Raw genomic sequence first — 51,421 nt, 5'->3', positions numbered from 1 at the left:
TCTTCAATGGCGGGCCACATCCTTCGGGACAGCTTTAAGCCGGTGGATTACAAAGAGGGCGAGCGCTCAAATCTTGTTCTATCAGAGTTTCATCACATCGTCGGTACGGCTTTCTTATATACTTTTCTATGATATTTTATTTCTCAGGTACAGGCAATTCTAAGTGGATCGCTGCTCAGCTATCCAAAGAGCAAAAAGAAGATTTAGTCTTTATTCCCGATGTATTAAGGAATGAAATGTTTGAGTTCTGTCTACGGGAAGATGAGAAGATAGGATTTGTGTTTCCGGTCTATTCATGGGCTCCGCCTGTAATTGTATTACGTTTTATTCAGAAACTTTCTCTGAAAGGGTATAAAGGGCAATATTTGTTTTTTGTCTGTTCATGTGGGGATGACACCGGGCTTACTCAACAGGTCATGATGAAAGCATTAAAATATAAGGGATGGGAGTGTCATGCGGGTTTTTCTGTGACTATGCCCAATAATTATGTACTGCTTCCGGGGTTTGATGTAGATAACGAAGAATTGGAAAGGAAAAAGTTGGTGGAGAGTGTTTCAAGCCTCAAAAGAGTCAATACTTTGATAAGTAGAAGAGAATGTGTATTCTCTTGCCATGAAGGGAGTATTCCTTTTATCAAAACGAGAATAATCAATCCTTTATTTAATCGTTTTCAGATGTCACCTGAAAATTTTTATGCAACAGATGCCTGTATCGGATGCAGGTGTTGCGAGAAGAGTTGTCCGATGGAGAATATAATTGTTGCAGAAGGAAAGCCTGTGTGGGGAAAGGACTGTACCTCATGCCTGGCATGTTATCATGTGTGTCCCAAGCATGCGGTGCAATACGGAAAAAGAACAAAAGGAAAAGGCCAATATTTTAACCCCAACTCTGGTTATTGATCTTTGATTTTAATGCGGCAGTGAGATAAATCCTCAATAATAGCCAGACTTTCTACTCTGATCCCTTGTTCTTCTAATATTTTACGGCCGTTTTGGAACGCTTTTTCGATGATGAATCCCATTCCTACCAAATTGGCTCCGGATTGTTTGATGAGGTCGAGAATGCCTAATGCAGCGTTGCCATATGCAAGGAAGTCGTCTACAAAAAGTACATTGTCGTTAGGAGTGAGGAAGTCGGCACTGATAACGACTTCATAATCACGGTCTTTGGTAAATGAGTGCACGGTGGTGCTTAATGCATTCTGTATCGTTTTAGGAGACTTTTTCTTAGCAAATACGACAGGTAAATCCATCAGGTAGCCTGTCATGATAGCCGGGGCGATACCGCTGGCTTCGATTGTCATGATTTTATTCACATTTGTGGCTGCGAAACGGCGGACAAACTCAACTCCGATTGATTTCATCAGAACAGGATCCATTTGATGATTGATAAAACTGTCTACTTTAAGGATGCCCCCTTCGTAGCATTTTCCGTCTTGCAAGATTCTTTTCTTAAGTAATTGCATACTATATGATATTAATTAATAATGTGCTAATATACCATTCCGTGTGATGAAACTTGCGGAAGGTATATTAGCACATGGTCAATTTGGACCGTTTATTTGTTGTTTCGCAAGTCTTTCACGCGAACGGCTTTTCCTTCGCTTTGTGGGAGAGAGCCTTTCTTTACTAGTTTCACTTTTGGAGTAACCAGGATTTCATCTTTCAATTGACGGGTGATATCCTTACGGATTTTTTCCAGTTCAATATAGTTGTCGGTAGAGAGGTCGCTCAGTTCTACTTCGACAATCATTTCGTCCTGGTTGCTGACAGTTTCCAAGGTAATTAAGTAGTTGCTGCCTAATTCGGGGAACTGTACAAGGATTTTTTCAACCTGCATCGGGAAAATGTTGACTCCTTTGATAATAAACATATCGTCACTGCGACCTTTGATGCGGTCAATACGGATATGTGTACGTCCGCATGGGCATTTTCCGGGTAGGATACGGGTTAAATCGCGGGTACGATAGCGAATCAGCGGCATCATTTCACGATCGAGAGTGGTGAGTACCAATTCACCGATTTCTCCTTCAGGCATAGGTTCACCTGTCTCGGGATCAATGATTTCCACCAAGTAGCAGTCTTCCCAAAAGTGCATTCCGTTTTGTTCCTGACATTCGAAAGCGACGCCAGGGCCATTCATTTCCGTCATGCCAAAACTATTGTATGCTTTTACGCCCAACATTCGTTCTATTTTCCGGCGTTGTTCGTCTGTATGAGGTTCGGCGCCGATAACCAATGTTTTTAGTGTCGTTTTTGTCGGGTCGAGTCCTTCTTCCTGAAAAACTTCAGCCAAGCGGATGGCGTAGCTGGGGATGGCGTGTAAAGCAGTCGTTTTAAAGTCATTGATGAACTTGATCTGTCGCTTGCTGTTTCCGGCTGCAGCGGGAACTGTAAGGCAACCGAGGCGCTCGGCACCGTATTGGAAACCTAGACCGCCTGTAAACATACCATATCCTGAACTGTTTTGGAAAACATCAGTCTTGCGGATACCTACGGCATACAGGCAGCGGGCTATCAGGTTGGCCCAAGAGTCGAGGTCGTGTTGCGAATGAACAATCACGGTCGGATTTCCGGTAGTGCCACTGGAAGAGTGGATGCGTACACCATCATTGCTCATATCACCTGCTACTAGTCCGAAAGGGTAGTGGGCGCGCATATCGGCTTTGGTCGTAAAGGGTATTTTTCGGATATCTTCCAACGACTGTATGCTATCTGCGGTAATGCCATGTTTGCTGAAAACTTCTTTATAATAAGGAGCATCTGCAGCTATGTTAATTGTTTTTTTAAGCCGTTGAAGTTGCAATTCCTGCAACTTCTCACGGCTCATGGTTTCTAGTTCTTCTTCCCAGTATTGTGTACTCATGGTAATGCCTATTATTACATCAGCTTTTCCGCAATATCCTTACCGGCGGCCAATGCTTTAAGATTCATTTCTACAATTGCTTCTCCCTTGCGGAGGAAGATTTCACGAATGCTGTCTTGCACTTTTTCGTAATCGATACCAAGAAATGGAATGGTTGCTCCCAGTAAAACGATATTGGCAACTCGGGCAGAGCCTACTTCTTTGGCTACTTTATCTACATTTAATACAATCTTATGAGGCAATTTATTGATTTCGGCCATTACTTTGTCTGCTTCCGGATAATTGGGGATATTGACAAATGGAGTTTCGTTAGTCACCAACCAGCCTTCAGAACTGAGGTAGGGAAGATAGCGCAGACCTTCCATAGGCTCCAGTGAGATGATCAGGTCGCATTTGCCGGAAGGGATCAAGTCGGAAGCAATCGGTTGGTCGCTGATGCGGAGATTAGATTGAACGTCTCCACCGCGTTGGCTCATTCCGTGCACTTCCGCCTGTTTCATATAAAGTCCTTCTTTCAAGGCAGCTTTGCCTATTACTGTAGCAATGGACAAAATCCCTTGTCCACCTACTCCTGATAATATAATGTCTTTTTTCATGGCTTACTTACTTCTTTTTTTGCGTGCTAATGTTTGGATACACTCTCTACGTGGGATAATGACAGATACACCCCGATATTCGATTTCTTCGCGTATGATTTTCTTCATCTCTTCGTAGTTTTTCTTCAATGGCACAACTACGCGGATATGCTCGGGGAGGACTCCGAGCCCTGCGCAGATAGCTTCGATACGTCCGGTTCCGGCAGAATCCTGTCCGCCTGTCATGGCAGTAGTTTCGTTGTCGGAGATTACGATGGTTACATTGGCGTTTTCATTTACGCAGTCGAGTAATCCGGTCATTCCCGAATGGGTGAAAGTGGAGTCTCCGATTACGGCCACAGCCGGATGAAGACCACCGTCTGCCGCACCTTTTGCCATAGTGATAGAAGCTCCCATGTCTACACATGAGTTGATGGCATTGAATGGGGCGTTTGCGCCGAGCGTGTAACAACCGATGTCGCTGAATACTTTATGAGTGGGGTATTCTTCTTTAAGAACTTCAGTCAGCGTGATATACATATCGCGGTGTCCGCATCCTTCACAAAGTGCGGGAGGGCGCATTTCTACTACAGAAGGAACGCTAAATTCCGATTTGTTCTCTTTGCCTACCGCACGCGCCACCGAGTCGGGATTCAATTCTCCATCTTGTGTCAAAGTACCGTCTAATCGTCCTTTTACTTTAATGCCAATACCCAAATAACCCTTTAATTGCTTTTCTACGAATGGTTGACCATCTTCCAAAACGAGGATTTCGTCACAAGATTCGATTAATTGGTGCAATTGTTTTTTAGGTAATGGATATTGACCGATCTTGAGTACCGGATATTCGCAACCTTCGGGATAGTTCTCCATCAAATAATTGTAGCCGATACCGCAAGCGATGATTCCCAATTTTTTGTTAGGACCATCTGTATATTTATTGTAAGGTGATTCTTCAGAAGCCTTCATAAACTCGTCTTGGCGGGAGAGCAATACTTTGTAGCGTTTACGGGCATTTCCCGGCAACAGGATGAATTGGCGTGGATCTTCGCTGAAAGATATGTCATTCTGCGGCTTTTGCTCTTTACGTTCTACTCCGGAGCGGGAATGTGCAAGGCGGGTTACCATACGCATTAGAATAGGTTCACCCATTTTTTCAGAGAATTCAAAGCCGCTATATACCATATCGTATGCTTCTTGCTGATTGCTGGGTTCATACATCGGTATCAGTGAAAAATCTCCGTAAAAACGGCTGTCCTGTTCATTTTGGGAAGAGTGCATGCTGGGGTCGTCTGCTGCTATCACGATTAATCCGCCTTTCACACCGGTGATGGCGGAATTGACAAAACAGTCGGCTGCTACATTCATACCTACATGTTTCATACAAACTAATGCCCGTTTGCCTACGAAAGACATACCCAACGCAGCTTCCATCGCTGTTTTTTCATTGGCACACCAACGGTTGTGTATATTCTGTTCGGTCGTTATAGGGGCCATTTGAATATATTCCGTAATTTCAGTTGAAGGAGTACCCGGATAGGCATAAACGCCTGAAAGTCCGGCATCCAGTGCAGCTTGTGCAATGGCTTCATCGCCAAGTAAGAGTTGCTTGCTCATATCTATTTCTTTTATTTAGTGTTGATCACAGTTTGTTAATCTATCGGGCAAAGATAGGCTTTTCAGTCTGTTTTATCACAAATTTACTTGAAAATCTTTCTTTCATTTAGCGCTTTCCAGTATTTTCTTGCATTTGCCATATGATCGGCATAATTGGAAGCAAAATTATGAGTTCCTGAAAAATCTTCTTTGGCGCACATATAAATATAGTTGTGTTTTGTATAGTTCAATACGCTGTCTATTCCTTTTTTTGAGGGGATTCGGATAGGTCCGGGCGGGAGTCCGGTATTCATATAGGTGTTATAGGGTGAATTAATTTTCAGATGCTCGTTGTTGATGCGGCGTAGTCCGAAATCTTGCAGGGCAAATTTTATGGTTGGATCTGCCTGTAAAGGCATATCTTTACGCAAACGATTGATATACAATCCGGCTACTACCGGCTTTTCTTCATTGTTGTTTGTTTCTTCTTCAACAATGGAAGCAAGTGTACTTACCTCTTCCGGTGTCATTCCGATGGCGGTGGCTTGTGCGAGACGTTCTTTGTTCCAGAAACGTTCGTGCTCTTTTTGTATGCGCTTGAAAAAATCTTCTACGCTCATATCCCAGTACACTTGATAAGTTTCCGGTATAAAAAGACAGGGAAGGCTTATTTCTGTGTATCCCATTTTATTTTGAAAAGAAGGATCGAATAGCCGGCTGGCGATTTCGGCAGAGTCTATCATGAGCTGTTTGCCTATGTTTCGTGCCAGTCGGTCTAATGTCCTCACGCTTCCGATAGTGAGGTTGATAGGTTCTTGGTATCCTCTGGAAAAGCGGCTATATACGTGGTATACATTGTCATTCGGACGAATAGCATAACGTCCGGTATGGATATTCTGTTTGAAATCCTTGTATTTAGCCATCCATTGGAATCCAGTGAGCTTGTTGACATATCCGAACTTCTTTATTTTGTTATATATGGAATCGGCGGTATCGTCTCGATCTACATAGATATATACGGTTTTAGATGGATGGAATTGAGGAGCAAACAGGTAATAATAAACGCTCCCCCCGGCAATGGCGCAAAGAAGGAATGCTCCTATTAGAATTGATAATAAAATGTTTCTCTTTTTTTTCTTCATCTTTCGAGCTTTTTAAAAAGTTCGTCAAAGATAAAAAGAATTTAGATAGAGACGATTCCTTTCGCTGATGAATCGCAGAAGAGATGAGTAAATTATCTTATTCTTTACTCATTTAGTGACGGCTTTTTCATTCACATAGATGGATGGAATGAATATGGTATGTTCAAATCAGCCAAACTTGTTTTAGCGAGGATGGATATTAGTTAGGCCATTGGAAGTAATTTGCTTCTGCTTCTATCTTGTTTTCTATTTCGTCGGGTAGAGGTGCGAAGAAGTCCATGTTAGTAAGACGTTCGATGCTGTCTATTGTTACTGCATATGTGGAGAGAGGTTCTACGGCTTGTCTGTTATTGAACAGGAATCCGATAGCCCGCATTGGTTTAGCGAAAGGAGACAGGACTACTTTGAAAAACTGTTGCGGTACTGCAACTTTATTTTTCCCGATTGTTTTTGGCTGTTTGGTTATAATGGGACCACATATAATGATGATAGCACTGTCTGCTATTGCCCAGTCTCGTATTTTCTCTTCCAGTTTTTTCCAGCCTCTTCTGTTTAATTGTGGATGTTGCGGACATATGTTGCTGAAATAAAAAGATGCTTCCATAGCTTGCGGACTCCATTTCATATCCGCAGCTGGTGCCATATGTCCTTTGTCATATCTTGAACGTGCATAATCTGCATTAGTTGCAATCAGCCCCTTGACTAGTGGGTCAGTGATAAAGCGATTGCTTCTTTTCTCTTTCCCTTTTGTTTCTTCCCGGGTTAATTCGTAAGAAACCCAGTTGGGAAGTTTTAAGTCTTTGTTGTAAGAAACAATGTATCCGGTGTGGTGGATTATTTGTTCCTGCCGGGGAATTAGTGATATAGGGGTCTGTAAATCATTGTCGAAAAAAAAATGAAGTGATTCATTCGTTTGTGATTCGTTATTTTTGGGTCTGTCAGTTTGTTGGTAATACAAATAGACACCATATATAATAGGAATAAGTACAATGAGGACGATAATGTATCCTAGTTTATAATTAGAGCGTGATTTCTTTTTGAACAGTCTTCTGTTTTTACCTTTTTTAGTTCGATTCATTGATTTGCTGGTGATAATGGTGTCTGTTATTCTTCTTTTCTCATACTGAATTCACAACCGCAATATTGCTGGTTGTAGAAATTATATTCTTTGATAATAGCGATACGGCGTTCGCTTAGTCCGCCTTTGCGCCAATTCTGCTCCCAGTAGGTAACATCAGGATAGTTTGCAGTAGCATATTGCCCGGATTCATTTATCTGTTCCAGACTCTTCCAGCGGCTGGAAGCAAGTGTGGTGGTAATGACAGAAAAACCATGTTCGTGTGCATAACGGGCAGTCTCCAGCAGGCGGACTTTGAAGCAGCGCAGGCAGCGTCCGCCTCTTTCGGGTTCTTGCTCCATTCCTGTCATTTGGCATCGCCAGGCTTCGTGGTTGTAATCGGTGTCTATGATTTGAAGCCCTAAAGATTGGGCATAACGTGTGCATTCATCTTTCCTCATATTATATTCTTCCTGTGGATAAATGTTAGGATTGCAGTAATAGATAACAGGAGTAATATTATGCTGCATCAGGCATTCGATGATAGCCGATGAACAGGGAGCGCAACAGGTATGAAGTAAAATCTTGTCGGCTCCGCCCGGAACTTCGAGTTGGAATTTCTTTTTCATGCTGTAAAGTTAGTATATATTTGCCATATAAGTCAACAGATTATAATTTATTCAGAATAGATTTTATAAAAACAGGAGAGTAGGTTACTTAGACTATTTTGTGTTTTATAAAATCTCTTTCGCGGAATAATTTTGCTAAATGAGTCAGAACTAATTAATTAATTTCATTTTTTTTAGTATTTTTGCCCGCTCAACTCAATAACGGAACATGATGGAAGAATTGCACAACGGGCAGCAAGAGCAATATGTTGACCCCGATAAGAAAAAGAATGCTCAGAAAATAGTAAAGAGAACTTTAGTAACGGTAGGATTAGCCTTGGCGGTATATATTTTATATTCCATCGTTTATCTGTTTGTCTCACCCGACCGTAATATCCAACAGATTTATTTGATCCCCGAAGATGCTGCATTTATTATTCAGTCATCAGCTCCGATTGAAGATTGGGAGAAGTTTAGTGGAAGTGAGACATGGCAATGTCTGAAGAAAGCGAAATCTTTTGAAGAAGTAACAGCGAGTGTAGAAAAGTTGGATTCGGTAGTTAAAAGCAATAAAGTGTTATTGTCTCTTGTCGGTAAACGGGATATGCTAATTTCACTTCATAAAACCCGTGCCACCAATTGGGATTTCCTGCTTGTTTTGGATATGCAGAAAGCATCGAAGATGGATTTATTGAAAGATCAGGTTGAAACGGTATTGGTGATGAGCGGTTTTACGGTTACTAGCCGAATGCATAGCGGCATCAATATACTTGAAATGCGTGATCCTGATACACGTGATATTTTCTACATTGCTTTTGTGGACAATCATTTGGTAGGTTCGTACACATCCGCTCTTGTCGAATCGGCTATTAACTCGCGCAATAAACCCAAAATCGGACTCGACCTGTCTTTTATCGAAACGGAGAAATTAGTTTCGGGCAAGGGGCTTGTAAGAGTCTTTATCAATTATGCGCGTATTCCTCAGTTTATGTCTATTTATTTAGGAACGAGAAACGAATATGTTGATCTCTTTAGTAATTCTATGAACTTTGCCGGTCTTTATCTGAATGCAAACAAAGACAGAATGGAGGTGAAGGGGTATACCTTACGAAAAGACTCTGCCGATCCTTATGTTACTGCTTTGTTGAATTCGGGAAAACATAAGATGAAAGCGCATGAGATTCTTTCCGGGCGAACGGCTCTTTATACAAATATAGGTTTCTATAATCCTGTGACTTTTGTGAAAGAGTTGGAAAATGCACTTTCTGTGCATGATAAACAGTTGTATGATTCTTATCAAAGTTCTCGGAAAAAGATTGAAGGATTGTTTGGAATTTCTTTGGAGGATAACTTTCTGAGTTGGATGTCAGGTGAATTTGCCATTACACAATCTGAACCGGGTTTGTTGGGACATGATCCTGAGCTTATTTTGGCTGTCAGGGCTAAAAGTATAAAAGATGCCCGTAAGAATATGGAGTTTATTGAGAAGAAGATAAAGCGGCGTACTCCGGTTAAGGTTAAGACGGTTAATTATAAAGACTTTGAGATCAATTATGTCGAGATGAAGGGCTTCTTCCGTCTGTTTTTCGGAAAGTTATTTGATAAGTTTGAGAAGCCATATTATACTTACGTGGATGATTATGTAGTTTTCAGTAATAAGGCTTCTTCTTTGCTTTCATTTGTAGAGGATTACGAGCAAAAGAATTTATTGAAAAATAATCAAGGGTTTAAGGATGCACTTTCGTATATGAAATCCAGTTCTACTATTTTCTTGTATACAGATATGCATAAGTTCTATTCTCAGTTGAAACCTATGATGAATGCGAGTACATGGAATGAAATACAATCTAATAAAGATGTTTTGTTTTCTTTCCCTTATTGGACTATGCAGGTGATAGGGGATAGCCGGTCGGCTTCTTTGCAATATGTTATGGATTATGCACCCTATGAGCCTGAAGAGACGGTAACTTCAGTTGCTACTGATGAAGATGATGAAGAAATGAACGAAGATGCCGAAACCGAAAAAGAGCAGATGGGTGAACTAAAACGTTTCTATGTCGAAAAGTTTGAAGGAAATGTTCTGCGGGAATTTTATCCTGAAGGAGCATTAAAGAGCGAGTCGGAAGTAAAAGAGGGAAAAAGGCACGGACGTTACCGTGAATATTACGAAGATGGTACTTTGAAACTTCGTGGGAAGTATGCCAATAACAAGCCTAAAGGTACGTGGAAATACTATACCGATGAGGGGAAATTTGACCACAAAGAGAAGTTTTAGATTTAGTCAACAAAAGCCGATTTAAAATTTAAACTTAAAAAAATGTCGGATTCTTTTTGTTTTCTCAAATAAAGCTGTAATTTTGCACGCCGTAAACGAGAGACAAACCGCCGCTATAGCTCAGTTGGTAGAGCAACGCATTCGTAACGCGTAGGTCGCCAGTTCAAGTCTGGCTAGCGGCTCTCAAATAAAACGCTGATTATTAAGTTAATAATCAGCGTTTTATTTTTTACAGAATTCTTTTAGTATGACTAGGAATGTCTCTTTGTTTGGATTTTATGTGAAATATAAAAATACATCTATGTTAAGTCGTATTATTGTTTTAGTTGTTGCCGGGGTTGCCGTAGTCTACATTGTTCGTTTTATAGATAACTTTCTCTCCCGGCGCTGAAGATAGAGTCAACTCTCGAACATTCTGCTGCGTGCCAACATGCAAGCCCCTACAATACCAGCTTTGTCCTTCAACTTGGAAGTCATGATGGCTGAATCTTTATTGACCAAATTTAGAGAATACTTGCGCACTGCTGTTTTGATGGGTTGGGTGATATAATCACTGGTTAATGACAGAGTTCCGCCTATGATAACCAGTTCGGGATTAAAGATATTTATTAATCCTGCGATCTGTTTCCCAAGTTTCTGTCCAATCTCTTCTACTATCTCAATGCAGAGTAAGTCCTCTTTATTCACGGCAGCGATAATTTCATCAAGAGTTAATGCATTATTTTTTGATAAAATTCTGTTTGATAAAATAGAACTCTCTCCGTTTTGAATACGTTCGATTAATATTCGATGAAGGGCAGAACCGGACGCTTCGGTTTCCAGGCATCCTTTTTTTCCGCAATGGCAAATTATTTCGTTGTCGAAGACATTTGTATGTCCAAATTCTCCGGAAAAGCCTGATTTTCCGGTATATATTTTCCCATCAATAATAATGCCGATACCTAACCCCCAACTAACATTTACAAAGATAATATCTTTTTCTCCTTTTACGCATCCCTTCATGTATTCTCCATAGGTCATAGCGCGTGTATCATTATCTATTGTTACCCGAAATCCAATTTTTTCAGTTAGCACCTCTGCTAAGGGTCTTTCTTCAAAATTAAATAGACTGAAACTATACCCGGATTCAGGATTTACCCTACCGGAAACATTTATATTGATATTTAATATTTTATCATTGTCAACATCTGCATTCTTTATAAATTGGAGAATAAGCCTGCATAGCTCATCAAGTGCTTCTGAAGTGTTTTCTGATTTAAAGGGGATATTCATTTTTAATTCTACCATATCACCTTTGAAATTGATTAAACCTATATTAATCGCAAATTTCTTGATGTCTACCCCAATGAAGTATCCGGATTCGGGGTTAAGCCCGTATAAGCTGGGATAACGTCCACCACTTGTCTCCAGTTTGCCATAATCATTAATATAGCCTTCTTCACACATTTCGCTAATGAATTTTGTGACAGTTGGGACGCTAAGATCTAGTTCTTTTGCTAAATCTGTAATAGTAGAACTACCACTATATATATAATGCGTAATAATCTTCTTCTTGAGAAGAGCGTTTTTGGTTCCTGCTTCTATTTCTTTCAGTAAATGTTGTTTCATCTTAGTTCTTCTTTATTCTTTTCCACAAAGATAATAAATTTATTTATTAATAGGTGTTTGATGAATTTGAATTTGTTGTAATGCCCGTTTCTGTATTCTTCTTTGGCACAAATGACTAATGCAAAATATCAGGTTTTGCAAATTGATATAATAAATAATTTTATTAATATAAACGTGTATATTAAATATTAGTCCTATATTTGTGCAGATATTGTTTAACTATAAATAAAAGGAGAAATATGATTGTATCTAATCTGCAAAATAGTCAGCGCATTGAAGGGCTCCACCCTATGTTTGGACGTTTATTTGACTATGTGAAAACGCATGATTTACTTCACGCGGAATTGGGGCGTATTGAGATTGATGGTGAGCGTCTATTTATTAATAATGTAAATCCGGAGTGTGTAGCTCCTGATAAGCAGGTTTTAGAGTTGCATCACGATTACATTGATGTGCATATTCTGTTAGAGGGCGCAGAAACGATTGGCTGGAAAGCTTTAGAGGATTTGGAAAATGAGGTTAAGGCATATTCTAAAGAGGAAGAATGTGCTTTATATTCGGATCGTCCTACTACTTATGTTAATCTGCTACCGGGACAATTTGTGATTGTATATCCGGAGGATCCTCATGCACCGGTTATCGGTCATGGTAAAATTCGTAAATTAATAGCTAAAGTAAAGCTTTGATTTACTATTGGTTTGCTTTTCGATGCAAAAAAAAGGTGGCGTTATTTATTGTAGTAGCGCTGCCTTTTTTAGTCGTATAGACTATTGTTGTGTATTGCTTATTAATTAATCACCGTGATATAATAAAATATTTAATTAAATATTTGGATAATAATAAAAATATCTATATGTTTGCAATGATTTAATACGAGTGAAACATAAAAATTTACTTTATATGAAAAACAAGAATATTTATCCCTGGGTGGTAGTTGGTTTATTGTGGATAGTGGCGCTTCTTAATTATATGGATCGCCAGATGCTTTCTACTATGCAAGAAGCTATGAAAGTTGATATTGTGGAGTTGAATAAAGCAGAGGCTTTTGGAGCTTTGATGGCTATTTTTTTGTGGATATATGGTTTTATGAGTCCCGTTGCCGGAATAATAGCAGATAGGGTAAATCGTAAATGGTTGGTGGTTGGCAGTCTTTTTGTTTGGTCTGCTGTTACTTTCTTGATGGGGTATGCTCAAGATTTTCACGAACTTTATTGGTTACGTGCTATAATGGGAATCAGTGAAGCGTTGTATATTCCGTCGGCTTTGTCGTTGATTGCTGACTGGCATGAGGGGAAATCACGTTCTTTAGCGGTAGGAGTACATATGACGGGATTGTATGTAGGCCAGGCTATCGGTGGTTTTGGGGCTACGGCTGCTGCAGTTTTTTCATGGCAGAGCACTTTTCATTGGTTTGGTATTGTTGGTATTGCCTATTCTTTGGTACTTATATTATTTTTGAAAGAAAATCCTATTCATAATATTGCTGTTAAGGAAATAGACAATACTCCTAAAGAGAAGAAACCTTCTGTCATAAGTGGGCTTTCCTTGCTGTTTACTAACTGGGCATTTTGGATAATTCTTATCTATTTTGCTGCTCCCAGCCTTCCGGGATGGGCTACAAAGAATAGGCTTCCGACGTTATTTGCAGATAGTCTGAATATTCCTATGGCTGAGGCGGGTCCGATCTCTACCATAACAATTGCAGTATCGTCTTTTATCGGTGTTATTCTAGGTGGAATATTGTCCGACCGTTGGGTGCAAAAAAATATTCGTGGACGTATTTATACAGGAGCTATTGGTTTGGGAATGACCATACCGGCGTTGCTTTTGCTTGGTTTTGGTCATAGCTTTATCAGTGTGATTGGTGCGGGACTGCTCTTTGGTATTGGTTTTGGAATATTTGATGCAAATAATATGCCTATTTTGTGTCAGTTCGTATCGGCAAAACATCGTGCAACCGCTTATGGCATAATGAATATGACCGGAGTATTTGCCGGAGCTGCCGTGACCGAGGTTCTTGGCAAATGGACAGATGGTGGAAGCTTGGGACAAGGATTTGCAATGTTAAGCATTGTAGTAGCTGTGGCATTGGTACTTCAAATCTATTTCTTAAGGCCGAAGACAGATAATATGGTAGATTGAGAATAATACTAACTTTATAAAAAATAAAATGATGGAACGAATTAAAGGACTTATTGATGCACCGTTTACTCCTTTTTATGAAAATGGTGAAATAAATTTAGAACCAATTGAAGCATACGCTAAAATGCTGGTAAAGAATGGGCTGCAAGGAGTTTTTATCAATGGCTCTTCCGGTGAAGGCTATATGCTGACAGAAGAAGAACGTATGCAACTGGCTGAACGTTGGGTTTCTGTTGCTCCTGACGGTTTTAAAGTGATTGTACATGTTGGCAGTTGCTGTGTGAAAGCGAGCCGTATGCTGGCCGAACATGCACAAAAGATCGGCGCATGGGGTATTGGTGCTATGGCTCCACCCTTTCCGAAGATTGGACGTATTGAAGAATTAGTTAAGTACATCGAAGAGATTGCATCCGGTGCACCCGAACTACCTTTCTATTATTATCATATTCCGGCATTTAATGGCGCTTTTTTACCGATGGTTAAATTGTTGGAAGCAGTAGATGGGCGTATTTCTAATTTTGCAGGTATCAAATATACTTTTGAAAGTATGTATGAGTACAATCAGTGTCGTTTATATAAGAATGGTAAGTTCGATATGCTGCATGGTCAGGATGAAACGATTCTTCCTTGTCTGGCTATGGGCGGTGCTCAAGGTGGCATTGGGGGAACTACCAATTATAACGGAAAAGAGTTAGTCGGTATTATCGATGCATGGAAAGCGGGTGATTTGGAAACAGCTCGCGAACGGCAGAATTTCTCACAAGAAGTGATTAATGTTATCTGTCATTTCCGTGGAAATATAGTCGGCGGAAAACGCATTATGAAATTGATAGGTCTTGATTTAGGTAAGAACCGTACTCCGTTTCAGAATATGACAGATGCAGAAGAGGCGCAGATGAAAGCAGAATTGGAAGCAATCCATTTCTTCGAACGTTGTAATAAATTCTAATAGTACGAGACATGAACGAAACAGAATATATAAATCAATGGGCTGCATCCTATAAGGATGACATAATGAACAACATTATGCCGTTTTGGATGAAGTATGGCTTGGACCGTAAACATGGCGGTGTCTATACTTGCGTCAATCGCGATGGTAATATAATAGATACCACAAAGTCTGTGTGGTTTCAGGGACGTTTTGGTTTCATAGCAGCATTTGCATATAATAATATAGAGAAAAATCCCGAATGGCTTTCCGCTTCGAAAAGTTGTATTGACTTTATTGAGTCCCATTGCTTTGATACGGACGGACATATGTTTTTTGAAGTGACGGAAGAAGGTACTCCCTTGCGTAAACGTCGTTATGTGTTCTCCGAAGGGTTTGCTGCTATTGCAATGGCAGAATATGCTTTGGCAACTGGTGATAAAAAATATGCAGAGAGAGCTTTGGAGATTTTCAAGAGCATACAGCATTTTCTTGAAACTCCCGGTTTGTTGGAACCGAAATATCTGCCTGCATTGGAAGCACGGGGGCATTCAATAACGATGATCTTGATCAATACAGCTTCTCGAATTCGTATGGTTGTTGACGACCCGGTGCTGACAGAGCAAATAGACCGTTCAATTGCAGCATTACGTCAATACTTCATCCATCCTGAATTCAAAGCTTTGCTTGAGATGGTAGGACCCAATGGTGAGTTTATTGATACTTGTAACGGACGTCTCATAAATCCGGGACATTGTATTGAAACGGCCTGGTTCATCATGGAAGAAGCTAAATATCGCAACTGGGATAAAGATTTACTCCAATTGGCTCTTCAAATTCTCGATTGGTCCTGGGAATGGGGATGGGACAAGGAGTTCGGTGGAATCATCAACTTCCGTGACTGCCGTAATCTTCCGGTTCAAGATTATTCTCAGGATATGAAATTCTGGTGGCCGCAAACAGAAGCTATTATTGCTACTTTATATGCGTATCAGGCTACCGGAGATGAGAAATATCTTCAGATGCATAAGCAGATCAGTGATTGGACGTACGCTCACTTTCCCGATAAGGAGTACGGAGAGTGGTATGGTTATCTTCACCGTGACGGTACCGTAGCCCAACCTGCCAAAGGGAATCTCTTTAAAGGTCCTTTCCATATACCTCGTATGATGATTCGCAGTTATATGCTTTGTAAGGAACTTCTTTGAAGTATTATGTAGCTTTTAAAGATTAAATCTAAAACTATGTGTATATCGAAAAGCATACTATTAGCAGGACTTATGCTTCTCTTTTCTTATATGAAAGGAGAAGCGCAGTCAAATACTAAAAACACTTTTTCTGAGTTTCCTAAATACACCGTGTTTTCTGCAGGGGATGATAATGTGAATAGTTATCGTATTCCTTCATTATTGACAGCTAAAGATGGTTCTTTGCTTGTGTTTTGTGAAGCGCGTAGAGAAAGTTGGCAAGATAAAAGTCGTACAGATATAGTAGTGAAGCGTAGCACAGATAATGGTCAGACATGGTCGGTCATGCAAGATTTAACAAAAGGAACTACCGGGGCTTATATGGATCCAACCCCTATTTTAGATTCAAGCACTGGCAAGGTTTTTCTTTTTACGACTTTCTGGCCGACAGATGACCATTCAGGAGCTAATAATCGTGCCATTCTTATTACTTCGGATGATAATGGTCAGTCTTGGTCTGCTCCAGCTGATGTTACTGCATCTTTGATACCTGATGGACGCTATATATATGGTTTTGGTCCGGGAGCAGGATTACAGATGGTAGGTGAGAAGTACAGTGGACGTTTAATTTTGCCGGCCCGTATTTCTGATACAGAAAGAAAAATAGCACATGATGTTGCTATTTTCTCAGACAATCATGGTGAAACGTGGACAGTAGGAGGGAATGGAGATACAGATAATGAGTTTCAGATTGCAGAATCTCCTAATGGAGTTTTAGTGTATAATGCTCGGGTATCAGGTGCACGTATGGTAGCATATAGCAAAGACGGAGGCATGACTTGGAGTAAAGCAGTGAAAGATCCGACTCTGCCTGGCGTGTCTAAAGGCTGCCAAGCTAGTGTGCTAGGGAAAGGTGCACATCTTTATTTCTCTGGAATAAAGGGAATTCCGGAAACTCCAGAATATGACGAAAGAGCTGGGTTGACTTTATATAAAAGTTGTAATGGCGGAAAAACTTGGAATGATAGTCTGCTTTTGTATGACAAAGCTTCCGGATATAGCTGTATGGCTTTGTTACCGGACGAACGAATGGCTATAATCTTTGAAACAGCAGATACACAATCGTTTACTCGTAAATCGTTACCTAATATAAAACCTCTTAAACGACCGGCTGACTGGCTAAAGCTAGATTTAATTTTAGTGCCTATTATTAATCTTTAATTTTTTTATTTATGAAATATTTATTTAATGCTTTAATTCTAAATATCGGATTATGCCTTCTTTATGCCTGTTCGGATGATAACGTTAATGATTTCAGTCCGGTACCTTATCCGGATGAGGTTGTGGATCCAAATCCTGACCCTGAGCCTGGTTCAGAACCGGTATGGGAGGTAGCTTCTCCAACAATTACTGTATTCAATTCGAAAGCAAGTAATGACATTTCATATCGTGTTCCTGCTATCGCGGTTACAAAGAAAGGTAGCATACTTGTTTTTTGTGAAGCTCGTTATGGAACTTGGCAAGACAAAGCGGGGCGGACGGATATTCTGATGAAACGTAGTACTGATAAGGGGGTAACATGGACTGAAAAGAACTTAACCAGTCAAACTACTTCATCAAAGTTGTCATATATGGATCCGACTGTTGTTGTCGACCAAGTTACAGGGAAAATCTTTTTGTTTACCTCTTTATGGGATGCCGTAGGTAAAGAGTCGGGCAAGCAAGGTTATAACAATAGAGCTATAATGTATACTTCGGAAGATGATGGATTAAATTGGACAAGAAAAGATCTTACAGACGAAGTGACAATTGGAATTTTTAGTGGTGCGACAAGAATGATTGGTAGCTTTGGTCCTGGTTCAGGAGTACAAATGACATCAAGTGAACAATATAAGAACCGTCTGATTGTTCCTATACGTACTTTTAAGGTGAATGAAGCTGCTGGCACCGTTTCAAATGGCGGAAATACAGCTATGTGGTCAGATGATAACGGAGTGACGTGGGAAACCGGGCAACCTAATAAGTCCGGTGAATGGACAGTAACGGAAGCGCCTGACGGTGCATTGATTGGCAATATCCGTTATAACGGATACCGTCAGAACTATGTAAGTACAGATGGTGGAGCCAAATGGCCTTCTTTTTCAGATTATGCTCCGACAGCACTACCTACTCCAGCCAAAGGCTGTGCAGGAAGTGTTATAGTAAAGGGTGAATGGTTGTATTACTGTGGTTCGAAAGGGATTGCTGAGACAGTAGCTCATGACGATCGTGGTATATTATATTTGGCTAAAGCTAAATTCTTTGGAGGTCATTCGCATACATTCGACCCGGCAGACCAAATGGTGCTTTATGACAAAGCTGCAGGATATACATGTATGGCTCTTTTGCCTGATGGTGACATGGCTGTTGTTGCCGAACTCGGTGATGAGCCGGGATTCCCAAAACTATCAACTCGTCCGGCTGGATGGATGAGACTGGAACTGTTTATATTATCTACTAAATAACTTCTTTAATATGAGAAAAATACATTTAAAGTACTACCGTGAAGTAATTTTCATGGTAGTGGCCATGCTTTGTTCCATTGTCAGCATATATGCACAAGTTGGGCAAATGGTAAGTGGTGTTGTGAAAGATGTTGCAGGAGAGCCCTTGATTGGTGTCTCTGTATTGGAAGTGGGCACATCAAATGGTGCTATTACAGATTTGGATGGAAAATATACGTTAACATTAACGAAGAACAAATCGGTTCTTGTTTTTTCATACATAGGTTATGTTCAACAGAATGTTTCGGTGGATGGACGCAAGAATATTATGGTAGTGATGAAAGATGATGCCATAGGTTTGCAGGAAGTTATTGTCACAGGTTATGGTAAAACCGTTACTAAAGATAAACTGACGGCAGCTATATCCAAAGTATCTTCTGAAGTTTTGGAGAAAGGTGTGCGTTCCAATCCATTGACAGCTTTGGCTGGTACGGTTACTGGTGTACGTGTTACACAAACTTCCGGTCAGCCAGGAGCAGGTCCTTCTATCCAGGTACGTGCAGGTGCTTCTTTGAACGGTTCAGGTAGTCCGTTGTATATTATCGACGGTGTGCAGAAAGATGATATGAATGATATCAACAGCAACGATATTGAGTCTATTGAAGTCTTGAAAGATGCTGCTGCGACAGCATTATATGGTGCACGTGCCAACAATGGTGTAGTATTGGTGACTACCAAGAGCGGTCATGTGGGAAAAACAACAGTAACTTTGAACGTAAATATCGGTAAAGGTTTTGCCCGCGACAACTATGATTTTATGAATGCCCGTGATTATCTCTATTGGGAGCGTATGGCGGCAAAGCGTAGTGGAGACGATATGAATTTGGTGAATGGATGGGGTACAGGAAATGACATTACTGCCGATGGAAATAAAAGCAGCAACGGTATCTATAGTACATCTATTCTGACGGATAAAAATAAGTATCTCCTGGACTACGGTTGGCAGTCGATGAAAGATCCTGCCTCAGACAATTATCTATTGTTCAAGGAAACTGATTTTATGAAGTTGAACACGCAGGATGCCTGGACGCAGGATTATAATGTTTCGTTCTCCGGTGGAAACGATAAAGGTAAGTATTATTCAAGTATCGGATATTATGATGAAACGGGTTTTCCGTTGGAGTCGGGATACCAGCGTTTGTCTTTTAACTTAAATGGTGAATATAAAATTAAAAGTTGGTTGAAAGCTTCCGGTTTCGTAAACTTTTCACGTTCGGAAACCAACCCTAACTACATGAGTGACGCTAATTTCTGGAGCGTAGTGGCTGCGGCCCCGCCTACTTTCAAAGGGGCTAATCTGGATGGAACAGTTATTACACTACTCAATAATACCCAGAATGCCAACTGGAATGAGATGAAGAACTACTATTATCGTAGAAATACAGCTTATAAGACCACATTGGGAACTTCTTTTCAAGTGGATTTGATGAAAGGACTTAGTCTGAAACTGAGTGGTATGTGGTATCTTTGGATGAAAGAAACAGAATCTTTTGATAAAGAATTGCCTACTGCTCCCGGCAAGCTGAATTCTAACCGCAAAGCTTCTGCTACTTATGCGCGCAAACTGGATCAGACTTACAACGCCATTCTTAATTACAATGCCTCATTCGGTGACCATAACGTCAGTGCAGTCGGAGGTTTTGAAATTATAGACAAATATAACTACGGACTCTCGGCATCAGGCCAGGGAGCTACTTCCGATGATTTTATCGGGTTGCAGTTTACTGCCCCGTTGGATGCTAATGGGAAATCTACCCGTAACATGTCTACCACTCACACACAGGAGCGTATCATGTCCGGTTTTGTAAATGCGACCTATGACTATAAAAGCAGGTATCTTTTCTCTTTTTCCGGACGTTACGACGGTTATTCCAAGCTGGTAGACAACCGTTGGGGATTTTTCCCTGGTGTCAGTGCCGCATGGAATGTGTATCGTGAAGAATTCATGGAGAAATATCTGGATATATTTTCCAACATAAAGGTTCGTATGGGATACGGGCAGAATGGTAACGTGAACGGTATTGGGTTGTACGAACTACAAGGCAGTTATGGAAATGCCGGTAACTACAACGGTATCTACGGTCTGTTGATTAACGATATTGCTTATCCCGGATTGCGTTGGGAGAAGACGACTTCTTTTGATACTGCGATAGAATTAGGATTGTTTAATAAGGTAGACTTGGCCGTAGGTTACTTCAACAAAAAGACTACCGACTTGATTGCTAATGTACCTTTAGCTTCCTCATCCGGTGTAGGCTCGATGACGACAAATAACGGCGCTGTGCGTAGTCAGGGTATGGAGCTTGAAGTCAATTACCGCATTTTTGATCGTAAGGACTTTAAATGGAATGTAGGTGCCAACATCACTTTTGTGAAATCCAAAATTCTGCAATTGCCCGATAACGGTAATGAGAACAACCGCCAGGGCGGAACGGAAGTTTACAAAGGCAAAGGTAGTAATGAAACCGTATGGAAGGGGGGAATGCAGGAAGGACAGTCTTATGGTGATATCTACGGATTTAAGATGATGCACGTTGTACGTGACGAAGCCGATTTGGCAAATTATGCTTATTACGTAGACAAGATTCCTTCTAAACCGGTCTATGGTCCGGCGGCTTATGCGCAGTTGACAGTTGAACAGCAGAAAAATGCACAGCAGTTAGCTCCAGGGGATGCAGTATGGTACGATGTGAATGGTGATGGAATTATTGATACGTACGATCAGGTGAAGCTTGGCAATGAGATTCCAAAGTGGATGGGTGGTTTCAATACGTCCGTTACATGGAAAGGTCTGACATTATTTGCACGGTTCGACTATGCGTTGGGGTACAAGAAGTGGAATAGCGGTTATCAATATTTCATGGGTATCACTTCCGGTCACTTCAATGTTCCGGATTTGGCTAAAAAGACATGGACGGAAGATAATCCGGGTGCAGAACTTCCGGTATTGATGACTAACGACACTAACTTTAAAAAGAACTATACCCGCAATACTTCATTGTTCTGGGAAGATGCTTCTTACCTGTGTGCCCGTGAGATTTCCTTGAGCTACGATTTACCTTCGCAGTGGACTAAAAAAGCCCTCATGGATAAAGTGACGGTGACGCTTACCGGACAGAATTTGTTCTACATAACGGACAATCGTCTCTATACTCCTGAATATGGGACCACCAGTAGCAACAAGGGCGGATATGCTTTGCCTAAGACAGTTCTGATGGGATTAAAGGTTGTGTTCTAAAATCATAAAGAAAGATAGCATTATGAAAAAAATAAAATATACATTATTAGTGTTGTTGATAGGAGCCATGCAGTCTTGCGATTATTTGGACTTGAGTCCGGTAGACTCCTACGGTATCAGTAATTACTGGAGTACCAAAGATCAGGCGGAACGTTTTGTGCGTGGTTTGCATTATCGTGTTCGCGAACGTCAGGAAGTGTTGTTCAAAATGGGTGAACTTAGAGGTGGAACCTTTTACGGCTCAAACTCTTCCTTGTTCAATCAGACTATTAGCGATGTGCCGGCTGTGACAAACAACCTCACCGAAGCTAATTCTGTAATAAGTAACTGGGGTAACTTCTATATGGACATCATGCAGATTAACCATGCCATCCAGTCCGTACCCGGCAGTTCTGCCTTGAATGAAACAGAAAAGAACTATTATATGGGTGTGTTGCACGGATTGAGAAGTTTTTATTACTTTCATCTGTTCCGTACCTATGGCGGAGTTCCTCTAGTTGAAACCGCACGTGTGATGGACGGTAGTTTTACCCCTTCCGACTTGAATCAGCCGCGGGCTACGGAAGAAGAAGTCTACAATTTCCTTGTAAAAGACATCAAGGCATCAGAAGATTATTTTGCAGATGATGCATTTACCATCAATTCTACAGACAAGAGTTCTTATTGGAGCAAGGCAGCAACAAAGATGTTGAGAGCTGAAATCCTGTTGTGGGGATGTAAGGTAAAACCCATTGGCGGTGGAAGCGTCTACTCGAAAAATATACCGGCCGACTTGGCGGCAGCAAAGCAAGCGTTGCAGGATATTATAGATTGCGGCAAATACGACTTTGCTTCCAAGACCAGCTTTGAAGAGGTTTTTGACGTAAAGAAGAAAGATAATAAAGAAATGATATTCGTAATTCGCTACATGCTGAATGAGAAAGAGAATTTCTTTAGCAAATTCATGTATCCTACGAATACCAATCTGGTAGGTTTCGAGAATGCAGATGGTGTAGAGTACAAAGGTAATAATGTGAATCCTTTGAAACTGAATGGTACGGCATCCAACTATCAGTATACAAAAGAATTCTTTGATACATTCAGTGAAAGCGATATTCGTCGTAGCGCCACTTTCTTTGATGTATATAAGGTAGACGGCGGAGCGGCAGCCATACTCTTGAATAAATATAAAGGAGAACTGGACAATGATATACGTAAGTTTACGAATGACTGGCCAGTCTATCGCTATGCGGATTTGCAGTTGATGCTAGCTGAAATCGTGGCATTGCAGGGAGGTGATCCTGCTGCATACATCAATAGTGTCCGTGAACGTGCATACGGTTCCGCATATGCCGCCAATAAATACCCCCGTGGTAGTGAGACAGCAGAAGAAGCGATTCTGGAAGAACGCTCCAAAGAGTTTGTTGGTGAAGGTAAGCGTTGGTATGACATCCGCCGTATGAAGGATGGAGAATTGGCTAAAGCTCTTCAGATTAGCGTTACGGGCGACCTTGTCGAGAAACATCTGTTATGGCCTGTCGATGCTACGGTAATGTCGAAGGACCCATTGGTACAGCAGACGCCGGGTTATTAGTCTGCCTGTCAGATTCATATCATTCATTAAAATTTAAATCATACAAAGATGAAAAAACAATCTATATTTTCAGTCTTAGGACTCTGTGCAGTGTTACTTGCTACTGCATGCAGTGACGATGACTATACTCAGACTGATTTTACACGTCCGGCGGGAGGAAATCAGATTTTCTTTAATTGCCAGTCACAGTTGGGTGATAACAAGACGACTTGGGCGGCTGATAGTAAAATAGGCTTCTTCTGCGAGCAGACAAAAACAAACAACCTTGTTGTGGGCGTTGCAGCTCCTTTTGTGGGACAGACCGAGGGGATGTTCTACACACAGGTAGCGTGGGGGAGTGGTGAACATACATTCTATGTTTATTCACCTTATAGTAAAACTAACACTGCGGCAACATCCATAGCGGGGATTTTGAATAGTACGCAATTGCAGTCGGGGACGTCCAATGCTCACTTGGCAAGCACTGCTTTGACATATGCAGCAATAACCACATCAGAAGTGGAAAATGCCGTTCCAGTGACATTTAAGCATGCATTGGGGTATTTGGATGTCGCTTATACTACAGTAGCCAAGTATTCGGGATGGAAAGTGAAGTCGATAGAACTTTCTGCACCAGAGGGAACACCTTTGGTTGGGAATTATAAGTTCAATTTGACCACGGGCTCATTTAGTATTTCTGAAGGTTCTTCCGATGTCTTGTTGAAAATAGATAATGCACCGGAATTGGTCGCAAATAAAGAATTTCATGGATATATTTCAGTAAATCCATTGGCTTTATCTTCAGCAAAATGCCCTGTTAAACTCATATTGGAGAAAACAGGTGTTGAAGATATTGCTTTGACTGGTGAGATTGATTGGATGAATATAATTGCCGGAGAATTTACTACCTTGACTTTGGATTTAGATCAATTGACTAGTGGTTCTGTAGTGGATACCTCTATTGATTTGAGCGAGAACGAAACGGCAAACTGTTACATAGCTGGCAAAGCCGGACAGGAATATCGTTTCAAAGCTACGGTGATGGGAAATGGTGCTACTACTCAGCCTGTTGCTGATTATGACCCGCTATCGGGAACTGCTCCTGGGATTATTCCGAAAACATTAGCACCGGCATCGGCTAATATACTTTGGCAGACTGCGCCAGGATTGATTTATGGAGTCCAACTGAAAAATGGATATATTTACTTTACCTTGAACGGTTCCGAGAATACGTCTTTGGATGCAGGAAACGCTGTTATTGCAGCTTATGCAGCAGATGGCACTACAATTCTTTGGAGTTGGCATATTTGGGTGACGGATGCTGATTTGGATTCCAAAGTGGAAACATATACCATTCATTCGGACTACAATGACTATAATAAGTTGGTCAATCCTGTAATGATGGATAGAAACTTAGGTGCTCTTTCTGACGGATATTGGGCAGTAAATAAAAACAATAAAGCTCAAGGAATGCGTTATCAATGGGGACGTAAAGATCCATTCCCGGAAAGAGATGATGCTGGTGCTGGGTCAGTAACAGTTTTGACGACTTATGACAAGGATGGTAACGCATTTGATGCTATTAAATCACTGACTGTTGCTACTGATAATACTTGGGGATGGATTACTACACCGATAGAAGCTAATGATATTGCCCGATATCCAATGTGCTACATAGCATCTGGTGCAAAAAGTTGGCTCGTAGATGGTGGTAATGATTTGTGGGGAAACGCCAATATTGTGACAGCAACCAGTCCGGTAGTGAATGAGTCTGGTAGTAAGACTATCTATGATCCATGTCCACCGGGATATCGTGTACCTCATGCATATGTTTGGACAGGATTTGTAAATATTGCGGCTGGAGGTAAATATAGTACTGGTGCGGTTACTGTAAATGTTAATGGTACGATGGCTGATTTTATTTCAAATGCCGGAGGTACTTTCACTGTCGGGGCAACTCCTAGTTATGCAACTTCGGGATATGTGAATAATGCTACATTTGTAATAAAGAACCCGGCTAATAGAGGGCAATCTTGGAGTAACAGTCCGGTAACTGCTGCAAATGCTTGTTGTTTGATGTATGATACTGCTAATTTCTTCCCTCTGAGAAGTCAGGCTAGAGCATATGGCTATCCAGTTCGTTGTATGAAAGACAATACCGCAAACTAAATAATAACTTTTCATTTAATAAATCCTTGGCGTGCTTTATCTAAATCATGCCAAGGATTCTTTTCATCATAGGACGATAGGAGTGACCTTTTCATTATATAACATTACAATGAGAAAAAGTATAATAGTTGGTTTATTAATGCTGACAGTTTACAGTAGCATTATTTCCGCCCAAACTATGGAAGTAATAGGACGGGAACATAATATCATTCAATCAGAACGACAGGATGGACGATTCCTGAGTACTTACGGAGTTGTTCACGCAATGCTTTCACATGTGAAACCAGAATGTGCATTTCAGCAAAATATGACTGGGGAAGAATTTTGTGAATGGCAACATAAAGTACGGAAGTCAATGCAGGAGATTATGAACTTTCCCGAAATTAAGGACATACCATCACCTAAACGGCTATACAGTAAGCAACGTGATGGTTACAAACTGGAAAAGTGGGAATTTTATCCTTTGCCCGAATGTGTATCTACTTTTTTAGTGCTGATACCGGATTCTTTACGGCAGTCGGTTCCTGCTGTTTTATGTATTCCCGGTTCTGGTGGTAGTAAAGAAGGATTGGCAGGCGAGCCGGGCGTCTCCTCGAAGCTGAATGATGATTATCAGAATCCCAAGGTAACAATGGCACGAAATTTTGTGAAAGCTGGTTATGTGGCAGTAGCCGTTGATAATCCGGCAGCCGGTGAGTCCTCGGATTTGGAATGTTATGCACGTGGGAGAAATTATAATTACGATTTGGTGTCGCGAATTCTGTTAGAGTTGGGATGGAGTTATCTGGGATATACTTCTTATCTTGATATGCAAGTTCTTCAATGGATGAAAACACAGCCCTATATCCGTAAAGACCGGATTATCGTAAGTGGCTTTTCACTGGGGACAGAACCGTTAATGGTACTGGGAACACTCGATACGTCTATTTATGCTTTTGTTTACAATGATTTTCTGTGTCAAACACAAGAACGTGCATTGGTAATGACCGTGCCTGATAAGGACGGCACACGACCTTTCCCCAACTCTATCCGCCATCTGATACCTGACTTTTGGCACAAGTTCAACTTTCCCGATATTGTTGCTGCTTTGGCTCCCCGTCCTATGATATTGACGGAAGGGGGACTGGATCGTGACTTGAATCTTGTACGTGCTGCATATAAAATTGCCGGACATCCGGAGAATATCGAGATACATCATTATCCTAAATATGCCGATCCGCATAATCGGACGGACTTTGACGCATTGCCGGAAGGACTCGATAGAGATGAGTTTTATAGATTGGTGAACGTAGACGGCTCTAATCATTATTTTAAATCGGAATTAGTTCTTCCTTGGTTAAAGAAGCTTTTAGAATAGATTGTATATTTGTTACTGTCTATTTGGAGTGATAGTCTTTTTATATCCCACGTATGCAGGCTATATATCCCCACATATGTGGGATATAAATTTAGAGCCATTCAAGTTGGGGCATTAAACCATGATAGCTGGGTTTATACGGATTTATTGCAATAAAAAAAGCCGTCTTATGCTTGTGGAACCTTTATTTGGTTGTTTTATATATGATAGATGTCTTATTTTTGTAGCAAAAGTATCATAGATACGTTTTAAATAAATCATTTGTTATATATAATGCATTGATAATGAGAAATATGTAGGATGTGATAGCATGATGGATATTTTATGTACTATTTAGTTCAAATTCGTGTGCAAATGAGTTTATAGAGTACTTCTTTCTACTACAATTGGCAATACAAAAAAGGCAACTAACTCTCAATGAATTAGTCGCCTTACATTTTAGAACTTACTGAATATCTTTCGTTAAAATGATGTGTCAAGAGTCAGTAACCTGTAAGGGAATGGAGATTATTACTGGCTTTTGACACACTTTAGTTTTACAGTTGATATTAATAATCTTTTGTTTGATTCAACGCAGGATTGTCAGTCATTGTATTGCTGTCGATAGGCCAAAGCAGACGTCCTGGTAAATTCTTGTCAGCAGTAGTATATTTGTATACATAGTCATTGCCGAAGCGGCGCAAATCATACCAACGTTTTCCTTCGAACATGAACTCTTTGAATCTTTCTCTGAGTAGAACTTCTTTGATACCGTCGTTGTCTCCTGCAAGGTTGGGATATCCTATCGTTGCATCGTCATATTTATTTCCATAAGCGCGGGCACGGATTAAGTTAATCTCGTTGGTCGGATCTTCAGACAAAAGAGATTTTGCTTCTGCCAGCATTAACAATAAATCCGCGTATCTATATATAGGATAATCGTCAGCCATAAGCCTTTCGGAAGCGCCACTGGGGGTTGTGCCTTGATATTTGTAGGCAAAACAACCTTTGTAATCATGTGGGGCACTGGCTTCATATACAGCTTTCAAAGTTGCTTTTTTCCTAATGTCGTTATTGTCATATTGATTGTAGATATTGATATCCAACGGATAATGGATTGTTCCGTTCATATTCAATCTGAAATTTGCGCCAGTTTCCATATCATAATAAGAATTTAATATGATTTGCTGAGGAACCATGTTGTCGCGCCATTTTCCGCCAAACAAGTTTGTTTCGTTTTGCTTGTTATGAATAGTGAAGATAATCTCATTGTTTCCCTTATGACCATAATCAAAAACCTCACTATAATTACTCAATAAATCAAGTTTGCTACGATCAATTTTAGTCTGAATTTCGGTCAAGGCATTTTTGGCGGTTGTCGCATCTCCTGTTCCCCCATTCATTTGTTGGCTTGCCCACAGGTAAACTTCTGCTTTCAGCATCAAAGTCGCAGCTTTGGACCAAAATGCCCTTCCTTCACGGAAACTGTAGTCTTCTCCGTAACTTTGTTCCGAGAGATTAATGTCATCTTTGATATGTTGCATGATTTCAGTTGCCGGCGAGGCTGCTTTTTCCAGCTTTCCTACTTCAAACCCCATGCTGGGCTGGTCGTTCCATACGACATCTCCCCAAGAGCGGAGCAAGTGGAAGTAATAGAAGGCTCTTAAACCATACATTTGTCCCAAATAATAGTTTTTATCGTTCTGGGTGACAACATCACTGTTTTTAGCTTTCTCAATAAACAGATTTATCTGGTTGATATTTGAATATAGCCCGGCGAAATTACTCAGTCCGGTTCTTTCTTTTGTCAGTAGGTTTGCACTGTATATTTGTGCGTCGTTACTTTCGCCTGACCATCCGTTGTTTTCTATGCTGTAGATGTCGGCTCTTAATTCTCCTAATATAAATAGGTTGAATGTGTTGTCCCGCAGGCGGGAGTGCACTCCGTATACAAACGAGGTGAACTGTCCCTCATTTTGCCACATATTTTCATCCGTGGTACTGCTCACTGGTTCTATATCGAGGCATCCTGTCATAGAGAATAGGGAGGATGCTAAAATTGCTAGTGATAATATTTTATTTTTCATAATCAGAATCTTTTTGATGATATTAGAATGAGATAGATGCGCCTACCAAAACTGTTCTCGGAGTCGGGTAACGTCCTGTGTCAACGCCTGGGTATACTAGTGGCGCTTCTGGTGAACTGCCCGAATAACCTGTGATGTAGAACAGGTTTTGTCCTGTGATGTATAAAGAAGCGTTTGTCATTCTTGCTTTTGCAATCCATTTTGCCGGAATCTTCCAACTTAAAGTTAACTCCCTTAGTGCCAGATAATCACCTTTCTCATATAAGATAGAGTTTCTGTTGTTAACAGATGTAATATCACCGCCTGAAGTAGAGCGATAGAAATTCTTCTTGTTGGAAGAATCGTCATAGTATGATTTTGGAAGAGACGCGTTAGGATTATCTTCTGTCCAGCAGTTCAGACCTTCCTTGATAATATTCTTGAATCCTACGGATTGTCCTAATGAACGCATCTTGACCATGTTCAGAATTGTATGTCCGACAGCAAAGTCAAAACGTCCGTACAATGAGACATTCTTATAAGAAAGTGTAGTAGAGAATCCGCCTGTCCATTTTGGATAGATATTACCTACTTTTACGCGGTCATATTGGGTGATATGATTATCACCGTTGATGTCTCCCCATAATACGTCACCCGGTTCGATAGGTTTGGTCAATTTGTATTTACTCTTGTCGGCATCGCTTACGTTGGGCCCGTACAGACCTGCTACCTCGTCAATATAATTTCCTGCAAGTTGTTTTACCTCATCCCAATTGCTTAGAACTTTTACTTGTTTGTATGCGTAGATATCGCCCATTGTCTGACCTTCCTGATATCCGCCTACCCATATTAGTTCGTCCTCGCCACTCGCAGTTTTACGACCTGAATATATTTGTGAACCACCTCTACGGTTGTTTTCGTTTCCGTTATAAGGGAGTTTTAAGATTTTGTTGTGCACATACGATGCGTTGAATGAGAAATCCCAGTTGAAGCCTTTCGGGTTTGTGATTAAATTTAGGTTAGCTTCTACTTCAAATCCGGAGTTGCGTAATGAACCGTAGTTGGTTTTGAAAGAATCGAACCCTGTATATCCCGGCAAATCAATGTTAGTCAGCAGGTCGGTAGTCGTACGGTTATAATAGTCGAGTACCAGATTGTAGCGGTTGTTCATGAATCCCAAATCTAAACCTAACTCAAAAGATTTACTCTTTTCCCATTTCAGTTGTGAATTGATAACTTTCGTATTTAATATACCTGTTGTACCATTGTAGGCTGTTTGTTTTTCGTATTGTCCGTATACGTCATAGTTGCCGATGCCGTTTACATTACCATTGACACCATAGGAGATACGTGGTTTGATGGTAGAAACGATTTCTGCCAGTTTGCTGTCTTTGTAGAAAGCCTCTTCGTGCAGGTTCCATCCGGCAGAAACTCCGGGGAAGAATCCCCAACGGTTGTCGGACAATTTGGAGATACCGTCATAGCGAAGGACTGCGGTAAACAAATAACGGTGTTCATAATCGTAAGTCGCACGACCGAAGAAGGATGAAATCCGGTATCCTTCACGATAAGAATAAGCAGATGCATTGTCTTTGGATGCAACATTTAAAGTCGGTATGTCATCGAAAGGAGCTCCTTGTCCTGTACCTTTGTATTGCGTATATTTGTATTCAAAATACTCGCCGCCTAACAATGCGGAGAAATTATGTTTTTCTTTGAAAGTGTCCGAGTATTCTAATTGTACACTATGTTGCTGTTGTATTTTGCGTGTATATTCATATCCGGCTTTGCGCTCTGTATTCTTGTTCCAGAAATCACGGTAAGCCTTGTCGAAATATTCGCGTGTATAATCATCGTAGTAGATAGAACTGTTTTCTTTCAGGAACAGTTTGTTCTTGATTAATTCCAGGTCTGCACCGATATTCATAGTAGTACGTCTGGTGTTATTCTGATTCGTCAGTTTGTCCAGCCAATACATCGGGTTACCATCTCTTTTTCCATATCCGTAGTTTGGCGAACCGTCTTCCAGGAAGGGGCGCCAAGTCGGTTCGATACTCTGCATACGTTCGAACAAGTCGGCCATATCATCATAGTACAGTTGCGGTGATTCCGAAGTTGAGAAATTAAGTCCGGCACGAATATTCAGAATAGGGAGCACTTTGTAGTTACCGTTCAGTGTCCCGCTGAACCGGCGGTATTGTGTTCCTTTTACAGTGCCGTCTTCAGAATAATATCCCAGCGATGCGGCAAATGTTCCGTTCTCGTTTCCACCGGTGAAGCTTAAAAAGTGGTCTTGGGTAAATGCGGGATCTTTGTATACTTCGTCTCTGAGAGTAGTTCCATAGTCGTGGAAGGCAATTTCTTTGCCTGAAATGGGATCGGTCATTTTCTTCCATCCTTCATTCAATAACTGTTCGTTTCCTTCCAGATATCTGATATCATACATTCCTGGATTATTTTGGCCATACACGGCACCATAACCTCTGGTGTTGTCGATGTCGCTAAGAGATCTTCCTGAATAATGAGAGCCTAGACGAGCATATTTAATGTATTCTTCGGCATTCATATATTCGTATCCTTTGCGGGCGAAGTTCATACCGCCCTTGAATTTGTAGGATATTTGCGCGGAACCGGCTTTTCCTTTCTTAGTCTGCACCAATATAACACCGCTATTGGCGCGTGCACCGTAAATAGCGGTAGAAGCGGCATCTTTCAGTACTTGGATAGATTCAATATCAGAAGGGTTGATGTCATCCATCGAGCGGATTACCCCATCTACGACTACTAAAGGACTGCTGGAAGATTCAATACCTGCTCCACCACGTAAGACAATGGTTGGCGCACTACCCGGAGAACCGGAAGTATTAATGACCCGTAGTCCACTGACCGAGCCTTGTAATGCCGTTGCTGCATTGGCAACTGCTGCATTCTCTAGCGTTTTGTTATCAAGTTTGGAGATTGAAGTTGTCAATGTAGACCGTTTTTGTTTAACTCCATAACCAACAACTACTACTTCGTCCAATACTTCTGTGTCTTCTTTTAAGATAACATTATAGTGGTTCTCTGCCCCGACTGTAAATGTCTGTGGAGTGTAACCAATATAAGTAACCGTAATTTTCGCACCTTGAGAAACCTTTAAGGTGAATTTCCCATCGAAATCTGTAATTGTACCATTTGTGGTACCTACTTCTACAACACTTGCACCAATGACTGTTTCACCAGCGCCATCCGTTACCGTCCCGGTGATTGACTTTGTTTGTGCCATCATTCCTATGGAACTGAAAAAGCACAAGAACAACAAAAGGATGCTTTTTTTCATAAGTATTACTTTTAAATTAATATATGTGGATTTATAAAGAATGTCTAAGTTCAATTAGAACTTAGTAATATCTTTATTAATATTCTTTTAATTTTATAGATGACTCATCCTTTGATAATAAAATGTATGATTAAAAACTGCTGCAAATATATGTATATTATTAATAACCGCAAATCATTTAATAAATTATTTTTCTATATATGCTTTTAAATATAAAAAAACGAATTATAAAATGAACAATTAGAGGGTAAATGGAACTATTCGAAATAGTAGAAAAAGGAGAGAGTAAAAAGTGTGGTTTTTGTTTTAATTGAAATTCTAAAAGCGAATCTGGCATAAGGAAACAAGTATTACTGGAAAATAAGTTCTAATTGGACTTGGATAAGCATTTAAAAATTTCTTATTTATTAACTAAAAGTAATACTAATGAAAAAAGACATCTTTTTGCTTGTGTTGTGTCTTTTCTGCTCCATAGGAGCTGTGGCACAGACAAAAACAATTACTGGTGTGGTGAGCGATGCTACTGGTGAGCCAATCATCGGAGCGAGTGTTGTCGAAGTGGGTACGACAAATGGTACTATTACCGACATTGATGGTAAATTTGTATTAAACATGAATCCGGACGGGAAAATTAGAGTTTCGTACATCGGGTATCAGGTGCAAACGATTGACCTTAAGGGAAAGACTTCTTTCCGGATACAAATGAAAGAAGATTCCGAGATGTTGGAAGAAGTGGTCGTAACAGGTTATGGTGGCAAACAGTTACGTACTAAAGTCACTAACTCAATTTCCAAAGTAAAGGAAGAAACACTGAAACAGGGATTATATTCAAATCCCGGTCAGGCATTATCCGGTGCTGTCGCAGGTCTGTCCGTGAGCCAGACTTCCGGTAATCCCGGCAGCACCCCGACTTTGGTGCTTCGTGGTGGTACGAACTTTGACGGTTCGGGTTCTCCTCTTATCTTGATTGATGGGCAGGTGCGTTCTTCTTTGAGTGATATCAATCCTGATGATATCGAATCAATGGAGGTCCTGAAAGATGCCGGAGCAACAGCTATTTACGGTGCCCGTGCCAATGACGGTGTGATTCTTATTACAACCAAACGCGGAAAAAGCGGAAGAGCGGAAGTCAATCTGAAGGCAAAGTTCGGGTTCAACTATTTTAAAAACTCTTATGAGTTCCTGGATGCCGGAGACTATATTTATTGGATGCGCATGGGATATAAGAATGCCTATATGGGGGACATGAAGCACCCGGACGGGAGCGCTGTGAAAGCATGGTCTTCTCTCGGCTCATTGACGACCGCTACTCCCTATGGTACAGGTAATGCTTATTTTGGAAGCGACGGAGTGACACCTTTGGACGGTAATAAAACGAGTTCTGCTATTTGGAGTACAATGAAGTATGCCGATAATCTGGCGTTTCTGCTTGACCAGGGGTGGCAAACGATGATTGACCCTATATATGGTGACAAGCTTATTTATAAAAACACAGACATTGCAGATTTCAATATCCAAACTCCTGCATTTTCGCAGGATTATAATTTAAGTGTAAGCGGTGGAAATGAAAAGGGAAGCTATTACGCCGGACTAGGTTACAATAAGAGTGACGGTACGGCATACGGTAACTGGTATAAGCGAATCACCTTTACCTTTAATGCCGATTATAAATTGAAAGAATGGTTGACTTCCAGTTCCAGTTTTAACTTTGCAGACGCTACGTGGAATGGTCTGCCTGCCACTCAGACAGCCGAGGCCAATTACTTCTCGCGTTGTTTGTCCTTGCCGCCTACTTTCCGCGGCTATAATGCAGAGGGGGAAAGGTTGCTGGGCCCTAACTCGGGAGACGGTAACCAACAATATAATTTTGATAAATTTGTTCGTGACCAAAATACAGACAAATTTACAATGAACCAGTCCTTTACTATTGATTTTATGAAAGGGCTGTCACTAAAGTTAGGCGCAATTTGGTATTATCAGGAAGAGAAAGTTGAAAGTTTTAATAAAGACTATTTGAGTTCTCCGGGTAACAAGGTTACATCGCGCGGCACTTCCGCCTCTTATGACCGCACGTTGGATCAGACTTATAACGCTGTATTGAATTATAATTATCAGATTAACAAAGATCATTATTTGGATGCAATGGCCGGTTTTGAGTATTATGATTCTTACAACAAAGGTTTCAATGCATCTGGTTCGGGCGCTCCGACAGACGACTTTATGGATTTACAATATACTACAAAAGAAGAAGGAAAACGCTCCATTGACTCTTGGCATTCCCGCCAGCGTATCATGTCTTTCTTCGGGCGTGTGAACTACGATTATCAATCAAAATATTTGCTGTCATTAGTTCTTAGAAAAGACGGCTATTCCAAATTGGCGGAAGACAACCGTTGGGGAGTATTTCCGGGTGCATCAGCCGGATGGGTTTTCAGTAAAGAGAAATTTATGGCAAACACAAGCGATATACTTTCATTTGGTAAACTGCGTGCCAGTTTTGGTCTGAATGGTAATGTCAACAAGAATTTTGTAGGCAATTATACTGTACAGGGGTCATACGGTGCCCAGACATATAACGGCGTGGCTGGTTTCCTTATGGGAAGCATTCCTAATTCCTATTTGAAGTGGGAGAAATCCAGAACCTTTGAAGTCGGTCTTGACCTTGGTTTTCTTGCCAATCGAATTAATGCCAACCTTACTTATTACAATCGTTTGACGACGGACAAGTATGCTAACATTACCGTACCTGGTAATTCGGGAGTCAATTCCGTAGTTTCCAATAATGGTAAGTTCCAGAATCAGGGATTCGAGTTTGAACTCGCCTTCCGTATCATTGACAAGAAAGACTGGAAATGGAATTTGAACTGGAATGGAGCGCTGAATATAAACAAGGTGGTAGCTTTGCCCGACAATGGACTGGAACGCAATCGCCAGGAATCCTATCAGGTATATACCGGCAATGGCGACGAGAAAATGTGGGTTGGCGGTTATCAGGAAGGACAGCGTCCGGGTGACCTGTACATGTTTGTGGCTGAAGGCATCTACAAATCACAGGATGAGATTCCTGCTAATCTGATTGACATAACTTCCGGTAATAATGGTTCTACCGGTCGTCCGCTATACGGTGGGGCGCAAGGTTACCAAAAGTTGGTTGATGACGGGAAGTCGGCAAATGCCTTGCCTATCCAGCCGGGTGATGTGAAATGGAAAGACGTCAATGGAGATGGAGTGATTGATAATTATGATATGGTAAAAGTCGGGAATACGGTTCCCAGATGGACAGGCGGTTTCAATACGAACGTAAGCTGGAAAGACCTGACACTATCCGCACGCTTCGACTATGCGTTAGGGTTTAAAGCGGTAGACTGGAAATCAATGTGGATTATGGCTTGTGCGCAAGGTACTTACAATACTATCCAGGAAACTAAAGACACTTGGACACCGGATAATCCGAACGCTAAATATCCCACTTATGTCTGGGCGGATCAGTTAGGAAAAAGAAACTATTGCCGTAGCTCTTCCATGTTTGTGTATAATGGTAATTATCTGGCGCTTCGTGAACTTTCTCTTACTTACCGATTGCCGTCAATATGGGCGCAAAAGGCTAAATTGAGTAATGTCGAAGTTTCTGTTACAGGGCAAAACTTAGGCTATCTGACAGAAGCGAAGCATTTATTCTCGCCGGAAAAGGCGGATAATAACGGTGGATACCCATTGCCTCGTTCAGTAATTTTTGGTATAAACGTTTCTTTCTAACATATAAAAAGACAGATTATGAAAAAAATAATATACATCATTTCTTTGTTTGTGTCCTCTGTCCTCTATACGTCCTGTGATTCATTGAATTTATCTCCGGAAGATTATTTCGGCGGGGGTGATTATTGGAAAAATGAGGCACAGGTATCGGGCTACATGACCGGATTGCATGCTCAGTTGAGAGCCAATTACGATATGTTCTATGTTTTGGGGGAAGTTCGCGGAGGAACACAACGTGTAGGTACTTCATCCGAAAATACCAGTTTGAATTATGCCAACTTACGTTCAAATGTGATTGACCAGGACAGACCGGGCATTAGCAATTGGTATGGTCTTTATTCTCCAATTATGAAAGTCAACCTGTTTATTCAGAATGTAGAAAATGAATGCAGTTTTCTAGGGGATACGGATAGGAAACATTATCTGGCCGAAGCCTATGGAATGAGGGCATTGTATTACTTCATGCTTTACAGAACGTATGGCGGTGTGCCTATCGTGACTGAAGTTGAATTGTTGAATGGCAAGGTGACGGCGGATAAGTTTTATGTAGAACGCTCCACACCGGAAGCAACGCTTCAATTTATAAAGAGTGATATTAATAAATCGGAAGATAATTATGCAGATGTGACGATAGCGAACAATTATGATAAGACGTTGTGGTCTAAGGCTGCTACCTTGATGCTAAAGGCTGAAATCTATATGTGGTCGGCCAAAGTCACTATTACCGGACATACTGCTACCGGAACGGAAGACTTGAAAGTCGCTAAATCTGCCTTGAGTCAGGTCGTCGGCAAATTCGAATTATTGTCTGATTATGAAAGTGTATTCAGTACTTCCAACCGTAATAATAAAGAAATTATTTTCACCTTGCATTTTGCAGACGGTGAAGCAACAAACTGGGGAGGTCAATTCCTATATCAGGATGCTGTATTTATCGGACAGGTATATGGGCGTGACGGGCAAAAGATACAGAATGATACGTTGAATTTGAAAGGAACCGGTGGCGTGTTCCGCCATGAATACACGCATGCTTTCTGGTCTACTTACGAAGCCGAAGATACTCGCCGTGATGCTACATTCCTTGAATATTATACCAAGCAAGAGATGGATGATGAAAGTTTTGGCTGTGTTCTGAAGAAATGTATAGGTTCAATCAATTCTAATAATAGCCGTATTTATGATACGGATGTCATTGTCTATCGTTATGCTGATGCATTGCTTATGATGGCTGAAGTTGCAAATGGATTAGGCGAATCATGCAGCACTTATATTAATGATGTACGCAAACGTGCTTATGGTGATGACTATGCCGGACGCGAATATACCGACGGTAGTTTTGAAGCGAACGAGCTGGCTATATTGCAAGAACGTGATAAAGAATTTGTATGGGAAGGTAAACGGTGGTTTGATGTGGTGCGTATGCAGGATGCGTCCCATAAATCATTGGTATTCTCGGCTTCCGCTAATTATCCGGCTACTAAAGCTTTGATTGGAACGAATGAAGAATATAAACTGCTGTGGCCGTTGGATGTCAGTACAATGAATATTAATCCATTGCTCGATCAAACTCCGGGATATGAACAGGAATAGGTAGTAAGATTGTAGTTTTTTACAGCTAACAACATTTGAGTCTACTTTAAAAAGCCATGAATGATTTCAGAAAGAAACCGGCTTTTCTAAAGTAGACTCAGACTTTTAAATCAATATTTATGAAATATCTATTTTTACTCCTATCTTTTCTTTTTGTCTTTACCGGATGTGGTAAGAATGAAAAAAAGAAAGACGAAATTGTCACTTTAACTATTGCATCGGAAAAAAGGATGGGATATGCTGGTTGGACAGGAAGTTTAGCCCCTTATTATTTAGCCAAAAATATGGAAGATGATAAGTGGAGTTTCTTCTGTATTTATATTGAGGGTTTTGATTACGAAGAGGGATATGAATATGTAGTGGAAATAAATGTACATGAAGAGCCTGTTGACCCTACGTTGGCAGATCAGGAACTTATTTCGTATTCATTGCATAAAATAATATCGAAGGAAAAGAAGAATTCGGAGAATTTACCGGAAGATTTGGAACCTAAAAAATAATAGAAAATGAGAATTAAAAACATTATATTATTACTTGTCGGACTATTTTTGTTAGTAGCCTGTGATAAGGAAGAACTCGGCGTGGAAGAAACTGTGGGGCATGAGAAAAATGATGCTGGAACAAAGAAGGAAATCGTAGTCTTACAGAATGGAATCCGATTGAATAAGATGGGAAGTGATTATATTTTCCAGGGTGATATATTGCTGACTCCAGAACAAGTGAAACTATTAGGTCAGTCCCCGGTTACCAGGAGCGGTTACTTGTCAGATTGGAATAAAAGATGGACAGGGCATATAGTATATTATTCAGTTGCAAGTGATTTCCTGTAATATCTGGGGAGAAATTAAAATTAAATATTGTATCGGATAGAGAAATAAGTACTAAAACATATACTGTTTCCATTTACAAAGATAAAGAGTTAATTAATCAGTTTGTTTTTGGTCAGAACTCCTTTGAAGTAGATGTTTCAACACTAGCAAAAGGGAGATATGTTGTTACTGTTAATAATAAAGAAGCTCAATGCAGTCAAGTATTATATATCAAGTAGCAATAGATTAGATGCAACAAGAAAAATACTACGCTGACATTTGTTTATTAACGACTTCTTATATAATAAAATATTTAATTATTTGCTGGTAATATGATAAATTTATATCTTTGCACCAAAACAATTAATAATACCATGAAAAGAAACCTGCTTTTATTATCGTCCATCCTTTTTTTGTGTGTCTGCGGAACCTTGCAGGCTATCGCATCGGATACTGTATTTGTACGTGAAACTCAGATTCCTATTTTGATTGAACGACAGGATAATGTGTTGTTTATGCTGCGTTTGAATGCCAAAGAGAGTCGTAGTCTGGATGAAGTAGTTTTGAATTTTGGCAAAGATGTAAATCTGGCGGACATACAGTCCGTTAAGTTATATTATAGTGGTACGGAAGCCAGACAGAACTACGGTAAGAATTTCTTTGCTCCTGTATCTTATATTTCCAGCCATACGCCGGGAAAGACACTGGCTGCGAATCCTTCTTATTCGATTAATAAGTCGCAAGTGGATAATCCGAAACAGAAAGTTACATTAAAAGCTAATCAGAAACTTTTCCCCGGAGTAAACTATTTCTGGATTAGTTTGCAGATGAAGCCGGATGCTTCTTTGCTGGATAAGGTTTCGGCTAAGATTGCTGCGATTAAAGTTGATAACAAAGAAGCCCTTATGCATACAGTTTCACCGGAGAATATAGCTCATAGGGTAGGAGTGGGCGTACGCCATGCCGGTGATGACGGTTCGGCAGCCTTCCGTATTCCGGGATTGGTGACCACCAATAAGGGCACATTGCTGGGAGTATATGATGTACGTTATAATAGCAGTGTCGATTTGCAGGAGCATGTGGATATAGGTTTGAGCCGCAGTGTAGACGGTGGCAAAACTTGGGAGAAGATGCGTTTGCCTTTGGCTTTCGGCGAAACGGGTGATTTGCCTGCTGCACAGAACGGTGTCGGCGACCCTTCGATTCTGGTGGATACCAAGACCAACACAGTATGGGTAGTGGCAGCCTGGACACACGGAATGGGTAATCAGCGTGCCTGGTGGAGCTCATATCCGGGAATGGATATGAATCATACAGCCCAGTTGGTGTTGTCAAAGAGTACGGACGACGGTAAAACGTGGTCTAAGCCCATCAATATAACAGAACAAGTGAAAGACCCTTCATGGTATTTCCTTCTGCAAGGACCTGGACGCGGTATCACCATGCAGGACGGCACACTGGTATTCCCGATTCAGTTTATCGATTCTACCCGTATTCCGAATGCAGGAATCATGTATAGCAAAGACCGTGGCGAGACATGGAAAATCCATAACTACGCACGTACCAATACAACAGAAGCCCAAGTGGCGGAAGTAGAGCCGGGCGTGTTGATGCTGAACATGAGAGATAACCGTGGCGGTAGCCGTGCAGTTTCCACTACAAAGGATTTCGGCAAGACTTGGACAGAACACCCCTCTTCCCGCAAAGCCTTGCAGGAACCGGTTTGTATGGCAAGTTTGATTAGTGTAAAAGCGAAAGACAATGCATTAAACAAGGATATTCTTTTATTCTCCAACCCGAATACGGTTAAAGGTCGCCATCATATCACCATCAAGGCAAGTCTGGACGGAGGTGTCACCTGGCTGCCCGAACATCAGGTGATGTTGGACGAGGGTGAAGGATGGGGATATTCTTGTCTGACTATGATTGATAAAGAGACGGTTGGCATACTGTATGAAAGTAGTGTAGCCCACATGACTTTCCAGGCTGTCCGGCTAAGGGATATAATAAAATAGAGATACACATACGACCTGTAATCATGAAAAACAAATTAATACTATTAATATATTTCACAATTAACTTATACACAGTTTCAGTGGTAAAAGCAGGTGGTAGTCACCTGCTCCCCCAGCCACAAAAGTTTACCCCCTCTCATACCAGCTTTCAAGTGAATAATGTACAGCTTTCCACTCCTGTGCTTCAACAGGAGTGGGAGGCTTTTATTGCAGAAATGGGAGGAACCGTCTCGCCGAAGGCAACTACCGTCATTGATGTGAAACTACTGCCTTCTCTCCCCGAAATACCGATAAACCAGGATGAAGCATACCGCCTGAATGTAACTAAAAAACGGATAACCGTTGAGGCTGTGACCGAAAGCGGCGTTTATTGGGCTATGCAGACTTTAAGGCAACTGGCAGAGAAAAGAAACTCAAAAACACAGATTCAAGGAGCTGAAATCGTTGACTGGCCTGCCTTCCGTATCCGTGGATTCATGCAGGACGTAGGACGGAGCTACATATCGCTGGAAGAACTCAAACGTGAAATCACCGCACTCGCTAAATTCAAAATCAACGTCTTCCATTGGCATCTTACCGAGAATCAATCCTGGCGGCTGGAAAGCAAGATATTCCCGATGTTGAATGATAGCGTAAACACCACCCGGATGCCCGGAAAATATTACACGCTGGAAGAAGCTAAGGAACTGGTCGCATTCTGTAAGGCACACCACATGATGTTAATCCCCGAAATAGATATTCCCGGCCACAGCGCCGCATTCATACGCACCTTCCGCCACGATATGCAAAGCCCCGAAGGGATGAAGATATTAAAACTCCTGTTGGATGAAGTCTGCGAAACGTTTGATGTGCCTTATTTACATATCGGTACGGACGAAGTCCAGTTTACCAATCCCCGGTTTGTGCCGGAAATGGTGTCTTATGTACGTTCCAAAGGCAAGAAAGTAATCTCATGGAATCCGGGCTGGCACTATAAAAAAGGAGAAATAGACATGACCCAACTCTGGAGTTATCGCGGAAAGGCACAGGAAGGTATTCCTGCCATTGACTCGCGTTTCCATTATCTGAACCATTTCGATACCTTCGGTGACATCATCGCATTGTACAACAGCCGTATCTATAATAAGGAACAAGGAAGCGACGACCTCGCCGGCACGATTCTGGCTGTTTGGAATGACCGGTTAGTCAGTACCGAACGGGGGATGATTATTGAAAATAATTTCTATCCCAATATGCTGGCTATGGCAGAACGTGCCTGGAAAGGTGGCGGAACAGAATACTTCGATAAGAACGGCACAATACTTCCCACCGACGAACAGTCGGAACTATTCAAGAACTTTGTCGATTTTGAACGTCGCCTGTTGTGGCATAAAGAACATACCTTCACCGGCTATCCATTTGCGTACGTCCGTCAGACAAATGTGAAATGGAACATAACAGACCCTTTCCCGAATGAAGGGGATTTGGCAAAGGCTTTCCCGCCGGAAGAAACTTTGCAGGATAGTTACAGCTACGCAGGAAAGACATACAAAGTACGCCCCGCCATTGGTGCGGGAATCTATCTCCGTCATGTGTGGGGCACACTTATCCCCGGATTCTACAAAGAACCGAAGGAGAACCATACAGCCTATGCCTACACCTATGTCTATTCACCGAAAGAACAAACCGTCGGTCTATGGGCTGAATTTCAGAATTACGGACGTTCCGAAGCAGACTTGCCGCCCTTGCCGGGAAAATGGGATTATAAAGAAAGCCGTATCTGGATAAATGGACAGGAAATAATCCCCCCTGTCTGGACAGCCACCCACCGGACTAAAAGTAACGAAATAGCATTGGGCAACGAAAACTGTGTAGCACGCCCCCCTTTGGAAGTTCGTCTGCAAAAAGGATGGAACAAAGTATTACTGAAATTGCCGGTAGGGAAGTTTACTACCCCCGAAGTCCGGTTAGTAAAATGGATGTTCACCACCGTTTTTGTCACTCTCGACGGACAGAAGGCTGTAGACGGACTTGTCTATTCACCGGAAAAAACACTAAAGTGACATACCAATCATAAGGGGAAGGGCATTAACGAATATGCCATGAGCTAATTCGGATATGCTATAATGAAAAAGAAATATGCTATAATGAAAAAGAAATATGCTATAATGAAAAACGGATATACTAATTAGTAAATAAAAAGAATAGCCATGAAGAAGAACTTGTTTTTAGTGGTCATATTGACCCTGGCTTTGGCATGCCATGCTCAGGAACGCAAATATTCTACGTTTTATTACCAGCGTGCTACGTTGTTTGAGGAACTGCCTGTTACTTCCAGCGACATTATTTTCCTGGGAAACAGTATCACGAACGGTGCCGAATGGGCGGAGCTGTTTCATAACAAACATGTGAAAAACCGTGGAATCAGCGGTGATATTTGTATGGGAGTATATGACCGTCTGGACGCTATCTTGAAAGGAAAACCTGCTAAAATATTTCTGCTGATTGGTATCAATGATGTGAGCCGTGGAACGTCCGCTGATACGATTGTATCCCGTATCGGAATGATTGCTCAAAAGATAAAGGCTGATTCACCGAAAACAAAGCTATATCTGCAAAGTGTTCTTCCCGTCACCGACCATTACAATATGTTCAAGGGGCATACTTCCCGTTGGCAGGTTATCCCCGAAATCAATAAAGGAATAGTCCGCCTGGCAGAGAAGGAAGGATTGACTTATATAGACTTGTACTCTCACTTTATAGACGAGCAAACCGGAAAGATGAACACTGCCTACACAAATGACGGTTTGCATCTTCTTGGAAAAGGTTATCTGAAATGGGTGGAGATTGTGAAACCTTACATTGGAAAGAAGTAAATATTAGGGCTAAATATCTGAAATAGTTAAATATCTGAAAGAACTAAATATCGGAGAAAGATAAATACCGGAAAAAATGAAAAAGATTCTGATACTATCCGTCTGTCTGTTCGTTTGCTGCGCACTGTCTGCCCAACAACGGATGAAAGTTGCATGCGTAGGAAACAGCATCACCTACGGAACCGGATTATCCGACCGTGCAACGCAATCTTATCCCGTACAGTTGCAGAAACTGCTGGGTGAGCGTTATGAAGTCGGGAACTTCGGGAAGCCCGGTGCAACCTTGCTCAATCAGGGACACCGCCCCTATACCTGTCAGGAAGAATATAAGAAAGCATTGGATTTTGCAGGAGACATCGTTGTCATTCATTTGGGAATCAATGATACCGACCCTCGTGACTGGCCCAATTACCGCGATTTTTTCGTGAAAGACTATTTAAGTCTGATTGACACATTCCGCAAAACTAATCCCGACGCACGGATTATCATAGCCCGAATGACTCCGATTGCCGACCGCCATGCCCGTTTCCTGTCGGGAACCCGTGACTGGCACGGCGAGATACAAACGGCTATCGAAACGGTAGCTCGTTATGCCGGTGTGCAGTTGATAGATTTCCACGAACCGCTTTATCCTTATCCTTTCTTGTTGCCGGATGCCGTTCATCCTACTGCCGAAGGGGCAGCGATAATGGCAAAAACTGTTTATTCGGCTATCACCGGAGATTATGGCGGCTTGAAATTATCCCCGCTTTACACGGATAATATGGTTCTCCAACGTGATACCCCTTTGTTGATTCACGGGACAGCCAATGCGGGAGAACAAGTCACAGTTCGCATAGACCATCAGAGGTGGATTACCAAAACTACACCGGACGGGAAGTGGTCAGTGAAATTATCCCCGTTGAAAGCGGGTGGTCCCTATACGCTGACAATCTCCACCCCCAAAAGAACCTTGAAATATTCAAATGTTCTGGCAGGAGAAGTCTGGCTATGTTCCGGTCAGTCGAACATGGAGTTTATGTTGAGCCAAGCCACTACCGGCAAAAAAGACATACCCCAAGCTGCCGACGAACAGTTGCGCTTGTATGACATGAAAGCCCGTTGGCGCACGGACGCGGTGCAATGGGATGCTTCCGTCCTCGACTCCCTGAATCATCTTCAATATTATAAAGACACAGAATGGCAAACCTGTACTCCCGACAATGCTGCCCGTTTTTCGGCGATAGCATCCTATTTCGGTCGGATGTTGCGGGATAGCTTGAAAGTTCCGGTAGGGCTGATATGCAATGCAATCGGCGGTTCACCTACCGAATCATGGATAGACCGGAATACGTTGGAATACCACTTCCCGGCTATCTTAAAAGACTGGACACACAATGACTTTATACAAGACTGGGTACGCGGACGTGCTGCATTAAACATCAAACAGTCGAAAGAGAAATTCCAACGCCACCCTTACGAACCTTGTTATTTGTACGAGTCGGGGATTCGTCCGTTAGCGCAATATCCGGTCAAAGGTGTGATTTGGTATCAGGGAGAATCGAACGCCCATAATTACGAGGCTCACGAGAAACTCTTCAAGCTCTTAATCAGCAGTTGGCGTAAGAACTGGGGGAATGAGGAACTGCCGTTCTATTATGTCCAGCTCTCCAGTATAGCCCGTCCTTCATGGCCGTGGTTCCGTGACAGTCAGCGCAGGATGATGAACGAAATATCGAATACGGGAATGGCGGTGTCGAGTGATTATGGTGATTCACTGGACGTACATCCCAGAAATAAGAAACCCATTGGCGAACGACTGGCGCGCTGGGCTTTGCATAAGACGTATGGTATGTCGGGCGTGTTGCCGTCCGGTCCGTTGTTCCGTCATGCAGATTTCCGTGAGGATGCGGTATTTGTGACGTTCGACTATGGCAAAGGCTTAAAGAGTTCGGATGGCGGTGCCTTGCGCACGTTTGAAGTAGCCGAAACGGACGGCGTCTATTACCCCGCAGTTGCCGAGATAATAAACGGTCAGATAAAAGTATATAGTGAACAGGTAAAACATCCGCGATACGTCCGCTATGGCTGGCAGCCTTTCACACGGGCGAACCTGGTGAATGAAGCAGGCTTGCCGGCATCAACCTTTCGGGCGGAAGCACCCGAACGGTTCATTACTGATATCCGCTTGCAGAAAATGGAAGGATTCCCGAAATCAGAGAAAGGCATCAAATCGGGCGTTTCTGCCTGTTATTCGGGAATCCTGAATGGAAAACTATTCATAGCCGGCGGCTGCAACTTTCCCGGAACACCTGCTAGTGAAGGAGGAAAAAAGAAATACTACCAAGGTATCTATGCGGCAGAAATAAATCCCGACACTCTGCTTCTTTGGAATAAAGTGGGAGAGCTTCCCGTTCCTGCCGCTTACGGGGTTTCCGTATCTTGTCCGGACGGCATCATCTGCATAGGAGGAAACAACGGACAGGGGGCGCTGAATTCTGTTTATAAAATCCGGTGGGATGGGCGGAATGGAAATGTGAAGAATGAAAAGAAAGGGAAAGTCGTGATAGAAACATTACCGGCTTTACCTTATACATTGGATAATATGTGTGGAACATTGATTGGAGAACAGCTATTTGTTGCCGGAGGAAATAGAAACGGCCAACCTTCAAACTCATTCCTTTGTCTCGATTTGGCTAATCTTCCGGCAGGGTGGCAGGAGTTACCGGAATTTCCCGGAGACGCACGGACGCAAGCCGTCTGTGCCGGACAGCGCAGGGGAGACGAAGCCCGTTTTTACCTATGGGGTGGATTTGCTCCTTCCACTGAGGGGAGGCCCGCCACACTTTCTACAAATGGTTACTGTTATTCTTCCGTATCCCGGCAGTGGACTCCGGTAGCTACCCCGAAAGGAAGTGACGGAGACATTATATCCTTAGGGGGAGCGGCGGCTGTTGTGTTAAACGACAGTCTGGCGCTTTGCACAGGAGGGGTAAATAAAGACATCTTTCTGGCAGCTCTTCAACGTCCGGAGAAAGATTATCTCCTTCATCCGGTAGAATGGTATAAATTTAATGACCGTGTATTGGTCTATAATATGAATCAGAATATCTGGCAGGAAATCACCCGTACACCGAGAGTGGCACGCGCCGGAGCTTCGTTGGCAGGAGGGGACAAAACATATTATAATATCAATGGAGAGTTGAAGCCCGGCATTCGTACTTCCGAAATTATAAAAATAACGATTGAATAATGGGGGAAAATTGACAAAAATGTAATATCTTTGACTCCGTTAATATCTAATACCCCCACTATGATATTTAGTTTGACAGGAAAAAAGGCTCAGATTGCGTGCGGACTACTATGTTGTTGCAGCATGGCGTATGCACAGAGTAATGACAATTCAGAAGTTGTAATCCTACATTCCGGCTGGGAATTTGCTCAGGCAGGAACAGAGCTATGGCGGACGGCGGAAGTGCCCGGCACAGTACATCAAGACCTCATTTACCACAAACTCCTTCCTTCTCCTTTTTATGGAACGAACGAGCAGAAAATCCAATGGGTGGAAAACGAAGACTGGGAATACCGTACCTCTTTTGCCGTCACGGCGGAACAACTGAAGAGGGACGACGCACAACTCATCTTTGAAGGTCTGGATACTTATGCGGATGTCTATCTTAACGGCTCGTTGCTGTTGAAAGCTGATAATATGTTTGTCGGCTATTCGTTACCCGTAAAGCCGCAACTTCGTCCGGGGGAAAACTTACTCCATATATATTTTCATTCGCCTATCCGGCAGACCCTTCCTCAATACGCATCCAACGGATTTAATTATCCTGCGGATAACGACCACCACGAGAAACATTTAAGTGTATTCTCCCGTAAGGCTCCTTATAGCTACGGCTGGGATTGGGGAATCCGCATGGTGACCAGCGGTATCTGGCGTCCGGTGAAACTCCGTTTCTATGACGCCGCTTCCATTAACGATTACCATGTCAGGCAACTGTCGTTGACGGAACAATCGGCCAAGCTGTCTAATGAACTGCAAATAACCAATATACTTTCTCATCCGCTTCAGGCAGAAGTGCGCATCAGCTATTCCTTTGAAAAAGGGGAAGAAAGCGTAGTCAACCGACCCGTCACCCTGCAACCCGGAATCAACTTTGTCCGTATCCCTTCCGAAGTCGTCTCTCCGGTACGTTGGATGCCGAACGGTTGGGGCAAACCGGCATTGTATGACTTCTCTGCCCAGGTGGTTTCTGACGGCAAAGTTGTGGCCGAACAATCTCATCGCATAGGACTCCGCACCGTCCGTCTGGTGAACGAGAAGGATGCGGACGGAGAATCCTTCTATTTTGAAGTAAACGGTATCCCGATGTTTGCCAAGGGAGCCAACTACATACCGCAGGACGCCCTTCTGACGAATGTGACGACCGAACGCTACCAGACATTGTTCCATGACATCAAGGAAGCGAACATGAACGTCATCCGCGTATGGGGCGGCGGAACGTACGAGGACGACCGTTTCTACGATTTGGCAGATGAGAACGGAATTTTGGTTTGGCAGGACTTTATGTTTGCCTGCACCCCATATCCGTCCGATCCCACTTTTCTGAAACGGGTAGAGGCGGAAGCCTGCTACAACATCCGCCGTCTCCGCAATCACCCTTCGCTAGCCATGTGGTGCGGCAACAACGAGATACTTGAAGCCCTGAAATACTGGGGGTATCAGAAGAAATACACCCCGGAAATTTATCAGGAGATGATGACCGGCTATGACAAACTTTTCCGTGAGTTACTTCCCGCCAAAGTGAAAGAACTTGACGCTGACCGCTTTTACGTCCATAGCTCTCCTTACCTTGCCAACTGGGGACGTCCCGAGTCATGGGGGATAGGGGATAGCCACAACTGGGGTGTCTGGTACGGAAAGAAACCTTTTGAATCATTGGATACCGATTTGCCGCGTTTCATGAGTGAATTCGGTTTCCAGTCTTTCCCCGAAATGAAAACCATTGCCACATTCGCATCCCCCGAAGATTACCAAATCGAATCGGAAGTGATGAATGCTCATCAGAAGAGCAGCATCGGCAATGACTTGATTCGTACCTATATGGAACGTGATTATATCGTACCCGATAAATTTGAGGATTTCGTCTATGTCGGACTTGTATTGCAGGGACAAGGTATACGTCACGGCTTGGAAGCTCACCGCCGCAACCGTCCTTACTGCATGGGTACGCTATACTGGCAGTTGAACGACAGTTGGCCCGTTGTCTCCTGGTCGGGCATCGACTATTATGGCAACTGGAAAGCCCTGCATTATCAGGCGAAGCGTGCGTTCGCACCTATCCATATCAACCCCGTTCAGCAGAATGACAGTCTGTGCGTTTATATTCTTTCCGACTGTCTCGATACGATGGAGAAGATGACATTGGAGATGAAAATAACAGACTTTGAAGGGAAAAAGGCTGGGAAACCGGTACTGCTGAAATCTTTTTCGGTTCCGGCAAATACTTCCAAATGCGTGTACCGGGCGAAGCAGGACGATTTGCTCTCATTTGCAGAACGTAAATCTACGGGAACCTCTCAATCTTCAACGGATACCCGGCTTTCGGAAATGTTCCGCCATTGCTTCATGCAACTGACCCTGAAAGACGGGTCCGGACGTATCATTGATGAAACAGTCTATTTCTTCGAGAAGACCAAAGACCTGCTCCTGCCCGAAACGACCATCACCTGCAAGATGAAGCAGACAGACGGCAAATGCGAACTGACGCTTCTTTCTCCTGCCTTGGCAAAAGATGTCTTTATCGAAGTTCCTTTGCAGGGCGCCCGTTTTAGTGATAACTTCTTCGACCTCTTGCCCGGAGAACGTAAAACGGTTATCATTACTTCTCCCCGAATCAAGAAAGGAGAGGAGTTGCCTTTGAGACTCAGACATATTCGTGAAACCTATAATTAAATATCTATTAGTAACTTAACACTTAATTTTTAGTTTATGAAACAATTCTTAAAACTAACCGGATGCCTGGCAGTGGCGGGACTTTTTGCCTCGTGCCAGTCTGCGCAACAAGAAGCTGATTACCAGATCATCCCCTTGCCGCAGGAAATTGTTACAGCTCAGGGAAGTCCCTTCATCCTGAAGAGCGGAGTGAAAATCCTTTATCCGGAAGGTAACGAAAAGATGCAACGCAACGCAAAATTCCTGGCAGACTATCTGAAAACAGCTACCGGAAAAGACTTTGCCATCGAAGCCGGAACAGAAGGCAAGAACGCCATTGTACTGGCATTGGGAGCGGAAGCCGAAAATCCCGAATCTTATCAGTTGAAAGTTGCCGGTGACGGAATAACCATTACCGGTCCTACGGAAGCCGGCGTATTCTACGGAATCCAGTCTTTGCGCAAATCCCTGCCTGTTGCAGTGGGTGCGGATATAGCTTTGCCGGCGGTAGAAATCAAGGATGCTCCCCGTTTCTCTTATCGTGGTGCACACTTCGACACCAGCCGCCATTTCTTTACCGTAGATGAAGTGAAGACATATATCGACATGATGGCTTTGCACAATATGAACCGTTTCCACTGGCATATTACTGAAGACCAGGGCTGGCGTCTGGAAATCAAGAAATATCCGAAACTGACGGAAGTCGGTTCCAAGAGAACAGAGACAGTCATCGGACGTAACTCCGGCGAGTATGACGGCAAGCCTTACGGCGGTTTCTACACTCAGGAACAGGCAAAAGACATCGTAGCCTATGCTGCTGAACGTTACATCACCGTTATCCCCGAAATCGACCTTCCGGGACATATGCAGGCAGCCCTTGCCGCTTATCCGGAACTCGGCTGTACTGGTGGCCCGTACGAAGTATGGAGACAATGGGGTGTATCCGAAGACGTGCTCTGTGCCGGAAACGACCAGGTATTGAAATTCCTCGAAGACGTATATGCCGAACTGATTGAAATCTTCCCGTCGGAATATATCCATGTAGGCGGTGACGAATGTCCGAAAGTGCGTTGGGAGAAATGTCCGAAATGTCAGGCACGTATCAAGGCGCTGGGCTTGAAGTCCGACGATAAGCATAGTAAGGAAGAACGTTTGCAGAGCTTTGTTATCAACCATATCGAAAAATTCCTGAACGACCACGGACGTCAGATTATCGGTTGGGATGAAATCCTCGAAGGCGGACTTGCACCGAATGCGACTGTCATGTCATGGCGTGGTGAGAAGGGTGGTATCGAAGCTGCCAAGCAGAAACACGATGTGATTATGACACCGAACACTTACTTGTATTTCGACTACTATCAGACCAAAGATACAGAGAACGAACCTCTCGGTATCGGTGGTTATCTGCCTCTTGAAAGAGTGTATAGCTACGAGCCGATGCCGGCTTCCCTCACTCCGGAAGAACAGAAATATATCAAGGGCGTACAGGCTAACCTTTGGACTGAATACATTCCTACTTTCTCTCATGCCCAGTATATGGTATTGCCGCGTTGGGCTGCCTTGTCCGAAATCCAGTGGTCTGCTCCCGACAAGAAGAATTATGAAGACTTCCTCTCCCGTCTGCCGCGCCTGATTAAGTGGTACGATGCGGAAGGATACAATTATGGTAAACATGTATTTAACGTAACTGCCGAATACACTCCGAATCCGGCAGACGGTACACTGGACATCACTTTGTCAACCATTGACAATGCGCCTATCCATTACACCTTGGACGGCACGGAACCTACCGCTGCTTCTCCGCTTTATGAAAGCCCGCTGAAAATCAAGGAAAATGTAACTTTCTCTGCCATTGCTGTCCGTCCTACCGGAAACAGCCGTGTGGTTTCTGAAAAGGTTAATTTCAGCAAATCCAGCATGAAGCCGATTGTAGCCAACCAGCCGGTCAATAAGCAATACATGTTCAAAGGCGAATCTACATTAGTAGACGGCTTGAAAGGAAATGGCAATTACAAAACCGGTCGTTGGATTGCGTTCTACAAGAACGATATGGATATGACTATCGACCTTCAGCAACCTACCGAGATTTCGAGCGTTGCTATTTCTACTTGCGTGGAGAAGGGCGACTGGGTGTTTGACGCGAGAGGACTCTCCGTAGAAGTTTCGGACGACGGCAAGAACTTTACAAAAGTTGCTTCCGAGGAGTATCCTGCTATGAAAGAAAGCGATAAGAATGGTATCTACGAACATAAACTGTCATTCAGCCCGGT

The 51,421-nt window shown here is 42.3% G+C and carries 32 protein-coding genes and 1 tRNA gene; 23 read left to right on the top strand and 10 right to left on the bottom strand.

Going from position 1 to position 51,421, the window contains the following annotated elements; genetic code table 11:
* Window positions 1–128 precede the first annotated feature (128 nt).
* Window positions 129–899 carry an EFR1 family ferrodoxin gene (locus RDN93_RS10735; protein WP_308745518.1) on the top strand — a complete coding sequence of 257 codons (771 nt, stop codon included), beginning with the start codon at window positions 129–131 and terminating at the stop codon, window positions 897–899.
* Here RDN93_RS10735 and xpt read toward each other — a convergent pair.
* The 7 genes from xpt to RDN93_RS10700 all read right to left on the bottom strand — a co-directional run bounded on the left by xpt (window position 893) and on the right by RDN93_RS10700 (window position 7,864).
* The gene (gene xpt / locus RDN93_RS10730; RefSeq protein ID WP_308745517.1) at window positions 893–1,465 is read right to left on the bottom strand and encodes a xanthine phosphoribosyltransferase; all 573 of its coding nucleotides are present in this window, start codon (window positions 1,463–1,465) and stop codon (window positions 893–895) included. The two genes, RDN93_RS10735 and xpt, sit on opposite strands and share 7 nt — an antisense overlap.
* 92 nt (window positions 1,466–1,557) lie before the next feature.
* Window positions 1,558–2,865, bottom strand: a complete 1,308-nt coding sequence (locus tag RDN93_RS10725; RefSeq protein WP_308745516.1) for a phenylacetate--CoA ligase — start codon at window positions 2,863–2,865, stop codon at window positions 1,558–1,560.
* Between the two features lie 14 nt (window positions 2,866–2,879).
* Entirely contained in the window at window positions 2,880–3,461 is a 582-nt protein-coding gene (locus RDN93_RS10720; RefSeq protein ID WP_308745515.1) for an indolepyruvate oxidoreductase subunit beta, read from the bottom strand.
* Window positions 3,462–3,464: 3 nt separating this feature from the next.
* Window positions 3,465–5,057, bottom strand: coding sequence for a thiamine pyrophosphate-dependent enzyme (locus tag RDN93_RS10715; protein ID WP_308745514.1), 1,593 nt, complete (start codon window positions 5,055–5,057; stop codon window positions 3,465–3,467).
* A gap of 83 nt (window positions 5,058–5,140) precedes the next feature.
* A complete protein-coding gene (gene mltG, locus RDN93_RS10710) occupies window positions 5,141–6,178 on the bottom strand; it encodes an endolytic transglycosylase MltG (protein ID WP_308745513.1) in 1,038 nt (345 codons plus the stop codon).
* A gap of 199 nt (window positions 6,179–6,377) precedes the next feature.
* The gene (locus RDN93_RS10705; RefSeq protein ID WP_308745512.1) at window positions 6,378–7,256 is read right to left on the bottom strand and encodes a DNA/RNA non-specific endonuclease; all 879 of its coding nucleotides are present in this window, start codon (window positions 7,254–7,256) and stop codon (window positions 6,378–6,380) included.
* Between the two features lie 26 nt (window positions 7,257–7,282).
* A complete protein-coding gene (locus RDN93_RS10700) occupies window positions 7,283–7,864 on the bottom strand; it encodes an epoxyqueuosine reductase QueH (protein ID WP_308745511.1) in 582 nt (193 codons plus the stop codon).
* A 211-nt stretch (window positions 7,865–8,075) separates the two neighbouring features.
* Between RDN93_RS10700 and RDN93_RS10695 the strand changes: the two genes are divergently transcribed.
* Entirely contained in the window at window positions 8,076–10,118 is a 2,043-nt protein-coding gene (locus RDN93_RS10695) for a DUF3352 domain-containing protein (protein ID WP_308745521.1), read from the top strand.
* 109 nt (window positions 10,119–10,227) lie between these two features.
* Window positions 10,228–10,300: transfer RNA gene (locus tag RDN93_RS10690), tRNA-Thr, on the top strand.
* A gap of 217 nt (window positions 10,301–10,517) precedes the next feature.
* Here RDN93_RS10690 and RDN93_RS10685 read toward each other — a convergent pair.
* Window positions 10,518–11,726 (bottom strand): ROK family transcriptional regulator, encoded by a 1,209-nt coding sequence (locus RDN93_RS10685; protein ID WP_308745510.1) that lies wholly within the window; start codon window positions 11,724–11,726, stop codon window positions 10,518–10,520.
* 239 nt (window positions 11,727–11,965) lie between these two features.
* Between RDN93_RS10685 and RDN93_RS10680 the strand changes: the two genes are divergently transcribed.
* From RDN93_RS10680 to RDN93_RS10635, 10 genes are all read left to right on the top strand, one after another.
* Window positions 11,966–12,412, top strand: a complete 447-nt coding sequence (locus RDN93_RS10680) for a YhcH/YjgK/YiaL family protein (RefSeq protein ID WP_308745509.1) — start codon at window positions 11,966–11,968, stop codon at window positions 12,410–12,412.
* Between the two features lie 214 nt (window positions 12,413–12,626).
* Entirely contained in the window at window positions 12,627–13,868 is a 1,242-nt protein-coding gene (locus tag RDN93_RS10675; RefSeq protein ID WP_308745508.1) for an MFS transporter, read from the top strand.
* 31 nt (window positions 13,869–13,899) lie between these two features.
* Window positions 13,900–14,817: a dihydrodipicolinate synthase family protein gene (locus RDN93_RS10670; RefSeq protein ID WP_308745520.1), complete on the top strand. Its 918-nt coding sequence runs from the start codon at window positions 13,900–13,902 to the stop codon at window positions 14,815–14,817.
* 11 nt (window positions 14,818–14,828) lie between these two features.
* On the top strand, window positions 14,829–16,004 hold the full coding sequence (locus tag RDN93_RS10665; protein WP_308745507.1) for an AGE family epimerase/isomerase: 1,176 nt from the start codon (window positions 14,829–14,831) through the stop codon (window positions 16,002–16,004).
* A 36-nt stretch (window positions 16,005–16,040) separates the two neighbouring features.
* Complete coding sequence (locus RDN93_RS10660) at window positions 16,041–17,204, top strand: sialidase family protein (RefSeq protein ID WP_308745506.1); 1,164 nt, start codon at window positions 16,041–16,043, stop codon at window positions 17,202–17,204.
* Between the two features lie 11 nt (window positions 17,205–17,215).
* The gene (locus RDN93_RS10655) at window positions 17,216–18,487 is read left to right on the top strand and encodes a sialidase family protein (RefSeq protein ID WP_308745505.1); all 1,272 of its coding nucleotides are present in this window, start codon (window positions 17,216–17,218) and stop codon (window positions 18,485–18,487) included.
* Window positions 18,488–18,497: 10 nt separating this feature from the next.
* Window positions 18,498–21,764 (top strand): TonB-dependent receptor, encoded by a 3,267-nt coding sequence (locus RDN93_RS10650; RefSeq protein WP_308745504.1) that lies wholly within the window; start codon window positions 18,498–18,500, stop codon window positions 21,762–21,764.
* A gap of 22 nt (window positions 21,765–21,786) precedes the next feature.
* Entirely contained in the window at window positions 21,787–23,337 is a 1,551-nt protein-coding gene (locus RDN93_RS10645; RefSeq protein ID WP_308745503.1) for a RagB/SusD family nutrient uptake outer membrane protein, read from the top strand.
* 48 nt (window positions 23,338–23,385) lie between these two features.
* Window positions 23,386–25,485, top strand: coding sequence for a fimbrillin family protein (locus RDN93_RS10640; protein ID WP_308745502.1), 2,100 nt, complete (start codon window positions 23,386–23,388; stop codon window positions 25,483–25,485).
* Window positions 25,486–25,594: 109 nt separating this feature from the next.
* Entirely contained in the window at window positions 25,595–26,842 is a 1,248-nt protein-coding gene (locus RDN93_RS10635; protein ID WP_374047397.1) for an alpha/beta hydrolase family protein, read from the top strand.
* A gap of 548 nt (window positions 26,843–27,390) precedes the next feature.
* Here RDN93_RS10635 and nanU read toward each other — a convergent pair.
* Entirely contained in the window at window positions 27,391–28,908 is a 1,518-nt protein-coding gene (gene nanU, locus RDN93_RS10630; protein WP_308745501.1) for a SusD family outer membrane lipoprotein NanU, read from the bottom strand.
* Between the two features lie 22 nt (window positions 28,909–28,930).
* The gene (locus RDN93_RS10625) at window positions 28,931–32,206 is read right to left on the bottom strand and encodes a TonB-dependent receptor (RefSeq protein WP_308745500.1); all 3,276 of its coding nucleotides are present in this window, start codon (window positions 32,204–32,206) and stop codon (window positions 28,931–28,933) included.
* A 426-nt stretch (window positions 32,207–32,632) separates the two neighbouring features.
* Here RDN93_RS10625 and RDN93_RS10620 point away from each other — a divergent pair, with 426 nt between their 5' ends.
* From RDN93_RS10620 to RDN93_RS10575, 10 genes are all read left to right on the top strand, one after another.
* The gene (locus RDN93_RS10620) at window positions 32,633–35,962 is read left to right on the top strand and encodes a TonB-dependent receptor (RefSeq protein ID WP_308745499.1); all 3,330 of its coding nucleotides are present in this window, start codon (window positions 32,633–32,635) and stop codon (window positions 35,960–35,962) included.
* Window positions 35,963–35,980: 18 nt separating this feature from the next.
* Window positions 35,981–37,552 carry a RagB/SusD family nutrient uptake outer membrane protein gene (locus RDN93_RS10615; protein WP_308745498.1) on the top strand — a complete coding sequence of 524 codons (1,572 nt, stop codon included), beginning with the start codon at window positions 35,981–35,983 and terminating at the stop codon, window positions 37,550–37,552.
* A 119-nt stretch (window positions 37,553–37,671) separates the two neighbouring features.
* Entirely contained in the window at window positions 37,672–38,052 is a 381-nt protein-coding gene (locus tag RDN93_RS10610; protein WP_308745497.1) for a DUF4377 domain-containing protein, read from the top strand.
* 6 nt (window positions 38,053–38,058) lie between these two features.
* Entirely contained in the window at window positions 38,059–38,382 is a 324-nt protein-coding gene (locus RDN93_RS10605; protein ID WP_308745496.1) for a hypothetical protein, read from the top strand.
* A gap of 353 nt (window positions 38,383–38,735) precedes the next feature.
* Window positions 38,736–40,376 (top strand): sialidase family protein, encoded by a 1,641-nt coding sequence (locus tag RDN93_RS10600; RefSeq protein WP_308745495.1) that lies wholly within the window; start codon window positions 38,736–38,738, stop codon window positions 40,374–40,376.
* 23 nt (window positions 40,377–40,399) lie between these two features.
* Complete coding sequence (locus RDN93_RS10595; protein WP_308745494.1) at window positions 40,400–42,418, top strand: family 20 glycosylhydrolase; 2,019 nt, start codon at window positions 40,400–40,402, stop codon at window positions 42,416–42,418.
* A gap of 147 nt (window positions 42,419–42,565) precedes the next feature.
* Window positions 42,566–43,231: an SGNH/GDSL hydrolase family protein gene (locus RDN93_RS10590; protein WP_308745493.1), complete on the top strand. Its 666-nt coding sequence runs from the start codon at window positions 42,566–42,568 to the stop codon at window positions 43,229–43,231.
* A 76-nt stretch (window positions 43,232–43,307) separates the two neighbouring features.
* A complete protein-coding gene (locus tag RDN93_RS10585) occupies window positions 43,308–46,463 on the top strand; it encodes a cyclically-permuted mutarotase family protein (protein ID WP_308745492.1) in 3,156 nt (1,051 codons plus the stop codon).
* Window positions 46,464–46,523: 60 nt separating this feature from the next.
* Window positions 46,524–49,172, top strand: a complete 2,649-nt coding sequence (locus tag RDN93_RS10580) for a glycoside hydrolase family 2 protein (protein WP_308745491.1) — start codon at window positions 46,524–46,526, stop codon at window positions 49,170–49,172.
* A gap of 36 nt (window positions 49,173–49,208) precedes the next feature.
* The coding region (locus tag RDN93_RS10575) for a glycoside hydrolase family 20 protein (RefSeq protein ID WP_308745490.1) at window positions 49,209–51,421 on the top strand (2,213 nt) is incomplete at its 3' end.

The sequence above is a fragment of the uncultured Bacteroides sp. genome, from assembly GCF_902491285.1.
Taxonomy (GTDB): domain Bacteria; phylum Bacteroidota; class Bacteroidia; order Bacteroidales; family Bacteroidaceae; genus Bacteroides.
Note: the sequence above shows the minus strand (reverse complement) of the source record. Positions and strands in the feature narration are given on the sequence as shown.

Coding starts and splice junctions, on each gene's coding strand:
- RDN93_RS10735 (WP_308745518.1), top strand. CDS start 129: ATGATATTTTATTTCTCAGGTACAGGCAATTCTAAGTGGATCGCTGCT.
- xpt (WP_308745517.1), bottom strand. CDS start 1,465: ATGCAATTACTTAAGAAAAGAATCTTGCAAGACGGAAAATGCTACGAA.
- RDN93_RS10725 (WP_308745516.1), bottom strand. CDS start 2,865: ATGAGTACACAATACTGGGAAGAAGAACTAGAAACCATGAGCCGTGAG.
- RDN93_RS10720 (WP_308745515.1), bottom strand. CDS start 3,461: ATGAAAAAAGACATTATATTATCAGGAGTAGGTGGACAAGGGATTTTG.
- RDN93_RS10715 (WP_308745514.1), bottom strand. CDS start 5,057: ATGAGCAAGCAACTCTTACTTGGCGATGAAGCCATTGCACAAGCTGCA.
- mltG (WP_308745513.1), bottom strand. CDS start 6,178: ATGAAGAAAAAAAAGAGAAACATTTTATTATCAATTCTAATAGGAGCA.
- RDN93_RS10705 (WP_308745512.1), bottom strand. CDS start 7,256: ATGAATCGAACTAAAAAAGGTAAAAACAGAAGACTGTTCAAAAAGAAA.
- RDN93_RS10700 (WP_308745511.1), bottom strand. CDS start 7,864: ATGAAAAAGAAATTCCAACTCGAAGTTCCGGGCGGAGCCGACAAGATT.
- RDN93_RS10695 (WP_308745521.1), top strand. CDS start 8,076: ATGGAAGAATTGCACAACGGGCAGCAAGAGCAATATGTTGACCCCGAT.
- RDN93_RS10685 (WP_308745510.1), bottom strand. CDS start 11,726: ATGAAACAACATTTACTGAAAGAAATAGAAGCAGGAACCAAAAACGCT.
- RDN93_RS10680 (WP_308745509.1), top strand. CDS start 11,966: ATGATTGTATCTAATCTGCAAAATAGTCAGCGCATTGAAGGGCTCCAC.
- RDN93_RS10675 (WP_308745508.1), top strand. CDS start 12,627: ATGAAAAACAAGAATATTTATCCCTGGGTGGTAGTTGGTTTATTGTGG.
- RDN93_RS10670 (WP_308745520.1), top strand. CDS start 13,900: ATGGAACGAATTAAAGGACTTATTGATGCACCGTTTACTCCTTTTTAT.
- RDN93_RS10665 (WP_308745507.1), top strand. CDS start 14,829: ATGAACGAAACAGAATATATAAATCAATGGGCTGCATCCTATAAGGAT.
- RDN93_RS10660 (WP_308745506.1), top strand. CDS start 16,041: ATGTGTATATCGAAAAGCATACTATTAGCAGGACTTATGCTTCTCTTT.
- RDN93_RS10655 (WP_308745505.1), top strand. CDS start 17,216: ATGAAATATTTATTTAATGCTTTAATTCTAAATATCGGATTATGCCTT.
- RDN93_RS10650 (WP_308745504.1), top strand. CDS start 18,498: ATGAGAAAAATACATTTAAAGTACTACCGTGAAGTAATTTTCATGGTA.
- RDN93_RS10645 (WP_308745503.1), top strand. CDS start 21,787: ATGAAAAAAATAAAATATACATTATTAGTGTTGTTGATAGGAGCCATG.
- RDN93_RS10640 (WP_308745502.1), top strand. CDS start 23,386: ATGAAAAAACAATCTATATTTTCAGTCTTAGGACTCTGTGCAGTGTTA.
- RDN93_RS10635 (WP_374047397.1), top strand. CDS start 25,595: ATGAGAAAAAGTATAATAGTTGGTTTATTAATGCTGACAGTTTACAGT.
- nanU (WP_308745501.1), bottom strand. CDS start 28,908: ATGAAAAATAAAATATTATCACTAGCAATTTTAGCATCCTCCCTATTC.
- RDN93_RS10625 (WP_308745500.1), bottom strand. CDS start 32,206: ATGAAAAAAAGCATCCTTTTGTTGTTCTTGTGCTTTTTCAGTTCCATA.
- RDN93_RS10620 (WP_308745499.1), top strand. CDS start 32,633: ATGAAAAAAGACATCTTTTTGCTTGTGTTGTGTCTTTTCTGCTCCATA.
- RDN93_RS10615 (WP_308745498.1), top strand. CDS start 35,981: ATGAAAAAAATAATATACATCATTTCTTTGTTTGTGTCCTCTGTCCTC.
- RDN93_RS10610 (WP_308745497.1), top strand. CDS start 37,672: ATGAAATATCTATTTTTACTCCTATCTTTTCTTTTTGTCTTTACCGGA.
- RDN93_RS10605 (WP_308745496.1), top strand. CDS start 38,059: ATGAGAATTAAAAACATTATATTATTACTTGTCGGACTATTTTTGTTA.
- RDN93_RS10600 (WP_308745495.1), top strand. CDS start 38,736: ATGAAAAGAAACCTGCTTTTATTATCGTCCATCCTTTTTTTGTGTGTC.
- RDN93_RS10595 (WP_308745494.1), top strand. CDS start 40,400: ATGAAAAACAAATTAATACTATTAATATATTTCACAATTAACTTATAC.
- RDN93_RS10590 (WP_308745493.1), top strand. CDS start 42,566: ATGAAGAAGAACTTGTTTTTAGTGGTCATATTGACCCTGGCTTTGGCA.
- RDN93_RS10585 (WP_308745492.1), top strand. CDS start 43,308: ATGAAAAAGATTCTGATACTATCCGTCTGTCTGTTCGTTTGCTGCGCA.
- RDN93_RS10580 (WP_308745491.1), top strand. CDS start 46,524: ATGATATTTAGTTTGACAGGAAAAAAGGCTCAGATTGCGTGCGGACTA.